The organism is Eikenella longinqua, from assembly GCF_001648355.1.
Classification (GTDB): domain Bacteria; phylum Pseudomonadota; class Gammaproteobacteria; order Burkholderiales; family Neisseriaceae; genus Eikenella; species Eikenella longinqua.
This window is the reverse complement of record NZ_LXSL01000011.1, coordinates 221,761-277,479: the sequence shown is the minus strand read 5'-3', so window position 1 is coordinate 277,479 and position 55,719 is coordinate 221,761. Positions and strand designations below refer to the sequence as shown.

The 55,719-nt window shown below is 60.6% G+C and carries 55 protein-coding genes and 1 tRNA gene (2 of these 56 cut by a window edge); 16 read left to right on the top strand and 40 right to left on the bottom strand.

Translation table 11 applies throughout. From position 1 onward, the window contains the following. On the bottom strand, positions 1–1,928 hold the 5' portion of the coding sequence (gene secA / locus A7P95_RS01975; RefSeq protein ID WP_067590295.1) for a preprotein translocase subunit SecA. The gene continues 817 nt to the left of window position 1, outside the view; the window shows 1,928 of its 2,745 coding nt (coding positions 1–1,928); the start codon lies at positions 1,926–1,928; the stop codon falls past the left edge of the window. Positions 1,929–2,212: 284 nt separating this feature from the next. Between secA and A7P95_RS01970 the strand changes: the two genes are divergently transcribed. Continuing rightward, positions 2,213–2,689 carry a DciA family protein gene (locus A7P95_RS01970; RefSeq protein ID WP_067590292.1) on the top strand — a complete coding sequence of 159 codons (477 nt, stop codon included), beginning with the start codon at positions 2,213–2,215 and terminating at the stop codon, positions 2,687–2,689. A gap of 306 nt (positions 2,690–2,995) precedes the next feature. On the opposite strand, the gene A7P95_RS01965 is transcribed toward A7P95_RS01970, so the two are convergent. The 9 genes from A7P95_RS01965 to ffh form a co-directional block, all read right to left on the bottom strand. After that, a complete protein-coding gene (locus A7P95_RS01965) occupies positions 2,996–4,729 on the bottom strand; it encodes a potassium/proton antiporter (protein ID WP_067590289.1) in 1,734 nt (577 codons plus the stop codon). Positions 4,730–4,821: 92 nt separating this feature from the next. Further along, entirely contained in the window at positions 4,822–5,289 is a 468-nt protein-coding gene (locus A7P95_RS01960) for a DUF6985 domain-containing protein (protein ID WP_067590286.1), read from the bottom strand. Between the two features lie 103 nt (positions 5,290–5,392). Then, positions 5,393–5,686 (bottom strand): H-NS histone family protein, encoded by a 294-nt coding sequence (locus tag A7P95_RS01955; RefSeq protein WP_067590283.1) that lies wholly within the window; start codon positions 5,684–5,686, stop codon positions 5,393–5,395. A gap of 141 nt (positions 5,687–5,827) precedes the next feature. Next, positions 5,828–6,148 carry a Grx4 family monothiol glutaredoxin gene (gene grxD, locus A7P95_RS01950; RefSeq protein WP_067590280.1) on the bottom strand — a complete coding sequence of 107 codons (321 nt, stop codon included), beginning with the start codon at positions 6,146–6,148 and terminating at the stop codon, positions 5,828–5,830. A gap of 109 nt (positions 6,149–6,257) precedes the next feature. Beyond that, on the bottom strand, positions 6,258–7,520 hold the full coding sequence (locus A7P95_RS01945; protein ID WP_067590277.1) for an RsmB/NOP family class I SAM-dependent RNA methyltransferase: 1,263 nt from the start codon (positions 7,518–7,520) through the stop codon (positions 6,258–6,260). A gap of 127 nt (positions 7,521–7,647) precedes the next feature. Continuing rightward, entirely contained in the window at positions 7,648–8,340 is a 693-nt protein-coding gene (locus tag A7P95_RS01940; protein WP_067590274.1) for a DUF3108 domain-containing protein, read from the bottom strand. 78 nt (positions 8,341–8,418) lie between these two features. Continuing rightward, positions 8,419–8,610, bottom strand: coding sequence for a hypothetical protein (locus A7P95_RS11460; protein ID WP_156503464.1), 192 nt, complete (start codon positions 8,608–8,610; stop codon positions 8,419–8,421). Beyond that, a complete protein-coding gene (locus tag A7P95_RS01935) occupies positions 8,577–9,407 on the bottom strand; it encodes an RsiV family protein (protein ID WP_067590271.1) in 831 nt (276 codons plus the stop codon). The genes A7P95_RS11460 and A7P95_RS01935 overlap by 34 nt, the downstream gene beginning before the upstream one ends. Before the next feature lie 177 nt (positions 9,408–9,584). Beyond that, positions 9,585–10,946: a signal recognition particle protein gene (gene ffh / locus A7P95_RS01930; RefSeq protein ID WP_067590267.1), complete on the bottom strand. Its 1,362-nt coding sequence runs from the start codon at positions 10,944–10,946 to the stop codon at positions 9,585–9,587. Between the two features lie 256 nt (positions 10,947–11,202). On the opposite strand from ffh, the gene A7P95_RS01925 reads away from it, so the two are divergent. Beyond that, positions 11,203–12,009, top strand: a complete 807-nt coding sequence (locus A7P95_RS01925) for a cytochrome C assembly family protein (RefSeq protein ID WP_067590393.1) — start codon at positions 11,203–11,205, stop codon at positions 12,007–12,009. Between the two features lie 79 nt (positions 12,010–12,088). Here A7P95_RS01925 and A7P95_RS01920 read toward each other — a convergent pair whose 3' ends face one another. From A7P95_RS01920 to A7P95_RS01900, 5 genes are all read right to left on the bottom strand, one after another. Beyond that, a complete protein-coding gene (locus tag A7P95_RS01920) occupies positions 12,089–13,318 on the bottom strand; it encodes a sugar MFS transporter (RefSeq protein WP_067590264.1) in 1,230 nt (409 codons plus the stop codon). A 130-nt stretch (positions 13,319–13,448) separates the two neighbouring features. Continuing rightward, a complete protein-coding gene (gene pgi, locus A7P95_RS01915) occupies positions 13,449–15,095 on the bottom strand; it encodes a glucose-6-phosphate isomerase (protein WP_067590261.1) in 1,647 nt (548 codons plus the stop codon). A gap of 8 nt (positions 15,096–15,103) precedes the next feature. Continuing rightward, positions 15,104–15,493 (bottom strand): energy transducer TonB, encoded by a 390-nt coding sequence (locus A7P95_RS01910; RefSeq protein ID WP_067590258.1) that lies wholly within the window; start codon positions 15,491–15,493, stop codon positions 15,104–15,106. 276 nt (positions 15,494–15,769) lie between these two features. After that, complete coding sequence (gene orn / locus A7P95_RS01905; RefSeq protein ID WP_067590256.1) at positions 15,770–16,354, bottom strand: oligoribonuclease; 585 nt, start codon at positions 16,352–16,354, stop codon at positions 15,770–15,772. Between the two features lies 1 nt (position 16,355). Further along, entirely contained in the window at positions 16,356–16,544 is a 189-nt protein-coding gene (locus A7P95_RS01900) for a hypothetical protein (protein WP_067590253.1), read from the bottom strand. Here A7P95_RS01900 and A7P95_RS11455 point away from each other — a divergent pair, their 5' ends adjacent. Then, positions 16,545–16,790, top strand: coding sequence for a hypothetical protein (locus tag A7P95_RS11455; protein WP_156503463.1), 246 nt, complete (start codon positions 16,545–16,547; stop codon positions 16,788–16,790). It abuts the gene before it with no gap. Here the strand turns inward: A7P95_RS11455 and A7P95_RS01895 are convergent. The 5 genes from A7P95_RS01895 to A7P95_RS01875 form a co-directional block, all read right to left on the bottom strand. After that, positions 16,787–17,245 (bottom strand): Imm26 family immunity protein, encoded by a 459-nt coding sequence (locus tag A7P95_RS01895; protein ID WP_067590249.1) that lies wholly within the window; start codon positions 17,243–17,245, stop codon positions 16,787–16,789. The genes A7P95_RS11455 and A7P95_RS01895 overlap by 4 nt on opposite strands. A gap of 8 nt (positions 17,246–17,253) precedes the next feature. Continuing rightward, entirely contained in the window at positions 17,254–17,496 is a 243-nt protein-coding gene (locus tag A7P95_RS01890; protein ID WP_067590246.1) for a hypothetical protein, read from the bottom strand. Positions 17,497–17,776: 280 nt separating this feature from the next. Further along, entirely contained in the window at positions 17,777–18,892 is a 1,116-nt protein-coding gene (gene tgt / locus A7P95_RS01885) for a tRNA guanosine(34) transglycosylase Tgt (RefSeq protein WP_067590390.1), read from the bottom strand. A 194-nt stretch (positions 18,893–19,086) separates the two neighbouring features. Further along, positions 19,087–19,428 (bottom strand): carboxymuconolactone decarboxylase family protein, encoded by a 342-nt coding sequence (locus A7P95_RS01880; RefSeq protein WP_067590243.1) that lies wholly within the window; start codon positions 19,426–19,428, stop codon positions 19,087–19,089. Positions 19,429–19,704: 276 nt separating this feature from the next. Beyond that, on the bottom strand, positions 19,705–19,986 hold the full coding sequence (locus tag A7P95_RS01875) for a hypothetical protein (RefSeq protein WP_067590240.1): 282 nt from the start codon (positions 19,984–19,986) through the stop codon (positions 19,705–19,707). A 171-nt stretch (positions 19,987–20,157) separates the two neighbouring features. On the opposite strand from A7P95_RS01875, the gene A7P95_RS01870 reads away from it, so the two are divergent. From A7P95_RS01870 to A7P95_RS01855, 4 genes are all read left to right on the top strand, one after another. Continuing rightward, positions 20,158–21,063, top strand: coding sequence for a LysR substrate-binding domain-containing protein (locus A7P95_RS01870; RefSeq protein WP_067590238.1), 906 nt, complete (start codon positions 20,158–20,160; stop codon positions 21,061–21,063). A 55-nt stretch (positions 21,064–21,118) separates the two neighbouring features. Continuing rightward, positions 21,119–21,195, top strand: a tRNA-Val gene (locus tag A7P95_RS01865). Between the two features lie 356 nt (positions 21,196–21,551). Beyond that, complete coding sequence (gene thrS / locus A7P95_RS01860; protein WP_067590235.1) at positions 21,552–23,459, top strand: threonine--tRNA ligase; 1,908 nt, start codon at positions 21,552–21,554, stop codon at positions 23,457–23,459. A 305-nt stretch (positions 23,460–23,764) separates the two neighbouring features. Then, positions 23,765–24,355, top strand: coding sequence for an NAD(P)H-dependent oxidoreductase (locus A7P95_RS01855; RefSeq protein ID WP_067590232.1), 591 nt, complete (start codon positions 23,765–23,767; stop codon positions 24,353–24,355). A gap of 100 nt (positions 24,356–24,455) precedes the next feature. Here the strand turns inward: A7P95_RS01855 and metK are convergent, their stop codons facing one another. Beyond that, positions 24,456–25,625, bottom strand: coding sequence for a methionine adenosyltransferase (metK, locus tag A7P95_RS01850; protein ID WP_067590229.1), 1,170 nt, complete (start codon positions 25,623–25,625; stop codon positions 24,456–24,458). 15 nt (positions 25,626–25,640) lie between these two features. Between metK and A7P95_RS11450 the strand changes: the two genes are divergently transcribed. After that, on the top strand, positions 25,641–25,835 hold the full coding sequence (locus A7P95_RS11450; protein ID WP_156503462.1) for a hypothetical protein: 195 nt from the start codon (positions 25,641–25,643) through the stop codon (positions 25,833–25,835). Between the two features lie 180 nt (positions 25,836–26,015). On the opposite strand, the gene hscA is transcribed toward A7P95_RS11450, so the two are convergent. Further along, on the bottom strand, positions 26,016–27,872 hold the full coding sequence (gene hscA / locus A7P95_RS01845; protein ID WP_067590226.1) for a Fe-S protein assembly chaperone HscA: 1,857 nt from the start codon (positions 27,870–27,872) through the stop codon (positions 26,016–26,018). Between the two features lie 199 nt (positions 27,873–28,071). On the opposite strand from hscA, the gene A7P95_RS01840 reads away from it, so the two are divergent. The 3 genes from A7P95_RS01840 to A7P95_RS01830 all read left to right on the top strand — a co-directional run bounded on the left by A7P95_RS01840 (position 28,072) and on the right by A7P95_RS01830 (position 30,516). Then, on the top strand, positions 28,072–29,052 hold the full coding sequence (locus A7P95_RS01840; protein WP_067590223.1) for a DnaJ C-terminal domain-containing protein: 981 nt from the start codon (positions 28,072–28,074) through the stop codon (positions 29,050–29,052). A gap of 3 nt (positions 29,053–29,055) precedes the next feature. Next, positions 29,056–29,349 (top strand): chaperone modulator CbpM, encoded by a 294-nt coding sequence (locus A7P95_RS01835; RefSeq protein ID WP_067590220.1) that lies wholly within the window; start codon positions 29,056–29,058, stop codon positions 29,347–29,349. A gap of 261 nt (positions 29,350–29,610) precedes the next feature. Further along, entirely contained in the window at positions 29,611–30,516 is a 906-nt protein-coding gene (locus tag A7P95_RS01830) for a DUF2268 domain-containing putative Zn-dependent protease (protein WP_067590216.1), read from the top strand. Positions 30,517–30,718: 202 nt separating this feature from the next. Here the strand turns inward: A7P95_RS01830 and A7P95_RS01825 are convergent, their stop codons facing one another. The 9 genes from A7P95_RS01825 to alaS form a co-directional block, all read right to left on the bottom strand. Beyond that, the gene (locus A7P95_RS01825; RefSeq protein WP_082890677.1) at positions 30,719–30,943 is read right to left on the bottom strand and encodes a SlyX family protein; all 225 of its coding nucleotides are present in this window, start codon (positions 30,941–30,943) and stop codon (positions 30,719–30,721) included. Further along, positions 30,943–32,328, bottom strand: a complete 1,386-nt coding sequence (locus tag A7P95_RS01820) for a Na+/H+ antiporter family protein (RefSeq protein ID WP_067590211.1) — start codon at positions 32,326–32,328, stop codon at positions 30,943–30,945. The genes A7P95_RS01825 and A7P95_RS01820 overlap by 1 nt, the downstream gene beginning before the upstream one ends. Before the next feature lie 438 nt (positions 32,329–32,766). Beyond that, on the bottom strand, positions 32,767–33,576 hold the full coding sequence (locus A7P95_RS01815; protein ID WP_067590208.1) for a class I SAM-dependent methyltransferase: 810 nt from the start codon (positions 33,574–33,576) through the stop codon (positions 32,767–32,769). 156 nt (positions 33,577–33,732) lie between these two features. Beyond that, on the bottom strand, positions 33,733–34,380 hold the full coding sequence (locus A7P95_RS01810) for an alpha-ketoglutarate-dependent dioxygenase AlkB family protein (RefSeq protein ID WP_067590205.1): 648 nt from the start codon (positions 34,378–34,380) through the stop codon (positions 33,733–33,735). 102 nt (positions 34,381–34,482) lie between these two features. Next, complete coding sequence (locus A7P95_RS01805; protein ID WP_067590202.1) at positions 34,483–34,680, bottom strand: hypothetical protein; 198 nt, start codon at positions 34,678–34,680, stop codon at positions 34,483–34,485. Then, positions 34,681–36,159, bottom strand: coding sequence for a 4-hydroxy-3-polyprenylbenzoate decarboxylase (gene ubiD / locus A7P95_RS01800; protein WP_067590199.1), 1,479 nt, complete (start codon positions 36,157–36,159; stop codon positions 34,681–34,683). A 155-nt stretch (positions 36,160–36,314) separates the two neighbouring features. Then, complete coding sequence (locus A7P95_RS01795; RefSeq protein ID WP_067590197.1) at positions 36,315–36,809, bottom strand: GlcG/HbpS family heme-binding protein; 495 nt, start codon at positions 36,807–36,809, stop codon at positions 36,315–36,317. Positions 36,810–37,043: 234 nt separating this feature from the next. Then, complete coding sequence (pip, locus tag A7P95_RS01790; RefSeq protein ID WP_067590387.1) at positions 37,044–37,982, bottom strand: prolyl aminopeptidase; 939 nt, start codon at positions 37,980–37,982, stop codon at positions 37,044–37,046. Between the two features lie 283 nt (positions 37,983–38,265). Next, a complete protein-coding gene (alaS, locus tag A7P95_RS01785) occupies positions 38,266–41,166 on the bottom strand; it encodes an alanine--tRNA ligase (protein WP_067590194.1) in 2,901 nt (966 codons plus the stop codon). A 587-nt stretch (positions 41,167–41,753) separates the two neighbouring features. On the opposite strand from alaS, the gene ubiU reads away from it, so the two are divergent. The 3 genes from ubiU (at position 41,754) to ubiT (ending at position 44,437) form a co-directional block, all read left to right on the top strand. Next, positions 41,754–42,827 (top strand): ubiquinone anaerobic biosynthesis protein UbiU, encoded by a 1,074-nt coding sequence (gene ubiU / locus A7P95_RS01780; RefSeq protein WP_245636541.1) that lies wholly within the window; start codon positions 41,754–41,756, stop codon positions 42,825–42,827. A 75-nt stretch (positions 42,828–42,902) separates the two neighbouring features. Next, complete coding sequence (locus A7P95_RS01775) at positions 42,903–43,823, top strand: U32 family peptidase (protein WP_067590191.1); 921 nt, start codon at positions 42,903–42,905, stop codon at positions 43,821–43,823. 170 nt (positions 43,824–43,993) lie between these two features. Next, positions 43,994–44,437 (top strand): ubiquinone anaerobic biosynthesis accessory factor UbiT, encoded by a 444-nt coding sequence (ubiT, locus tag A7P95_RS01770; protein WP_067590188.1) that lies wholly within the window; start codon positions 43,994–43,996, stop codon positions 44,435–44,437. A gap of 167 nt (positions 44,438–44,604) precedes the next feature. On the opposite strand, the gene A7P95_RS01765 is transcribed toward ubiT, so the two are convergent. Together A7P95_RS01765 and A7P95_RS01760 are read right to left on the bottom strand one after the other, a co-directional pair. Next, positions 44,605–45,078: an Aca2/YdiL-like domain-containing protein gene (locus A7P95_RS01765; protein ID WP_067590185.1), complete on the bottom strand. Its 474-nt coding sequence runs from the start codon at positions 45,076–45,078 to the stop codon at positions 44,605–44,607. 22 nt (positions 45,079–45,100) lie between these two features. Beyond that, a complete protein-coding gene (locus A7P95_RS01760) occupies positions 45,101–45,877 on the bottom strand; it encodes a tRNA threonylcarbamoyladenosine dehydratase (protein WP_067590381.1) in 777 nt (258 codons plus the stop codon). A gap of 140 nt (positions 45,878–46,017) precedes the next feature. Here A7P95_RS01760 and A7P95_RS01755 point away from each other — a divergent pair, with 140 nt between their 5' ends. Further along, a complete protein-coding gene (locus A7P95_RS01755) occupies positions 46,018–46,482 on the top strand; it encodes a universal stress protein (protein ID WP_067590182.1) in 465 nt (154 codons plus the stop codon). Between the two features lie 75 nt (positions 46,483–46,557). Here A7P95_RS01755 and hemW read toward each other — a convergent pair whose 3' ends face one another. The 4 genes from hemW to A7P95_RS01735 all read right to left on the bottom strand — a co-directional run bounded on the left by hemW (position 46,558) and on the right by A7P95_RS01735 (position 49,847). Continuing rightward, positions 46,558–47,724: a radical SAM family heme chaperone HemW gene (hemW, locus tag A7P95_RS01750; protein ID WP_067590180.1), complete on the bottom strand. Its 1,167-nt coding sequence runs from the start codon at positions 47,722–47,724 to the stop codon at positions 46,558–46,560. 44 nt (positions 47,725–47,768) lie between these two features. Beyond that, a complete protein-coding gene (locus A7P95_RS01745; protein WP_067590177.1) occupies positions 47,769–48,200 on the bottom strand; it encodes a hypothetical protein in 432 nt (143 codons plus the stop codon). A 29-nt stretch (positions 48,201–48,229) separates the two neighbouring features. Next, positions 48,230–48,685 carry a hypothetical protein gene (locus A7P95_RS01740; protein ID WP_067590174.1) on the bottom strand — a complete coding sequence of 152 codons (456 nt, stop codon included), beginning with the start codon at positions 48,683–48,685 and terminating at the stop codon, positions 48,230–48,232. Between the two features lie 73 nt (positions 48,686–48,758). Then, positions 48,759–49,847 (bottom strand): NUDIX domain-containing protein, encoded by a 1,089-nt coding sequence (locus tag A7P95_RS01735; RefSeq protein WP_082890676.1) that lies wholly within the window; start codon positions 49,845–49,847, stop codon positions 48,759–48,761. 295 nt (positions 49,848–50,142) lie between these two features. Between A7P95_RS01735 and glnD the strand changes: the two genes are divergently transcribed. Next, positions 50,143–52,716 carry a [protein-PII] uridylyltransferase gene (gene glnD / locus A7P95_RS01730; protein WP_082890675.1) on the top strand — a complete coding sequence of 858 codons (2,574 nt, stop codon included), beginning with the start codon at positions 50,143–50,145 and terminating at the stop codon, positions 52,714–52,716. A gap of 261 nt (positions 52,717–52,977) precedes the next feature. Here glnD and A7P95_RS01725 read toward each other — a convergent pair whose 3' ends face one another. From A7P95_RS01725 to hflX, 3 genes are all read right to left on the bottom strand, one after another. Further along, positions 52,978–53,967: an NAD-dependent epimerase/dehydratase family protein gene (locus A7P95_RS01725; protein ID WP_067590171.1), complete on the bottom strand. Its 990-nt coding sequence runs from the start codon at positions 53,965–53,967 to the stop codon at positions 52,978–52,980. 143 nt (positions 53,968–54,110) lie between these two features. Beyond that, positions 54,111–54,944 carry an alpha/beta hydrolase gene (locus A7P95_RS01720; protein ID WP_067590168.1) on the bottom strand — a complete coding sequence of 278 codons (834 nt, stop codon included), beginning with the start codon at positions 54,942–54,944 and terminating at the stop codon, positions 54,111–54,113. An 89-nt stretch (positions 54,945–55,033) separates the two neighbouring features. Beyond that, positions 55,034–55,719, bottom strand: partial view of a GTPase HflX gene (hflX, locus tag A7P95_RS01715; RefSeq protein ID WP_067590371.1) — the 3' portion only. Its footprint extends 499 nt past the window's final position; 686 of the gene's 1,185 nt are visible here — the last part of the coding sequence; its start codon lies beyond the right edge, outside the window; the stop codon is at positions 55,034–55,036.

Below are 55,719 nucleotides of genomic sequence, written 5' to 3'. Positions count from 1 at the left end.
ATGTCGAAGTTGCGGCCTTCCACTTTACGCTGGGCGCTTTCAATCTGGCGGGTGAGCAGGTTGGCTTCGATCGGGATGCCGCGTTCGGGGGCGAGCTTGTCCAGCAGGGCAGCGTGGCGGTCGAGGGCGAACAGGCGCAGCAGCGGGTCTTCAAACGAGAGGTAGAAGCGGCTGGAGCCGATGTCGCCCTGGCGGCCGGCGCGACCGCGCAGCTGGTTGTCGATACGGCGGCTTTCGTGCCGCTCGGTGCCGACGATGTGCAGGCCGCCGGCGGCAATCACGCGGTCGTGCTCTTCCTGCCAGCCGTCTTCCAGCGCTTTGATGCGCTGTTCTTTTTCTTCTTCGCTCAAATCGGGGTTGTTGCGGATGATGTGGCTGAGGTGTTTCACGTTGCCGCCGAGCACGATGTCGGTGCCGCGGCCGGCCATATTGGTGGCCACGGTAATCATGCCGGTTTTGCCGGCCTGCGCCACGATGTCGGCTTCGCGGGCGTGTTCTTTGGCGTTCAGCACGTTGTGCGCCAAGCCGGCGCGGGAGAGCAGGTTGGACACCAGCTCGGAGTTTTCGATGCTGGTGGTGCCCACGAGGATGGGCTGGCCTTTGGCATGGCGCTCTTTGATGTCGGCCACCACGGCTTCGTATTTTTCTTCGGCGGTGCGGAACACTTGGTCGTTGTGGTCTTTGCGGATCATCGGCCGGTTGGTGGGGATGATCACGGTTTCGAGGCCGTAGATGCTTTGGAACTCGTAGGCTTCGGTGTCGGCTGTGCCGGTCATGCCGGAGAGTTTGCTGTAGAGGCGGAAGTAGTTTTGGAAGGTGATGGAGGCCAGGGTTTGGTTTTCTTTGCGGATTTCCACGCCTTCTTTGGCTTCCACGGCCTGATGCAGGCCTTCCGACCAGCGGCGGCCGGTCATCAGGCGGCCGGTGAATTCGTCCACAATCACGATTTCGCCGTCTTGCACCACGTAGTGTTCGTCTAAGTTAAACAGGCTGTGGGCGCGCAGGGCGGCCATCAGGTGGTGCATGAGCGCGATGTTGGCGGCGGAATACAGCGATTCGCCTTCTTTGAGCAGGCCCATGCGGGTGAGGATTTGTTCGGCGTGTTCGTGGCCGGCTTCGCTGAGCAATACGGTGCGGTTTTTCTCGTCTACCCAGTAGTCGCCTTCGCTGTCTTCTTTTTCCTGGCGGGTGAGCTGGGCGGGCACTTTGTTCATGATCAGATAGAGATCAGTGTTGTCGTCGGCCTGGCCGGAGATGATGAGCGGAGTGCGGGCTTCGTCGATGAGGATGGAGTCCACTTCGTCCACCACGGCGAAGTTCAGCTCGCGCTGCACTTTGTCGCCCAGCTGGTGCACCATGTTGTCGCGCAGGTAGTCGAAGCCGAATTCGTTGTTGGTGCCGTAGGTGATGTCGGCGCCGTAGGCTTCGTGCTTGGCGTCTTGATCCATATTGGCCACGATCACGCCCACTTTCATGCCAAGGAAGTTGTAGAGCGGGCTGAGGATTTTGGCATCGCGCGAGGCGAGGTAGTCGTTTACCGTGACCACGTGCACGCCTTTGCCGGAGAGCGCGTTGAGATACACGGCCAGCGTGGCCACCAGGGTTTTGCCTTCGCCGGTGCGCATTTCGGCGATTTTGCCTTGGTGCAGCACCATGCCGCCGATGAGCTGTACGTCGAAATGGCGCATGCCGAGGGTGCGGCGGGAGGCTTCGCGGCACACGGCAAAGGCTTCTTCCAAAATGCCGTCGAGGGTTTCGCCCTGGGCCAGCCGCTGTTTGAATTCGTCGGTTTTGGCTTGCAGTGCGGCATCGTCGAGCGCTTGGATGGCGCCTTCCATGCCGTTGATGCGTGCCACGGATTTGCGGTATTGTTTCAGAAGCCGGTCGTTGCGGCTGCCGAACACTTTTTTGGCCAGTGAAGTAATCATAAAATATTTAATCCCTTAAGCGGTATTGCCGTTGCCGGTAGTAGAATAGTGGGCATACAAAATAAAAAGAGCCTTGCTACGCCGTTTTATTTTGGATGAACATAACGGGCAATTTTAGCATAATCAAACCCGTTCGCGCTGGTAATATGGCCTGCTTGGGCGGGATTTCAAGCGCGGCGGGCGGGGTTTTTTGCCGGGAGCGGGCCGGACGGCCTGGCGATTGGTTTCGGCCGGGCTTTTGTTGAGCCGTTGATGGTTTGTTTTCTTTTTTCAGGTAGCCTTTTATGTCTGAACTCGACCGCCTTAATCTGGAGCGACACAGCCGCCACGGCCGCGATAATTTGAGCCGCGGTGATGCGGTGCTGCACGATTTGATTGTGCGGGCGGAAAGCTGGCGGCATACGGCGCAAGCGCTGGAGGCGCGGCTGCCGGCCAAGCTGCGCGGCTGTTGCCGGGCGGTGCGGGTGCGCGAGGGGGTGCTGGTGTGGTATGCGGATAACAATATGGCGGCGGCGCGACTGCGGATGCTCTCGCCTAGTTTGCTGGGGGCTTGGCAGGCGGTGTGCCCGGAGGCGCGGCAAGTGCAGGTGAAGGTGAGCCCGAGGGAGCAGGAGCGGGAGCCGGTGAAACAGGCGCATTTGAGCCGGGCTGCGGCGGAAAAGTGCCGCGAAATGGCGGAGGGCTTGGCGCGGCATCCGGAATTGGCTGAGGCGCTGCGGCGTTTGGCGCGGCATGCGGATGAGGATGTGGAGGAGGATTGAGGCGGGTGCTTAGGTTTGGATATTGTGGATTAACAAAAACCAGTACGGCGTTGCCTCGCCTTGCTGTACTACTTGTACTGTCTGCGGCTTCGTCGCCTTGTCCTGATTTTTGTTAATCCACTATAAGCGCTGCCTTGGCTGCGTCAAGATATCTTTTCAGGTAGCCTTTTTTAGTTGGTTTGTATTTTCAGGTAGCCTTTTGGGGTTTCAGGTAGCCTGTTGCTAAAAAGAAAACAGCATGATGATGAGTCATGCTGTTTTGAATTGGAGGCTACCTGAAAAATGGTGGGCTACCTGAAAAAGGTTTTACCCCGCTTCCGCTGAGCGCGGAATCTTCAGGCCCAGCCATTTGATGTGGCTGTGTTCGTCGAGCTCTTTCACGGTGATTTCGATGCCGCCGATGTTGATGCGGTCGCCAGCCACGGGCACGTCGCCAAAGCGCTGGCGGAACAGGGAAACCAGCTGCAGCCCGGCTTCTTCCGGCTTGGTTTGCAAGCCGTAGGCCTGCGCCAGCTCGTCGGCGCGGGCATCGGGGCGCACCACGAATTCGCCGTAAAACTGCTGCCGGCCAGGCACGTTGCCGGCAAATTGTTCGGCAAACTCTTCGCCTTTGTCTTCCGGCAGCACATACCACACCACATCGCCCGCCTGCATGCGCGTGCTCATATTGGTTTGCAGCATTTCCCCGTCGCGCACCAGGGCGAAGAAGCGGCTACCTGAAAAATCCGCACTGCGCGTCATGGCGTAGGGGTGGCTGTTTTCCGCATCGGAACCGGCTTCCACGGCAAACGACTGCATCAGCACCGGCAGCGTGCGTGTGAGCCACAGCTCGCGGCTGGCCTGCGGCTCGGGCGCGGGCGGGATGACCACGTCCAGCCGACGTGCCGCCACCGGAATGGTGGTGCCCTGCACCAAGAGCGACAAAATCACCACCGCGAAGGTAACGTCGAACAGCAGCATCGAGCCCTGCACGCCCATCATCAGCGGCATCAGCGCCAGCGTTACCGGCACCGCCCCGCGCAGCCCCACCCAGCTGATGTAGATCAGCTCGCGTTTGGCGTAGCGGAACCAGCGGATGGAAAGCCACACTGCCAGTGGCCGCGCCACCAGCATCAGAAACGCGCCGATGGCCAGCGCCTGCCAGCCGTGGTCCAGCAGCCGCGAGGGCGACACCAGCAGCCCCAACACCAAAAACAGCGCCGCCTGCGCCAGCCAGGCCAGGCCGTCCATCACATTCAGTACGTGCTCCGTGGCATTGTTGCGCGAGTTGCCGATAAGCAGCCCGGCCAGATACACCGCCAGAAAGCCGCTGCCGCCGAACATATTGCTCACCGCAAACAACATCAGCCCGCCCGAGGCAATCATCAGTGCATACAGCCCTTCCGCCAGCCGGATGCGCTTGAGGATGAAGGCCAAGAGTTTGCCCGCAGCCAGGCCGAATATCACGCCCAGCCCAAGCTGCTGCACCAGCATAATCAACACCTGCCACAGCCCCGACTGTTCCGGCTGCGCAATCAGCCCGGTAAGCGCCGTAACCAGCAGGATGGCCATCGGGTCGTTCAGGCCGCTTTCCAGCTCCAGCGTGGCCGACACGCGCGAATTGAGCCGCACGCCGCTGTTGCGCAGCAGCGAAAACACCGCCGCCGCATCGGTGGAGCCCACGATGGCCGCCATCAGAAAGCCCAGCTTCCAATCAATGCCCAGGAAAAAGGTGGCAAACAAGCCCAGCAGCAGCACGCTGCCCGCCACGCCCGCTGTGGCCAGCACCGACGCCGGCTTGAGCGCGATGCGCACCGTGGACATCTGCGTGCGCAGGCCACCGTCGAGCAGGATGATGGCCAGCGCCAGCTGCCCCACCAGCGCGGCGGCGGTGTAGTTGTTGAAACGGATGCCGCCGATGCCTTCCTCGCCCGCCAGCATGCCCACGCCGAGGAACACCAGCAGCAGCGGCATGCCGAGCCGCGCCGACATACGTGTGGCCACCACGCTCACAAACAGCAGCGAAGCCATAATCAGAAACAGGGTGTTGAACTGTTCCATGCGGGAATCCTTATGGGTGAAACGTTGCGGGGGAAATGCCGAATGGCAGCAATTTTGTTGCCAAAGCAGGCGGGAAAGAGGCTACCTGAAAATTATTCGCTGCCGATGCCGTCGAATTCGGTACCGTTTTTTAAATAAATTTGAATGCCGCAATCTTCTAAGCCGCCGATCAGCCAGCCTATCGACAGCAGCATATCGGTGCCGTTGCCGTAATAGCTGCGTTTATCGTTTGGGTTGTCCAGCATGATGGTTTCGGGGTTGAGGAATTGCCATATGTTTGCGGCAGTGATTTCGGGCAAATCGGGCATATCCCACTCGCCGCTGTTCAAATAGGCTGCCAATTCATCGCATATCCGGCCCGACATTTCATTGCGGTTTTGGTAAAAATTCTGCAACACATTTTGCTGGGCTGCCGTTGGGCCGTTTAATTCGCCATAAATGATCACATTAAAATCATCTTGCCCCAATTCGGGTATCCCCCATCGGCCTTCCCAAATTTTGCGCTGCCCTTGCATGGTTAATTGGCCGATAAGGGGGAAATCGATGGTGTGTTTCAGCATAGGTGTTTGATGGGGTGATGAGGTGAAGATTGCTGGAAAAAGGCTACCTGAAAATAATTGCTTTGATTTTTCAGGTAGCCTTTTGCGGATAGGATGCTCCGGATTACACTAGGAATTTCTTGATGTCGATGCCCTTTTCCTGGGCTTCCACAATCCATTTCGGCCGTTTGCCCACGCCGCCCCAAGTGGCGCCGGTTTGCGGGTTGCGGTATTGCGGGCGGCTCTGCTTTTCTTTCAGGCCAGCTTCTACATCGCTCAGGCTGATATCGAAGGTTTGCATCAGGGAAACGATTTGGTTGACTTTTTTCTTCTTCTCGGAAGCCAGGCGGCGCTGGATGCGGTCTTCCAAGGCTTTTTTCTGTTCTAAAAGTTGATCGAGGGTTTCACGGCTTGCCATGATTTTTCCTTTGCTGAAGGTTGTTGGAACAAATGTGCGGCCGATTATACGGAATATGGCTTTTTTATGGAAGAAAATAATCAGCCCGCCACGGCTTTTTTATGCGCTGCGGCGGGCTGGTTTGTTTTCGGGAAACGGCGCTTAGGCTTGCAGCAAGGCTTGCAGCAAGGCTTGCAGCTCGCCGGCTTCGTACATTTCCATCATGATGTCGGAGCCGCCCACGAATTCGCCGTTTATATACAGCTGCGGAATGGTGGGCCAATCGGCATATTCTTTGATGCCTTGGCGGATTTCGGGATTTTCCAATACGTTGACGGTGAGGAAGTCGTTGCAGCCGGCGGCTTGCAGGATTTGCACGGCGCGGGAGGAGAAGCCGCATTGCGGGAATTGCTTGGTGCCTTTCATAAACAGCACCACGCGGTTGCCGCTCACGATTTGTTTGATTTCTTCTTGAATGCTCATGGTTTTCCTTTTGGGATTAAATCGGGATAAAAATAATGTGTATGCCGAACTGCAAACGGCCGGTTGAAACGGCGGGCATTATAGCGGATTTGCGGCGGCTTAATCAGCTTTATTCGGGGCGCGCCCACACGGCGGCGAAGAAGCCGTCGGTGCGGTGGGCGGCGGTATCGAGCTGGAGATAGGGGCTACCTGAAAACAGTTCGGGGCAGTCGGGCAGCAATTCGGCGGCGTTTTCCAAGCGCCAATCGGGGTGGGCGGCGCCGAAGCGTTCGGCCTGCCTTTCGTTTTCGGCGGCGAGCACGCTGCAGGTGGCATACACCAGGCGGCCGCCGGGGCGCACCAGGCGGGCGGCGGCTTCGAGGATGGCGGCCTGCTGTTTTTCCAGCTCGGCAATGCGCTCGGGCGATTGGCGGTATTTCAAATCGGGATTGCGACGCAGCGTGCCCAGCCCGGAGCAGGGTGCGTCCACCAGCACGCGGTCGGCTTTGCCGGTGAGGCGGTCGAGGCGGGGGTCGGTTTCGCTGCCGATGCGCTGCGGGCTGATGTTGGTGAGGCCGGCGCGCACCATGCGCGGTTTGAGTTTGGCGAGGCGTTTTTCGGCGATGTCGAAGGCGTAGAGGCGGCCGCTGTTGTTCATGGCGGCGCCCAGGGCGAGGGTTTTGCCGCCGGCGCCGGCGCAGAAATCCACGATGATTTCGCCGCGCCGCGCGCCGGTGAGGCGGGCGAGCAGCTGGCTGCCTTCGTCTTGCACTTCGATGCTGCCGTCGAGGAAGAGCGGGTGGCGCATGAGGGCGGATTTGTCGTGCAGGCGGATGCCCCACGGCGAATAAGGTGTGGCTTCGCAGCGGATGCCTTCGGCTTGCAGTTGGGCGAGCACTTTGTCGCGCTTGGCTTTGAGGGTGTTCACGCGCAAGTCGAGCGGGGCGGGCGTGGAGATGCTGCGGCCGAAGGCGAGGATGCGTTCGCTGCCCCAGCCTTGAGCTTGCAGTTGGGCGATGAGCCATTCGGGCAGTTCGGCGGCGGTGTTGAGCTGCGCGGCAAACTCGGTTTTGCGGGCTTTCAGGCTGCCGAGGAATTGGGCTTCGTCTTCATCGGTGCAGCCGGCGAGGGCGGAGATGCTGAGGCCGCGGCCGAGCACAAGGGCGGCAAGTGCGGCACGGCGGGACTGGCGCACGGGCTCGGGCAGGGCGCTTTGGATTTTTTGCAGGTGGCGCAGGGCGGCGAATACGGTTTCGGCGATTTCGTGCCGGTCTTGGCGGCCGAGCTTTTTGTGGTTGCGGAAATAGGCGGAAACGAGGGCGTCGGCGGGCTGCTCGAAGCCGAGGACTTGGCCGAGCAGGGTGCTGGTGTGGAGGAGTTGGGCGGGGGTCATTTGGTGTGGTTTGGGATTTCAGGTAGCCTTTGGGATGCGGGTAAGGCTACCTGAAAATTTGTGGATAAGAAACAGACAGGCTGCGGTGCAGCTTGTCTGTTGAATTTTGGGCAGCCTGAGTGCGGCTTTATTTGGCCGGCTGGATGGGTTGGCCGTCGATTTTGCCGCTGCGCAGTTTGAGCTCGTAGGTTTTGCCGTCGTCGGTGTATTTGATGCGGGCGGGGATGTTGGCAAAATCGGGGGCGAAGGCGTATTCGATGGTGTCGTCGCCGCGCTGCACGCGGAAGCGGTTGACGGGAATGCTGGCGCCGTTGATGTTGTAGCGGGCGGGGGGTAGGCGGGTCATGCCGCGCACGGGATAGACGCGTTTGCCGTTGGTGATGTGGAGGTTGGCGGGGAGCTGGCCGTTGTTGAGGGCGAGCTGCCAGGCGAGGGTGAAGAGGTCGAAGGTGGGGCCGCTGATGGGCTGGGTTTCGGTTTGGCCGGTTTTGCCGTAGGTGATGGTTTGGGCGCCGTAGTTGAAGGTGGCGCCGGCGTAGGGGCGGCCTTTGCGGGTGTCGCTGTAGCGGGCGGGCTGGAGGCGTTTGCCGGTGATGCTGCCGTTGGACGAAAAGCGCATTTTGTAGAGGGGCACGTTGATGTCGGCGCTGACGCTGTAGCGGCCGCCGTTTTGGCTGAAGTTCATCACGGCGGGCACGCCGTAGGGGCCGACGTAGTGCAGCTCGGCGTTTTGCGGGAAGGGGGTGTCGGCCACGGCGGGGGTGGCGGCGAAGGCGGCAGCGAAGAGGGCGGCTACGGCGGTGAGGCGGAGGGTGGTCATGGGCTTTCCTTTGGTTAGTCAGTTGGCTAAGGAAGGTGTGTTTCGGTTAGGCTGCGCGGCGGCGGCTTTGGGGCGGCATTATAGCCCTAAGTGCGGCGGCGGGGGCGGGCGGTTACATGGTTTGACGGGATTTTTCAGGTAGCCTGTGGCGGGGAGGAGGCTACCTGAAAAATCAAACTTTGGTTTCAGGTAGCCTTTGTGCGGCAGCGGCGCGGCGGCAACGGCCGGCTGCGGGCTTACAGTTTGGAAGACGGCTGGGGTGGTTTCCAAAGGTATTCGGGTTTGACGATGTCTTCGAGCCAGTTCCAAGACACCACTAAATTGATTTCGCCGTAGGCAAAGCCGGCAATTTCATAGGGCGGGTAGCGGAATTCGATGCCGTCGGCGGAGAAGAGGAAGTTGTCGGTGAGCTCGGGTTTGCCGGTGAGGCAGTTACATTGCTGCTGGTATTGGTCGTATGCTTCTTTCAGGCGTTCTTGCAGCTTGCTTTGCTGGCCGGGGCGGATGATGTCTTGCAGGCTGAGGGCTTGTTGTTTGCTCAAATCGACCATGAGGTATTGGCTGCTATATTGGCTGTGTGCGCCGCCGGTATAATCATCGTGGGAAACCTCGAATACGGCGGTGTGGCCGCGCTGGTAGAGGAAGTGGACTTGGTCGGTGTGGTTGTTGTATTGGCCGAGCGCGGATTTTTCTTCGGCATAAAATTGTACTCCTTCATACAAATCGTTTTGGATTTGCTGGTAGGCTTGGCGCAATTCTTCGTCGTTTTGGATGAGTATGTTTTCGGTGGAGTAGCGTAAGTATAGTTTTTGCTTGAGAAGCTGGTCGAGCCAGGCTTGGCTGGTGTCGGGCAGGGTGAGGCTGGTTTCGGCGCAGTAGTCGTCTTTTTGCACGCAGCGTTTTTGGCGGAAGAAATCGTGGGATGTGGTGGCAAGCGCGGGAGAGGTGGCTGCGGGCTGGGCAAGGCTGGCAGGAGAGGATGCGCCGGAGGCAGCATCGGGTTGGCCGGAGGGCTGGCCGCAGGCGGCGAGCAGCAGGACGGCGAGGGGAAGCAGGCGGGTGCGCATGATGGCTCTTTCTGTATGAACGGATAGGGTTTCAGGTAGCCTGATTATAGGCTGGAGGGAGTCTGTCTGAAAGTGGTGCAGGCGGGGTTATGGCTATATTTCATTGATTGGGATGATGAGACGTGAAAAGGCTACCTGAAATTTTCAGGTAGCCTTTCTTTGCTTCCTTAAAGGGTGTTAGCGCCCGGGGAACATGCCTTTCATGCCCTGCGCCATGCGCATGAGTTTGCCCATGCCTTTGCCGCCGAACATTTTCATCATTTTCTGCGACTGCTCGAACTGCTTGAGCATTTTGTTCACTTCCTGCACGCTGGTGCCCGAGCCGGCGGCAATGCGGCGTTTGCGGCTGGCTTTGAGCAGGGCGGGGTTGGCGCGCTCTTTCGGGGTCATGGAATTGATGATGGCTTCCACTTTGCCCATGGCTTTTTCGGCTTCGCCTTCGGGGATTTGCGCGGAGAGCTGCCCCATTTCGCCGGGCAGCTTGGACATGAGCGACTGGATGCCGCCCATATTGCGCATCTGCTGGATTTGGGCGCGGAAGTCGTTGAGGTCGAAGCCTTTGCCTTTGTGCAGCTTTTTGGCCATACGCTCGGCCACTTCCTGATCGATGCCTTTTTGCACGTCTTCAATCAGGGTGAGCACGTCGCCCATGCCGAGGATGCGGCCGGCGATGCGGTCGGGGTGGAAGGGCTCGATGCCGCCCACTTTCTCGCCGGTGCCGATGAATTTAATCGGCTTGCCGGTAACGTGGCGCACGGAAAGTGCCGCGCCGCCGCGCGCGTCGCCGTCCATTTTGGTGAGCACCACGCCGGTGAGCGGCAGGGCTTCGTTGAAGGCCTGAGCGGTGTTGACGGCATCTTGGCCGAGCATGGCATCGACCACAAACAGGGTTTCCACCGGGTTTACGGCTTCATGCAGCGCCTGGATTTCGGCCATCATGGCTTCGTCTACCGCCAATCGGCCGGCGGTATCGACCATCAGCACGTCGTAGAAATGCTTTTTGGCGTAATCGAGCGCGGCCTGGGCGATGGCCACGGGCTGCTGGGAAGTGTCGGAGGGGAATAAATCCACGCCCACTTGTTCGGCCAAGAGGCGCAGCTGCTCGATGGCGGCGGGGCGGTATACGTCAGCCGACACCACCAGCACTTTCTTGCGCTGCTTTTCTTTGAGCAGGCGGGCGAGCTTGCCCACGGTGGTGGTTTTACCCGCGCCCTGCAGGCCGGCCATCAGCACCACGGCGGGCGGCACGGCGGCCAGGTTCAGGCTGCTGTTTTGCGTGCCCATCAGCTCGGTGAGGGCTTGGTTTACCACGCCGATAAAAGCCTGGCCGGGGGTGAGGCTGCCGATGACTTCGTGGCCGACGGCGCGTTCTTTCACGCCGGCCATGAAGTCTTTCACCACGGGCAGCGCCACGTCGGCTTCCAAGAGCGCCATGCGCACTTCGCGCAGGGCTTCTTTGATGTTGTCTTCGGAGAGGCGCGCTTGGCCGCGCATTTTCTTGGCCCACTGGCTGAGGCGGCTGGATAGGTTGTCTAACATAGGGTTCCTTATGCCAGGCGGGCGCGGCCTTGGCTGGTGTGCCCGCCCGGCGGATAGAAAAGGGGTGGTTGGGGATGCGGCAGGGTTTGGTTTTACAGAAACTCGCTTTGCTTGCTTTCGTTGCGTTGCAGCCGGTGTTTTTCAGGTAGCCGCTATCTGCCGCAAAGTTTGCTAAAATCGCGGCATTTTACACTATGTGCGCGGCTTGCGCTTTGCTGTTTGGGCAAATGCCGCCGCCGCGTGAGACGGGATGAAAATGGCCGGATTGTTTGTGTTGCTCGGGCTGCTGTATGGCGGGCTGGGCGGCTTTGCCTGGTGGTTTGGGCGGCGAAGCGGGAGAGGGGATTACCCGCTGAAGGCGGAGCTGCTGGTGTTGGCGGCGGCGTTGCCGGCGCATGCGGTGGCGGTGTGGCAGCCACTGCTGGATGGGCGTTTTCCCAGCGGCATCGGCTATGCGCTGAGCCTGCTCACTTGGCTCACGCTGCTTTTGTATTGGTGCGGCAGTTTTTTCTATTCGCTCAAGGGGCTGCAACTGCTGCTTTATCCGGCGGCGGCGCTTTCTATGCTGGCGGCGGCGCTGTGGCCGCAGCCGGGGGCGGGCTATGCGGTGGGCAATCCGGCGTTTGCGCTGCATGTGGCTTCGGCGCTGCTTTCCTACAGTTTGTTTGGCTTGGCGGCATTGCTCTCGCTGCTGATTCTGCTGCTAAACCGCCGCCTGCGCGCGCACCGTATTTCGCCGCTGGTGTCGTTTCTGCCGCCGCTGCTGAGCTTGGAAAAGCTGATGTTTCAGAGCATGTTGGCGGGTTTTGTGCTGCTCACGGTGTCGGTGGGCGGGGGATTGCTGTTTTCGCCGGAGATTTTCGGCAAGCCGCTTTCGCTCACGCATAAGAGTGTGTTTGGGGCGCTTTCTTGGCTGGTGTATGCGGCCATCCTGCTGCTGCACCGCACCCGCCGCTGGCGCGGGCGCACGGCGGCGCTGTGGAGCTTGGTGGGCTTTGTGTGCCTGATGCTGGCTTATGTGGGCAGCAAGTTTGTGTTGCAGGTGTTGCTGCATCGGGTGTGAGCTTGGCTGTGGAAAAGGCTACCTGAAAAATCCGTTGGGGATTTTCAGGTAGCCTTTATCGTTGCCGCCGGGCTAAGCCTTAGGCTTCGTCTGCCTTATAGCCTTTGAGCGCGAAAAACAGGATATACACATAGCAGGCGGCGGGCACGAGGTAGGAAATCATCAGGCCGACGTGGTCGATGATGTAGCCCTGCGCCACGGGCACCAGCGCGCCGCCCACGATGGCGGTGGAAATGATGCCGGAGGCGGTGCCGGTGAATTTGCCCAGGCCTTTGGTGCCCAAGGAGAAAATGGTGGGGAACATGATGGAGTTGAAGAAGCCCACCAGCAAGAGCGACCACTGCGTGAGCGCGCCGCCGCCTGCGGCAATCACCGCCAGCAGCAGCAAGATGGCCATGGCGGCGTTGAAGCCGAGGTATCGGTTGGGCGCGATTTTGTTCATCAGGCCGGCGCCGATGAAGCGGCCCACCATGGCGCCGCCCCAATAGATGGAGAGATAGCCTGCGGCCTGGTCGTGGGTGAGGCCGGCGGTGTGTTCTAACACGTTCACCATCAGCGAGCCGATGGCCACTTCGGCGCCCACGTAGCAGAAAATGCCGATGGCGCCCAGCACCATGTGTTTGTATTGCCACACGCTGGTTTTGCCGTCGTGCGCGGCCTCGGTTTGCTCGGCGGCGATTTGGCGCGCATCGGGCAGCTTGATCAGCCCGATCAGCACGGAGAGCAGCACCATAAACCCGGCCAAGCCCAAGTAGGGTATTTGCACGGAGGAAATGCGTTCGGCCTGGCTGGCGGCGGCATCCACAAAAATCAGCGCGGCACCGATGGGCGGGGCCACGGTGGTGGCCAGCGAATTGAAGGCCTGAATCAGCGTGAGCATCACCGATTCTTTGCCCTGGGGCGCGAGCAGGGTAACGTAGGGGTTGCCCGCCACTTGCAGCAGCACGATGCCGGAAGCGAGGATAAACAGCGCACCCAAGAAGATGGGGTAAGACGCGCTGGCGGCGGCGGGGTAAAACAGCAGGCAGCCGAGCGCGGCAATCAGGAAGCCGCCGATGATGCCGGCCTTATAGCCCATTTTTTCCACCAGCTTGCTCATGGGGAAGGACATCACGGCATAGGCGGTGAAGAAGCAAAACTGCACCAGCATGGCCTGAGTGTAGTTGAGCTGGAAGATGGCTTTGAGGTGCGGGATGAGGACGTCGTTGAGGCAGGTGATGAAGCCCAGCATGAAAAACAGGGCGCCCACCACGGAAAGCGCGAGCGTGTTGCCGCCGGAGGGGGTGCGGGGTTGGGTGGATGCGGTCATAAGGTTCTCTTGAATTAGGGTGAGTAAGCAAACGGCGGGGATTATAGGGGTTTTTGAGAAAAAGGCTACCTGAAAATGCGGATTGCTTTGACAGGCGGTATTTCAGGTAGCCTGATTTGGCCGTGCGGGCTTACGGCTGTTTTGCCGCTGCCTGCCGGTAGCGCTCGATCAGGGCGGCGGTGGAGGCGTCGTGGCGGGCGGCGGGGGCGCCTTGCAGCTCGGGCAGGATGGTTTGCGCCAGCACTTTGCCGTATTCCACGCCCCATTGGTCGAAGGAATTGATGCCCCACACGGTGCCCTGCATAAATACTTTGTGCTCATACATGGCGAGAATCATGCCGAGGGTGTAGGGCGTGATGCGCTCCACGAGGATGGTGTTGCTGGGGCGGTTGCCGCTGAAGCTGCGCTGGCTGGCGAGGGCGGCTTGTTGGTTTTCAGGTAGCCCTTGGTGTGCCAGCTCGGCGCGGGCTTCGGCCTCTCTTTTGCCGCGCATCAGGGCTTCGGCTTGGGCGAAGGCGTTGGCCACCAGTTGGCGGTGGCGGCCGTCGTCTGTCCCTTCGCCGAGCAGGGGCACGATGAAATCCACGGGAATCACCTGCGTGCCTTGGTGGATGAGCTGGAAGAAGGCGTGCTGGCAGTTGACGCCGGCTTCGCCCCAGATGGCGGCGCCGGTGGCGCAGTCGGCGGGGCTGCCGTCGCGGCGGCAGTTTTTGCCGTTGCTTTCCATGTCGAGCTGCTGGAGGTGGGCGGGAAGGCGGCGCAGGCTGTGGCTGTAGGGGATGACGATGTGGCTGCTGCTGCCGCAGAAGTTTTGCTGCCAGATACCGATGAGGGCGAGCAGGGCGGGGATGTTGTGCCGCCACGGGGCGTGTAGGAAGTGTTCGTCCATGGCGTGGCCGCCGCGCAGAAACTCGCGGAAATTTTCGCGGCCGACGGCGCACATCACGGGTAGGCCGATGGCCGACCACACGGAATAGCGCCCGCCCACCCAGTCAAACATGGCAAACACGTTTTGCGGGGCAATGCCGAACGCGGCGGCGGCCTCCACATTGGCCGACACGGCGGCGAAATGCTGCGCGATGTCGGCTTCGTTGCGCCCGGATTGCAGAAACCAACGGCGCGCGGCTTGGGCGTTGAGCAGGGTTTCGGGGGTGCGGAAGGATTTGCTGGCGATGATGAAGAGCGTGGTGCTGGGCTCTACGCGGCGCAGGATGGCATCCAAATCGGCGCTGTCGAGATTGGCGGCGAAGTGCACGTTGAGGTTTTGCCGGTAGGGCGCGAGGGCTTGTGCCACCATGCGCGGGCCCAAGTCTGAGCCGCCGATGCCGATATTGACTACGTCGCGGATGGGCGCGCCGGTGCAGCCTAGGTGCGTGCCGTTTTGCAGGCGCTCGGCAAAGTCGAGGGCGCGGTTGAGCTCGGCATGCACTTGGGGCACGATGTTGATGTCGTCCACGAATACGGGCGGGGCGTTTTCAGGTAGCCTCAGGGCGGTGTGCAGCACGGCGCGGTGTTCGCTGAGGTTGATTTTGCCGCCGGCATACATTTGGCGGCGCAGTTCGGCGGCGCCGGATTCGTCGGCCAGGCGGCAGAGCAGATCGAGGGTGTCTTCGCCGATGCGGTTTTTGCTGTAGTCGAGCAGCAGGCCGTTTAGCTCGGCGTGCATGCGCTCGAAACGGTCGGGCTCGGCGGCGAAACGCTCGCGCAGGTGGAGGTGGGCGGTGGCGCGCTGGTGTTCGGCCAGGGCTTGCCAGGCGGGGAGGGTGGTGGGGGACATAGCGGGGTTTAGGGTTTGGGTTGGTTGGGCTGGGCGGCTTTCTGATTGCCGGTGTTGGCTGCCGGAAGGGCAAATCTAATGGTTTGGGTAATCATGGCCTCCACCGGTTGTCCGTTGCGTTTGGCGGGGGTGAAGCTGTATTGCCGGGCGGCACGTTCGGCGGAGCGGCCAAACAAGGGGTGGGTGGCGGAGAGCACCCGCACGGTTCGGACATTGCCTTGGGTGTCGATACGCATCTGCACCGTGGCGCTGCCGGTGATGCCGTCTTCTGCATACTGCGGCGGGTAAACAGGATTGGCGGAATGAATAAGGGTGGGGAGTTGGTTGGCAGGCTTGGCAGCACAACCGGCCAGCAGCAGGGCGGCGCAGGCGAGGGCGGCGAGGGGTTTGCGGTTCATGGGTTTCCTTGGGCGGGTTGGTTGGGCGGAGAGGCTACCTGAAAAAATTTAGCTCCGCTGCGTTGCGTTTTCAGGTAGCCTGAAGCCCGGGCAATATTTTGTTGTTTCGTAGTGGCGGATTTCATATCTGCCGTTGGCTTGGTTGCGGGCAGCGGGTGTGAGATCCGCTGCTACGGTTGGCTGAATCCTGGTTTACCAGCATTTCAGCCGGTTGTTTGCTGCATGAAGCTGGCGCCTCGATTTCGCAGAAACTGTGTTGAAGCAGCCTCGTGTTTTTCAGGTAGCCTCTTGGTTGGTTTCGTTGGCTTCGGGCAGGCGCAGGAAGGTTTGGCGGTAGTGGCGCAGCTCTTCGATGCTTTCGAGGATGTCGTCGAGCGCTTGGTGGGCGCCTTTTTTGCTGAAGCTGCGGTAGGCGGCGGGGTGCCAGCGGCGGGCGAGCTCTTTGAGGGTGGATACGTCGAGGTTGCGGTAGTGGAACCAGGCTTCGAGGCGGGGCATGTAGCGCAGCATGAAGCGGCGGTCTTGGTGCACGGTATTGCCGCAGAGGGGGCTGGCGCCTTGGGGCACCCAGGGGGCGATGAAGTCGAGCAGGCGCTGCTCCACTTCGGCTTCGCTGAGGGCGGATGCTTTCACGCGCTGGGTGAGGCCGGTGCGCTCGTGGGTGGCGGTGTTCCAGGCATCCATGCCGTTTAGCAGCTCGTCGCTTTGGTGGATGGCGTAGGATTCGGATTGGGCGAGGATGTTTAAATCGGCATCGGTGATGACGACGGCGGCTTCGATGATGCGGTCGTGCTCGGGGTTGAGGCCGGTCATTTCCATGTCGAGCCAGCAGAGGTTGAGCGGGTTGGGCTGTTTGGCCATGTTATTTTCCTTGTGGTTGTGAGGCGGTGTTGGGCAGGATGTTGAGTTCGGCGGGCTCGCGGCCGAGCTGCCGCTGCACGGTGGCGCGGATGATGCCCTGCACTTGGGCGGCGCTTTTGCCGCGCACGGCTTCGGGATCGAAGATGACGATTACTTGCGACATTTCGCCGTCGCGCGAGTTCACCAGCACTTGCGGTTCGCTGCCGAGCTGGGGTTTGAGGGCGGCGGAGATTTGCTGCGCCTGCTCGGCGGATTGCTGGGCTGGGTCGGCAGGGGCGCAGCCGGCGAGGGCGGCGGCGAGCAGCAGGGCGGCGGGGCAAGTGGAGGAGGGGCATTGTATCGGCGGCGGGGGGATTTTGCCACACGGGGCGGGAGGCTACCTGAAAAATCGGGGATTGAACGAAGCGGCAGTAAACGGGATGCGGAATGGGCTTAGGCGGCATCATACCCGCCCGTTGCCAAGAAGTCGGCAATGCCGTACACCGAGCAGATGTATTGCGTGTTCCAGTTGCCGCGTTCTTCGTGGCTGATTTTGCGGACGCTGCGGCGGGGCGGCATACAGTCAGGATAGCGGTGCAGGGTGTTGGCGATGACGAAATAAAAATTCCGCTTTGCGTCATCACTCAACGGACGGTGCCCGATAACCGGCCATGTGCCGTTTTTGAGCAGGTGGTTGCCGGTGAACAATACGCGCTGGCGCATGGTTTCCGCCCAATTCATCGGCAGCAAATAGTGCGTGTTTTCAGGTAGCGTTTGGTCTTGCCTAATCGCCAGCACGCCCATCACCAGCCTGCTGTAATGGGAAAATACCACTTGGGCGATACCGAAACGTCCGTCTGCCAAGGGAACGGCGAAAATATCGCCGGATTGGATTTTTTGGGGTTGGGGCATGGGTTTCCTCAGAGTTTATCTTTGTACCACCGCTCTGCCGCAGCGGTTACCGCCGCCGCCAACTTTTCTTCTATGGCATCCCGCACGGCTTGAATTTGGCGTTTGGCGGCACTGCGTGCCACCGCATGGCTGCTGCCGAAGCGTTTGGCGGCTTCCTGCTGTGTGAGCAGGTTTTTGATGTCTTTGCGGCTTTTGTCGGTAATAGCGGGAAAATAGGCGGCAGCGGTTTCATAATCAGGCCAGTTCCGCATAAATCCTGCCCAGCAGGCGGTTGCGCTCGTCGCAGGATGGGTTCGCTTCCAGTTCGTCCGCCAGCTCAAACAGGCCGCGGTGTTTTTTGTTTGCGTTCGGCATAAGGCAGCCGGCAAAGTTCGTTGATTTTGGCGAGATATGCTTGTTCGTTGTCCATTGCCTTGTCTGTATCCGATTAGGTGGCTACCTGATTTTTATGAGGCTACCTGAAGATGAGGTGAAGCTTAAAGCAAATGCTTTCAGGAGGCGGAAAAGGATTTTCAGGTAGCCTCTTGCCGTTTAATCCGTGCCCCGCGCGCGGTGTTCGTGGAACTGCGCCTGCCAGTTGGCGAATTGGCTCTGTTCGATGGCTTCGCGCATTTCGGCCATGATGGTTTGGTAGAAATGCAGGTTGTGGATGGTGTTCAACTGCGCGCCCAAAATTTCGCCGGCGCGGTGCAGGTGGTGCAGGTAGGCGCGGCTGAAATGAGTACAGGCGTAGCAGGTGCAGGCTTCGTCGAGCGGTCGGGTGTCGTGTTTGTGCTTGGCGTTTTTGATTTTGATGTCGCCGAAGCGGGTGAACAGCCAGCCGTTGCGGGCGTTGCGGGTAGGCATGACGCAGTCGAACATGTCGATGCCGTGCGCCACGCCGTACACCAAGTCTTCCGGTGTGCCGATGCCCATCAGGTAATGCGGTTTGTGTTCGGGCAGCATGGGGCCGACGGCGCGCAGCATACGGTACATTTCGGGCTTGGGTTCGCCCACCGATAAGCCGCCGATGGCGAGGCCGGGGAAGTCGAGCTGTTCCAGCCCGCGCAGGGACTGTTCGCGCAGATCTTCGTACATTGCGCCCTGCACGATGCCGAACAGGGCATTCGGGTTGTTCAAATCTTCAAAGGCTTTTTTGCTGCGCTCCGCCCAGCGCAGGCTCAGTTGCAGCGATTTTTCGGCTTGCTCGCGCGTGGCTTCGCCGGGCGTGCATTCGTCGAGCTGCATGGCGATGTCGGAGTTGAGCACGGTTTGGATTTTCATGGAGATTTCGGGCGAGAGGAAGAGTTTGTCGCCGTTAATCGGGCTTTTGAAGGTACAGCCTTCTTCGGTGAGCTTGCGCATGTCGGACAGCGAAAATACTTGGAAACCGCCGGAGTCGGTGAGAATCGGTTTGTTCCAGCCGATAAATTGGTGCAGGCCGCCGAATTGTTCGATGACTTCCAATCCGGGACGCAGCCACAGGTGATAAGTATTGCCCAAAATGATTTGGGCATTGATGTCGTGCAGATTTTGCGGGGTCATGGCTTTGACCGAGCCGTAGGTGCCCACGGGCATGAACACGGGCGTTTCGATGCTGCCGTGGTTGAGTTCGAGCGTGCCGCGCCGGGCGTGGCCGTCTTTTTTGTGCAGGGTGAATTTGAGCATGGGAAGCGTGGTGGGAATGAAACGGTAATGGCGGCGGATTATAAAGGATTTGCCGGGCGCTGCGGTGGGAAGGGCGAAAACGGGGTGCGGCAATCATTTCAGGTAGCCTCTGCTGCGGCAAGGGCTACCTGAAAAATCCCGCCCAAATAAAAACCGCCCTCGCAGGCGGTTTATCTATAGTAAAAGTGGGCAACTTATTCGATGCCGAACGCGCCGCCGGCTTCCAAGGCTTGCAGCGAGTAGGCATAGGCCGCGCCGGCGTTCATATAGACGGCGGTGGCGAGCGCGCCGGCGATTTCGCTTTCGGTTGCGCCCGCTTTGGCGGCGGCTTCGGCGTGGATGGCGATGCAACTGGTGCAGTGGTTCACCACGGCCACGGCGATGGCGATGAGCTCGCGGGTTTTCGCGTCGAGGGCTTCGGCGGCGATGGCTTGTTCCAGCGCGCCGATGGCGGCAATCATTTTGGGATGCTTTTTGCCCATTTGGGCGAAGGCGGCCTTCACATCGGCATTGTGCGTTTTCCAGTCTTGGAACATGGCGGCTTCTCCTTGTTTAGGGTGGGTATCGGGTTTTCAGGTAGCCTTTCCTGCCCTTGCAGAGGCTACCTGAAAATATCTGTGGCGGGTTTTTCCGCCGGTTTGGCTTTGCAGAAATCCTGCCTTCTTTAAAAGTAAGCGCAGCCCGCATCGGTGGGGTGTTGCAAGGCACGCACGCGGTTTTTCCGTTTTTCAGGCTGCCCTAGCCGTGCGGATCTCCGCATCCGCCGCACCGAATCCGTGCGTACCGGCTTTCAGGCTGCCTGAAACCCGCGCTTAGGCCGTTTCGTAAATCCGGATGTCGGGCGCGGCGGCAAACAGCGGCGAGAGCTCGCGCACCACGTCCTGTTTAAACAGCTCGGTGTCCAGATACGCCTTGGCGTTGGCGGCGGTGTCGAAACCGTGCAGCACCTGCACGTCTTCGTCGCGCACCAGCAGTTCTTTGGATTGCGCGCCCGCGATGTCTTTCAAAAACGGGGCTTTGTATTTTTGGTACACCGCAGCGGCGGCGGGGCGGTTTTCGGGATTGATGAACAAGGTGATTTGCAGATAGACCATGTCGGTCTCCTCAGGTTGGGTTGAACGGTTTACGCAAAGGAAAACTTTCGCCTGCTATAATCCCAATCGGATGAGCGGCAGGCCGTTTCCCTTTGCACAAAGTGTATTATAGACTTGCTGCCCGCAGAAACAACGCATAAAAACTTTAACCGACATAAAGAAAATCTTGCCATGAAAATCGCCTTTCTCAACGCCCTGCGCGCCTTTGAAGCCGCCTGCCGCCACCGCAGTTTTTCCGCAGCGGCACAGGAACTGAACGTAACCCCCGCCGCCGTCGGGCAGTTGGTGAAAAGTTTGGAAGACTATTTGGGCAGGCCGCTGTTTGCGCGGCAGAGCGGCGGGCGCACGCGGCTGGTGCCGTCCGACAGCGCATTGGACGCGCTGCCCGATATTCAGGCGGGCTTCGGGCGGCTGTCGCAGGGCTGGCAGAAATTGCAGGCGCAGCACAACCACAGGCTGGCCGTTACCGCCAGCCCCGCCTTTGCCGCCAAATGGCTGCTGCCGCGCTTGGAGCGTTTTCAGGCTGCCTGCCCCGACATTGATTTGTTCCTGAACACCAGCCCGCGCTACACCGATTTTCTGGCGGAACACATCGACATCGACATCCGCTACGGTCGGGGCGGCTGGACGGACGTGGCCGCCGAAAAATGGTGCGGCGAAACCGTGTTCCCCGTCTGCTCGCCCGCCTTCGCCGCCGCGCACGACATCCGCCGCCCCGCCGATTTGCTCGCCCTGCCGCTCATCCACGACGACACGCTGCCGCCCGACAGCGGTTTTGCGGACTGGGCGGACTGGTTTTCCTCCGGCCTGCCGCAGCCCGCCGCCAAAGGGCTGCACATCAACAATTCCGCCGCCGTGTTGCAGGCGGCGGCAGACGGCGCGGGCATTGCGCTGGCACGCAGCATCCTAGCGGCAGACGACCTTAAAGCCGGACGGCTGGTGCGCCTGTTCCCCGAAATCTCCGTGCCCAGCCCGCTGGCCTATTATCTGGTGTACCGTGCGGAAAGCTGCAACCTGCCGCAGGTGCGGGCGTTTCGGGAGTGGCTGCGGGGGGAGGCTGGCGGGGCGGCGGAATAGGCGGCCGCGCCTTTCCCAAGCCGTGTGGAATCGGCTATAATCCGCCCTTCGACACAGGCACGTAGCTCAGTTGGTTAGAGCATCACCTTGACATGGTGGGGGTCGTTGGTTCGAATCCAATCGTGCCTACCAGAATTCGTGGAACAACAGGGGTTTCTGGGAAACTTCGGTTGTTCCTTTTTGTTTGATGCTATAAAGAAGCCGCCGCTTGATTTTCAGGTAGCCTGTGCCTGCATGGAGGCTACCTGAAAATCAGCTTTGCCGCCCGCCCGCCGCCGAACCGTTTTGCCGGAAAGCCCCATGCGCTGCCCACGCCCCGTGCCCGCCCTGCTGCTCACCCTGGCCGCTTTGGCCGCGCTGGCGGTTGCCGGCCTGTTTCTGCTGTTTTACTTTTTCGGCTTTGCCTGAACGCCTTGCCCGCACACGGAATCAAGGCTACCTGAAAATCCACTCATCTTTTTATTAAACCAAACAGAAAGCAACCCATCATGCCCCAAATCAACATCACCCTGCCCGACGGTTCTGTGCGCCAATACGAAGCCCCCGTAACCGTTGCCCAAATTGCCGCCTCCATCGGCTCCGGCCTGGCCAAAGCCACCGTGGCCGGCAAAGTGAACGGCATCCTGCGCGACGCCTGCGACCCGATTACCGAAGATGCAACCGTGCAAATCATCACGCCGAAAGACAAGGAAGGCGTGGAAATCATCCGCCACTCTTGCGCCCATTTGGTGGGCCACGCTGTGAAGCAGCTCTATCCCGACGCCAAAATGGTGATCGGCCCCGTGATTGAAGACGGCTTCTATTACGACATCGCCACCGACAAGCCCTTCACCCCCGAAGACATGGCCGCCATCGAAGCGCGCATGAAAGAGCTCATCAACCAAGACTACGACGTGGTCAAAATCATGACCCCGCGCGCCGAAACCATCCAAATCTTCAGCCAGCGCGGAGAAGAATACAAACTGCGCCTGATTGAAGATATGCCCGAAGTGCAGGAAATGGGCATGTATCACCACCAAGAATATGTAGACATGTGCCGCGGCCCGCACGTGCCCAACACCCGCTTTTTGAAAAACTTCAAGCTCACCAAGCTGGCCGGCGCCTACTGGCGCGGCGACAGCAACAACGAAATGCTCCAGCGCATCTACGGCACCGCCTGGGCCAGCAAAGAAGAGCTCAAAGCCTATATCCAGCGCATCGAAGAAGCCGAAAAACGCGACCACCGCCGCCTCGGCCGCCAGCTCAACCTCTTCCACCTGCAAGACGAAGCCCCTGGCATGGTGTTCTGGCATCCGCGCGGCTGGACGCTGTGGCAAACCATCGAGCAATACATGCGCCGCGAATTGCAGGCCGCCGGCTACCAAGAAGTGAAAACCCCGCAGATTCTCGACAAAAGCTTCTGGGAAAAATCCGGCCACTGGGAAAACTACAAAGACAATATGTTCGTGACCAAATCGGAAAAACGCGACTACGCCGTGAAACCGATGAACTGCCCCGGCCACGTGCAAATCTTCAACCACGGCCTGCGCTCCTACCGCGACCTGCCCATGCGCCTGGCCGAATTCGGCTCCTGCCACCGCAACGAGCCCTCCGGCGCCCTGCACGGCCTCATGCGCGTGCGCGGCTTCGTGCAAGACGACGCCCACATCTTCTGCACCGAAGACCAGATTGCCGACGAAACCCGCGCCTTCAACCAGCTGGTGATGAAGATTTACCAACGCTTCGGCTTCGAGCACGTGAGCATCAAGCTCTCCCTGCGCCCCGAACAGCGCGCCGGCAGCGATGAAACCTGGGATAAAGCCGAAGACGGCCTGCGCCACGCCCTCACCGCCTGCGGCGTGGAATGGGAAGAGCTGCCCGGCGAAGGCGCCTTCTACGGCCCCAAAGTGGAATACCACATCAAAGACGCGCTCGGCCGCTCCTGGCAGTGCGGCACCATCCAGCTTGACTTCGTGCTGCCCGAACGCCTCGGTGCCGAATACGTAACCGAAGACAACGGCCGCGCCCGCCCCGTGATGTTGCACCGCGCCATTTTGGGTTCGATGGAGCGCTTCATCGGCATTTTGATTGAAGAGCACGCCGGCTCGTTCCCGCTGTGGCTCGCGCCCGTGCAGATGGTGGTGATGAATATTACCGAGAAACAGGCCGATTACTGCCAAGAAGTGGTGGCCAAACTCCAAGCCGCCGGCTTCCGCGCCGAAGCCGACCTGCGCAACGAGAAAATCGGCTACAAAATCCGCGACAACAGTCAATACCGCTACCCCTACCAGCTCGTGGTCGGCGAGAAGGAAAAAGAAAACGGCCAAGTGGCCGTGCGCCGCAAAGCCGAAGACTTGGGCAGCATGAAGCTGGAAGACTTTATCGCGCACCTGCAAGCCGAATTGGCAGCGGGCTAAAGGGCGGGAGCAGAAAGCACTCCGCGCTGTATTCTCACTGTATTGCAGCTAATTTTCAGGTAGCCTCCAACTGGGTGAGGCTACCTGAAAAATTTTGGGCGCATAGGTCGGGCATTGATGCCCGATTTTTTCTGGCACGGATTGGCCGGGCATCCATCCCCGGCCTGGGGTTTCTGTTGACAGCCCGCAAACGGAAGGCAGACAATTTTTCAGGTAGCCTTAGGCTGCGTGAGGCTACCTGAAAATATAGCGATACTTGCCCGATTTGCTTTCTTTAACCGTGTCTTTGATCAAGGAGGTTTGTCATGAAAGTTTTGGTTAATCTGTTCCATCCGCACCTTGAGCGCTCTGTGGTAAATCGTGCTTGGGCGGAGCGGCTTGCCAGCCAGCTCGGCATCACCCTGCGCGACCTGTATGCACTCTACCCCGACGGTAAAATTGATGTGGCCGCCGAACAGCAGGCTTTGGCCGAACACGACCGCTTGGTGTTTCAGCACCCGTTTTATTGGTATTCCACTCCGCCGCTGATGAAGCAGTGGCTCGACGACGTGCTGACCTATGGCTGGGCATATGGCCCGGGCGGCAACGCGCTGGTGGGCAAAGAGTGGCTGTCGGTAATTTCAACAGGTGGGCCGGCAGACTCCTATCAGGCGGGCGGCTACAACCGCTTTTCTATGAGTGAGTTTTTGAAGCCCTTGGTGCAGACGGCCTCTCTTCTGCAAACCGTGTTCCTGCCGCCGTTTATTTTCCACGGCGCGGTGGTGGTCGATAGTGAAGCGGTGCGCGCTTCTGCCGATGCGCTATTGGACTACATTCGCAACCCGCTGCTTGATCCTCAGAAGAAGCTGGCAGCGTTGCAGGCCAAAATGGAAAGCGAAGGCGTGAAGCTGGAATAGCTTTGCTGAACGGTCATACAAAAGAGGCTACCTGAAAACCGGCTTGGCTCGTTTTCAGGTAGCCTCTAATTTGTTTGGCAAACCGCGTTTGCAAACGGGTTTACAAGCCGGCGGCCGCCCTCAATGCCGCAGCCTTATCGGTGCGCTCCCAGGTGAACTCGGGCTCCTCGCGGCCGAAATGGCCGTAGGCGGCGGTTTTGCCGTAGATGGGGCGCAGAAGGTCGAGCATTTGCACGATGCCTTTGGGGCGCAGGTCGAAGTGTTCGCGCACGATGGCGATGAGCTTGTCTTCGCTGATTTTGCCGGTGCCGAAGGTGTCGATGGCGATGGAGGTGGGCTCGGCGATGCCGATGGCGTAGGACACTTGGATTTGGCATTGGGTGGCCAGGCCGGCGGCCACGATGTTTTTCGCCACGTAGCGGCAGGCGTAGGCGGCGGAGCGGTCTACCTTGCTCGGGTCTTTGCCGGAGAAGGCGCCGCCGCCGTGCGGGGCTGCGCCGCCGTAGGTGTCCACAATGATTTTGCGGCCGGTGAGCCCGCAGTCGCCCTGCGGCCCGCCGATCACGAAGCGGCCGGTGGGGTTGATCAGGTATTTGGTGTTCTCGGTGAGCATTTCGGGCGGCAGCACGGGCTTGATGATGTGTTCGATTACTTGGCGGCTCAGCTCTGCATGGCCGATGTCGGGACTGTGCTGGGTGGAGAGCACCACGGTGTCGATGCGTTTCACTTTGCCGGTTTCGCTGTCGTACACGGCGGTGATTTGCGCTTTGGCGTCGGGGCGCAGCCAGGGCAGCAGGCCGCTTTTGCGCACTTCGCTTTGGCGCTGCATCAGGCGGTGGCTGTAGTAGATGGCAAACGGCATCAGGGTGGGGGTTTCGTCGCAGGCGTAGCCGAACATCAGGCCTTGGTCGCCCGCGCCTTGGTTGAGGTCGAGGCCTTCGCCTTCGTTCACGCCTTGGGCGATGTCGGGCGATTGCTGGTCGTAATACACGCCCACGGCGCAGCCGTTGGCATCGAAGCCGAGCTCGGAGGCGTTGTAGCCGATTTTGGCGATGGCTTCGCGCGCCATTTTGATGTAGTCCACATGCGCGGTGGTGGTGATTTCACCGGCGAGCACGCACAGGCCGGTGTTCACCAGCGTTTCGGCGGCCACGCGGGCGGTGGGGTCTTGCGCCAATACGGCATCGAGGATGGCGTCGGAAACCTGGTCGGCCACTTTGTCGGGATGGCCTTCGGATACGGATTCGGAGGTGAAGAGGTATTCGCTCATGATTTGCTTTCGGGTTTGGCTTGGCAGAACCAAGTGGTGAAATGGGGTGCGGCGGGCAATAAAAAATCCCGCGCCGGGCGGGAATGCGGATTGCCCAGCCTGGTGTTTCAGACGAGCCACATCGGCCTAAATCCGGCCGTCCACCTTACGCGCCGTTTGGGCGGGCAGGTTGGCATGGAATCCCAACTCTTAATGCGCTGTGGATGGTAGCAAATCCGGCTGCGGGCGGCAAGCGGGGATACGGGATTTAACTTGGCTGCCGTGGCGGCATCAGATGTTTGTTGCCGTTTTGTTTTCCGCCGTGCGGGAACGAGCTTGGAGTGGCTTTTCAGGTAGCCTTTTGGCGGGAAGAGGCTACCTGAAAATATTCCGACTTAAGCGTGATGCAGCTTAAATATCGTTCACATTTTGCCCGGCGAGGGCGCGCTGGATGTTGCGGTCCATGCGTTTGGCGGCGAAGTCGTCGGTGTGCTCGGCGAGGGCGGCGGTGGAGCGGCGGATGGCGGCGGCGGCGGCGTGGGCGAGCAGGGTTTGCAGGGTGGCGATTTCGGCGCGGATGGCGGCAAGGGCGGCATCGTCGAGCAGGTCGCCGTCGAGCGCCAGTGCGGCTTCAACGGCGCCAATCAGGCTTTCGGCTTCCACCACGGCTTCGGCGCGGGCGCGGGCTTCGGCGTCGCCGCCGGCATTTTGGATGCTGTCGGTGAGCATTTGGGTGATGGTTTCGTCGCTGAGGCCGTAGGAGGGCTTCACTTCGATTTGCGCCTGCACGCCGGTGGTTTGCTCGCGGGCGGACACGGAGAGCAGGCCGTCGGCGTCGATTTGGAAGGTAACGCGGATGCGGGCGGCGCCGGCCACCATGGGCGGAATGCCGCGCAGGGTGAATTTGGCGAGGCTGCGGCAGTCGGCCACGAGCTCGCGTTCGCCCTGCACCACGTGGATGGTCATGGCGGTTTGGCCGTCTTTGAAGGTGGTGAATTCTTGGGCGCGGGCTGTGGGCAGGGTGCTGTTGCGCGGGATGATTTTTTCGGCCAGCCCGCCATAGGTTTCCAAGCCCAAGGATAGGGGCGTAACGTCGAGCAGCAGCCAGTCGCTGTCGCGCTTGTTGCCGGCGAGCACGTCGGCCTGCATGGCGGCGCCCAGCGCAACCACTTGGTCGGGGTCGAGGTTGTTGAGCGGGGTTTGGCCGAAGAAGTTGGCCACGGCCTGCTGCACGTGCAGCATACGGGTGGCGCCGCCCACCATGATGACGCCGTTGATGTCGGCCTTGCTCAAGCCGGCGTCTTTCAGCGCCTGCTTCACGGGCACGAGGGTTTGCGCTACGAGGTGCTGGGTGAGGGCGTGGAATTGGGCGCGGGTGAGGGTGGTGTCGATGGGGGTGCCGTCACTCAATACGGCTTGGATACGGCTTTCAGGTAGCCTGCTGAGCTCTTCTTTGGCACGGCGCACGAGGCTGAGCAGCAGGCGGCTGTCTTGGGCGTTGGTGATGGAGAGGCGGTTGATTTCGATGAGGTGGCACAGCATGCGGTGGTCGAAATCGTCGCCGCCGAGCGCGGAGTTGCCGCCGGTGGCCTTCACTTCAAACAGGCCTTTGGAGAGCTGCAACACGGATACGTCAAACGTGCCGCCGCCGAGGTCGTATACCACGAAGGTGCCTTCGGCGGCGTTGTCGAGCCCGTAGGCGATGGCGGCGGCGGTGGGCTCGTTGAGCAGGCGCAACACGTTGAGCCCGGCAAGGCGGGCGGCGTCTTTGGTGGCCTGGCGCTGGGCGTCGTCGAAATAGGCGGGCACGGTGATGACGGCGCCCACCAGCTCGCCGCCCAGGGATTGCTCGGCGCGGGTTTTGAGCGCGCGCAGGATGTCGGCGGAGACGTCGATCGGGGTTTTGGCGCCTTGGCGGGTTTGCAGGTCGATGAGCTGGTCTGACCGGCCGAAGCGGTAGGGCAGGTGGCTGGTGTCGATGTCTTCCAGTTTGCGGCCAATCAGGCGTTTGGCGGAGCTGATGGTGTTGGAGGGATCGGCGGTTTGGCTTTGCAGCGCCAAGAGGCCGGTGGTGATTTGGCCGTTGGCGCCGTAGCGCACCACGGAGGGCAGCAGGAAGCGGCCGTTTTCGTCGGGCAGGCAGGCAGCGTGGCCGTTTTTCACGGTGGCCACCAGGCTGTTGGTGGTGCCCAGGTCGATGCCGACGGCGAGGCGGTGTTGGTGCGGTGCGGCGGAAAGGCCGGGTTCGGCGATTTGCAGGAGGGCCATGGCGTGTGTTGTGTTTGTTGTGCGGATAATGGCGCGTATTTTAGCATATTAGCCGAGTGAATCGGTCGGGATTGCGGGAGGAAGACTACCTGAAAAATTCAGGTAGCCTTCCAGCTGCTGCCGAACCTGCCTTGCATATTGATTTTCCCGGCCCCAGCCCCATCTGTTTGCCAATTCATTCTATAGAATCTTTACTGTTATGAGTGCCAATCAGAAAAACTACTACGACATCCTCGGCGTGGCCAAAGACGCCAGCCTGGCCGACATCAAAAAGGCCTACCGCAAGCTGGTGCGACAATACCACCCCGACATCAGCAAAGACCCCGATGCCGACCAAAAAACCAGCGAAATCAACCTCGCCTACAACACCCTGAAAGACCCGGAAAAACGCGCCGAATACGACGAAATGTTGGCTAACCCATTCGGCCGCGCCGGTAGCGCCTACGGCGGCGCGGGCGCAGGCGCAGGCGGTTTCGACCCCGGCCAAGGCTTCGGGCAATACTACCATTTCGACAGCCGCCACTTCGGCGACGGCCAGCCCTTCGGCAGCGGCGATTTCCGTTTCGACGACATCTTCTCCGCCTTTGGCCATGCCGGCGCAGGCCGCCAGCAGCGCCAAGCCGGCCCCGTCCACGGCGAAGACCAGCACGCCGAACTGAGCATCGACATCGCCGCCGCCTATGCCGGCAGCGAACGCGCGCTCAGCCTCGACATGCCCACCCTCACCGCCGACGGCCAAATGGCCTACGAGCGCAAAACCCTGCAAGTGAAAATCCCCAAAGGCATCAGCGAAGGCCAGCAAATTCGCCTACGCGGCCAAGGCCTGCCCGGCTTCAACGGCGGCGAACACGGCGACCTCTACCTCAAAGTCCGCTTCCGCGAGAGCGACACGCTGTATGTGAAAGATGGTAAGGACGTATACCAGCGCATCGACGTGCTGCCCTGGGTGGCCGCCATCGGCGGCAAAACCGCCGTCGACACCCCCGCCGGCAAGCTCAACATCAGCATTCCCGCCAACAGCCGCAGCGGCCAAAACCTGCGCCTCAAAGGCAAAGGCATCCCCGCCAAAGAAGCCGGCGACCTCTACCTCGTTATCAACATCGTGCTGCCCGAAGCCCACAGCGAAGCCGACCGCGCCGCCTGGCAGCAACTGGCCGAACACTACGGCGTGAAAGGATAAACCATGAACCGCGAACCAGACATCCAGCTCAGTTTCCAAGAAATCGTGCGCGCCTGCGATGGCGACGCCGATTGGGTGGTGAACGTGATTGAAGAAGAAATCGTATCCGTGCAGGGCAGCCCGCAGCAGGCCGGCTTCAGCGGCTGGCAGCTCGCCCGCATCCGCCGCGCCCGCCGCATCAGCCGCGACTTCGAGGCCAGTGTGCCCGCCACCGCGCTGATTTTGCAACTGCTCGACGAATTGGAAACCCTGCGCAAAGGCCGTGTGGGCGGCACAAACCGCGACTTGCCGCTGTAAGGCCTGGGTTGGCAAATAAGCGAAAAGGCTACCTGAAAATTTTTCAGGTAGCCTGCTACTTTAGCTTTGCGGAAGCTTCGTTTTATAGTGAATTAACAAAACCAGTACGGCGTTGCCTCGCCTTGCCGTACTATTTGTACTGTCTTCGGCTTCGTCGCCTTGTCCTGATTTTTGTTAATCCACTATACTTGTGTGGGAACCGCGCTTTCAGATGGTCTGAAACCCAAGTGCAGGCAGCTTGATCAAAAAAGGGGAAATCCCATGAACATCAACATCATCCGTTCCGATCGCGTATACCATGAATTATTAGATTTGCCCCCAGCCGAACGGGAAAACCACTTTATCGCCCGGGTGCTTTGGCCGTTCAAAGACAAATTCCAAACGCAAAACATGCCGCTGAAAGCCAAAGAACCCGGCCGCTTCGATGCCATACGGCTCTTGGGCTGGATGCACCTGATGCCCGCCGACATCACCGAAGCCGACCGCCCCGCCGTTGCCGCCATTGCCGACGACGCACTTTGGCAAACCTGCCGCAACACCGTGCAAACCAGCCTTGCCCTGTTGGACGCGCACCGCCCGCTACCCGTGCGCGACTACACCTTCACCATCCTGTTCGGCAGCCCGAAAAGCCGCATGCTCGCGCTGAACAAAGGCTATCTCGGCGACGGCGGCATTCCCGGCTACATCATGATGAGCATCCTGCCCAACGCTTACACCCTGCCGCGCCTGCAAGCCGCCATCGCCCACGAATGCAACCACAACGTGCGCTTCCAGTTTGCCAAATGGAGCAGCAAAACCACGCTGGCGGACTGGGTGGTCAGCGAGGGGCTGGCGGAATCGTTTGCGGCGGCACAATTCGGCAGCCGGTTCATCGGCCCGTGGGTGAGCGAAACCGATGCCGCCACGTTGGAGAAAATCAAGCCCGTGATTTCCGCGCGGCTGGGCATGACCGGCATGGCGGAGATGACCCCCTATCTTTACGGCGATGAAATCGCCGCGCTGCAAGGCCACCAGCCGGTCGGGCTGCCCTACGCGGCGGGCTATGCCTACGGCTACCACCTGGTGCAGGCCTATCTGGCCGCCACGGGCAAAAGCATTGTGGAAGCCACCTTCGCGCCCACGGCGGAAATTTTGGCGGGGGCGGGGGATTTTTGCCGGGCGGGATAAGGGTTTACTGGCTGCACTCTATCGAAAAAGGCTACCTGAAAATTATTTTTCAGGTAGCCTTTACTGTATCGGGCTGCTTCGGTAATTGGGTGAAATAGATATAGCTTAAATTCGCTGTACTTTGCCGTCCTTGCCGTAAGCATAAAAGGCTACCTGAAAAATAATTTTCAGGTAGCCTTTTGCTTGATACGCTTAGCCGTGATCAATAATGCGGCGGGATTTCGGCAGCGGGGTTGAAGGGCTGGCTCTGCCTGGCGCCGTCTTTTTCTTGCAGGCGGCCGTAGAGCAACCGTAGCTGCGCCTGTTGCAAATCCAAATCTTTTTGCAATCGGGCAACGGTGCCGCTCAGGCTGTCGAGCAGCTCGTTTTGCAGGGCGGCTTGGATTTCCAGCTCCTCCAGCCGGGCGGCCAGTTCTTCGCGTTCCATCACAGCACCATGGCGGCAATCCAGCCGGCGGCCATCAAGGGCAGGTTGTAGTGGATGAAGGTGGGGATCACGGAATCGTAGATGTGGTCGTGCTGGCCGTCCACATTCAGGCCGGAGGTGGGGCCGAGGGTAGAATCGGAAGCGGGCGAGCCGGCATCACCCAGCGCGCCGGCGGTGCCGATGATGGCCACGGTGGCCAGCGGCGAGAAGCCCATGCCCACGCACAGCGGCACATAAATGGCGGTGATGATGGGCAGGGTGGAGAAAGAGCTGCCGATGCCCATGGTTACCAGCAGACCCACGGCGAGCATGGCCAGCGCGGCCATGCCTTTGCTGCCGGCAAACAGGCTGGCGCTGGCGTCCACCAGCGGTTTGATCTGGCCGGTGGCCTGCATCACTTCGGCAAAGCCCTGCGCGGCAATCATGATGAAGCCGATCATCGCCATCATGCGCAGGCCGCTGTCGAACACGCCGTCCACTTCGCGGCGGCGCACCACGCCGGTGGCCATAAACACGCCGAAGCCCACCATCGCGCCCAAGAGCAGCGCGTCGTCATACACCAATTGCACCACGAAGGAAGCCACAATCGCCACAATCGCCACCACGCTGCGGTAGGTGGAGATTTTCGGCGCGCGCTCGGCAGCCTGCTCGGCGCTCAAGTCCACTTGGTTGTTGGTGTAGTGGCGCGGTTTGCGGTAGTGGATGAAGGCCAGCAAGAGGCCGGCCAGCATGCCGGCGGCGGGAATCGCCATCGCTTCCATCACGTTGATGCCCTGCACGTTCATGCCGGCTTTCTGGATGTTGCCCAAGAGGATTTGGTTTAAGAAAATCGCGCCGAAGCCGTAGGGCAGGAACATATAGGTGGTCACCAAGCCGAAGGTGAGCACGCAGGCCAGCAGGCGGCGGTCGATTTGCAGGCGGTTGAACACCAAAAGCAGCGGCGGCACCACCATCGGGATAAAGGCGATGTGGATCGGAATCACGTTCTGGCTCATGATGCTCATCAGCAGGAGCGCGCCGATCAGCCCCCATTTGATGCCGTTTACGGCGGAGGGAATTTGGTCGCGGCGGGTTTCACCGCCCATTTTGCGCACCACTATGCCGGCGAGCTGATAAGGCAGGCCGGAGTGGGCGATGGCCATGGCAAACGCGCCCAGCATGGCGTAGGAGAGCGCAATTTTCGCGCCGCCGGAGAGGCCGCTTTGGAAATGCGTGATCACGCCCTGCCTGATCACTTCGTGGGTGTTCGGATCGGTTACATCGGCCAGCGGCAGCCCGGCGGCCAAACCGCCCACAAATGCGCCGATCACCAAGCTCAATACGACGTGTACCCGCGCTGCCGACAAAATCAGCATCACCAGCACCGCCAAGACAACGGCATTCATAGTGTTTTCTCCTTTCCTGCGCCTCAATCCGCATCCGCCAAAAACGAAAGCCAAAGCCCGATTTCCCCTGATTGCGCCGGTGTAGCGCCCGATGTGGAGAAATAAGGGCTTTAGCTGGGTATGGCCGGCCGGATGGATGTCGGCCGCAGATTTATTTCATTAATCGGGAAATGAGTATAGCAACGGCAGCGGCAGCGGGCAACAGCCGATTGGCGGTTGGCTAGAAAATTAGCCCGCCGATTCAGGCCGCTAGCGGGGAGGCGGATGCAAACGATACGGCGTGCCCGCTTGGGCGTGCGGGCAGGATGTTTCTGCCAAATGGCTTGATTTGGCAAAGCTTGGTTTGCCGCAGCAGGATGTAAATGAGGCTACCTGAAAAATAAGCTGATTATTTTTCAGGTAGCCTTTTCGCGTGCAGCCTTTTCGCGTGTGCACGGCTTAGGCGATGCGGTAGTGCAGCAGGCGGTAGGAATTGCGGATTTTCGGGATGATGCTCATCAGCCAGTAGGAAAAGCCGATGTGGCGGGCGGCGGGGAAGTCGGTTATGTGTTTGGCGGAGACGAGGTGCAGGTTGTCGACCCAGGCTTCCATTTGCCGGTCATCGTCGCAGGCAAAATCGAAGCGGGCGCGGGCGTGTTTGAGCGAGTCGTGTTTGTCGGAATTCTGCACCATGAAGCTGCCGGCCACGTCGAAGGCGATCTCGCCGCCGGGGAAGCGCCGGGCGAGGTTTTGAAACAGGGTGCGCACTTGGTTTTCGCTGAAATACATCAGCACGCCTTCGAGCACGAAGAGGAAGGGGGAATGCGGATGGCGTTGGCGCAGGTCGTCCATCCAGCCGGTGTTGAAGGCGGAGGCGGCGAGCAGGGTTTCGTTGGGCAGCGGGGGCAGCAGCTTTTCGCGCAGGGCGATTACGTCGGGCAGGTCGAGCTGGTAGAAGGGGGTGTGGGCGGCGGCTTCGCCGAGGCGCTCGCGGCGGCTGTCGAGCCCGCAGCCGATGATTACGGCCACGGCTTCGGGCTTGCGGCGGATGAAGTCGGCGACCACTTGGTCGAAATAGCGGGCGCGCAGGGCGGTGCCGACGCGGCTGTTGCGGGCGTGGCGGAATTTGGAGAAGTCGTAGTCGATTTGCGGCACAAGGCGTGCTGCGGCGGGGTCGTTGAGGATGGGCGCGGGCTCTTGCGCGTCGAGGTATTTCATGTAGAGCGGGATCAGCAGGGTTTCGCTCACGGCATCTTGGATTTTCAGCATGGCGGTTTTCCTGAAGAGGCGGATTGGGGCGGACTTGGCTTGGCGGAAACTGGCCTGGCGGGTTTCAGGTAGCCTGAAAGGGCGCGGGAAGTATTCTTGTGCGGCATTCTACACCGGCGATTGGCGGGGCAACAGGCTACCTGATAAAGCTTGGCTTCAGCGCAGCGGGCTGGCGTCTTTGCCCACATAGATGCGGAACGTGAGGCTCACGCGTTCTTCGCTGATTTTGCTGCTTTTCATCACGGCGTGCTGCCAGTGATGTTGGGTTTCGCCGCGCATCACGACGAGCTGGCCGTGGTGCAGCAGGATTTCGCGTTTTTCACGGGTTTGGTTGTGGCGGAAGGCAAATTTGCGGGTGGCGCCGAAGCTGAGGGAGGCGATGACGGTGTTTGTGCCCAATTCGGCTTCGTCGTCGCTGTGCCAGCCCATGCCTTCGCCGCCGTGGCGGTAGCGGTTGAGCAGGCAGGTGTTGAAAAGGGTGGGGCTGACGGCGTGCAGATGCTGCTCGACGCGTTCTTTCAGCCGCAGCAGGAAGGTTGTCCACGGCAGGGGCTGGCGCGTGATGCCGGAATAGGTGTAGGCCGCGCCGGCTTCGCCGTACCACGCGGTTTGGCGGGCGGTGGTGATGGTTTTGCCGTAGAGCCGCACTTGGTCGTGCCGCCACGGGATTTCGTGCAGCAGGGTGTGCAGGCAGGCATCGGCTTCGGCGGGGGTAAAGATGATGCCGTGGTCGTTGAGGATGCCGTCGCAGGGGAGCAGGTTGGTATGCGGGTCGGCGGAGGCGGGGAAAAGGTCGGGGATCATGTGTTTTTGGGATTTGGGATTTTCAGGTAGCCTTTGGGCAGGGTATAGAGGCTACCTGAAAAATGTATTGCTGTTTTCAGGTAGCCCCTGCCGTTTCACAATTCAAAGCAGCAGGTTGGCACACATCAAGGCCAGCAGCAAAGCCGCTGCCAGCCAAACGCCAATCAGCACCTTGCTGCCTTCGGATAACTGCCCTTGTTTCCAATCCCGTTGCCATTGGCGAACGCTGTCCCGTGCGGCAAGCAGCAGTTCGCCCAAACCGCCGAGCAGCTCCGATATTTTGGATAAGGCACTCATCATCTACAACCCCAACTCCCCCCAAATCGCATCAATCTTCGCCGTAACCGCCGGGTCTTTTTGGATTACCCGTCCCCATTCGCGGTCGGTTTCGCCTGGCCATTTGTTGGTCGCGTCCAAGCCCATTTTGCCGCCGAGTCCGCTGACGGGGCTGGCAAAATCCAAATAATCAATCGGCGTGTTTTCCACCAGCACCGTATCCCGCACGGGATCCATGCGCGTGGTGATGGCCCAGATGACTTCCTTCCAGTCGCGCACGTCCACATCGTCATCCACCACGATGATGAATTTGGTGTACATGAACTGGCGCAGGAACGACCAGCAGCCCATCATCACGCGCTTGGCGTGTCCGGCGTACTGTTTTTTCATGCTGACCACCGCCATGCGGTAGGAGCAGCCTTCGGGCGGCAGGTAGAAATCGGTGATTTCGGGGAACTGCTTTTGCAAGAGCGGCACGAACACTTCGTTCAACGCCACGCCCAAGACGGCGGGTTCGTCGGGCGGTTTGCCCGTGTAGGTGGAGTGGTAAATCGGGTTTTCGCGCATGGTGATGCGCTCGACCGTGAACACGGGGAAATAATCCTGCTCGTTGTAATAGCCGGTGTGGTCGCCGTATGGGCCTTCCAGCGCGGTTTCGTTCGGATGAATCACGCCTTCCAGCACGATTTCTGCGCGGGCGGGCACTTGCAAATCGCTGCCGATACATTTCACCAGTTCCGTCCGCGAACCGCGCAGCAGGCCGGCAAACTGGTATTCGCTCAAAGTATCGGGAACAGGCGTTACCGCGCCCAAAATGGTGGCAGGGTCGCAACCGAGCACGACGGCGACGGGATACGGCGTGTCGGGGTTTTCGCGGCGGAACGCCTGATAATCCAACGCGCCGCCGCGATGCGCCAGCCAGCGCATAATCAGCTTGTTTTTCGCAATCAGCTGCTGACGGTAAATGCCCAAGTTCTGGCGTTTTTTGTGCGGCCCGCGCGTTACGGTCAAGCCCCATGTTACCAGTGGCGCAACGTCTTCCGGCCAGCAGCGCTGAATCGGAAGCTGATACAAATCAACGTCTTCACCTTCCCACACGATTTGCTGACACGGCGCGTTTTTCACCACGTTCGGTGCCATGCTCCAAATGTCTTTCAAGAGCGGCAGCTTGGAAAACGCGTCTTTAATGCCTTTGGGCGGCTCGGGTTCTTTCAGATACGCCAGCGTCTGCCCGATTTCGCGCAGCTTGGACACGCTGTCCGCGCCCATGCCCATCGCCACGCGTTCGGGCGTGCCGAACAGGTTCGCCAACACGGGATAATCATAGCGCGTACCGTCGGGCTTAATCGGGTTTTCAAACAGCAACGCCGGTCCTTCGGCACGCAGCACGCGGTCGGTGATTTCGGTTATTTCCAAATGCGGGGAAACGGGGTGGGCGATGCGTTTGAGTTTGCCCTGCTGCTCGAGCATGGCGATAAAATCGCGAAGGTCTTGGTATTTCATGGTTGATTGTTTCCTAAAGAGGCTACCTGAAAAATGGTTTGGCAGTTTTCAGGTAGCCTGAACGAACGACGGCCATTGTAAACCAAACCGGCCGCGGCAAGGGGAAACAAAACAGCCTGCCGGGGCGGGCAGGCTGTGGGGCAAAACTATTGCGGCTATCTGCGCGGCAGGGCGGCGGCGCCGGCTTTGGCCACGCTTTCGTCTTCGTCTACCGAGCCGCCGCTCACGCCGATGCTGCCGACGATGGTGCCGGAGCGGTCAACCAGCAGTTCGCCGCCGGCAAAAATCACCAGGCCGCCGTTGGTGACTTCGATGCCGTAGAGCTCGCCGCCGGGCTGCGAGGCTTTGCCTAGGTCGCGAGTGGACATATTGAAATAGCGCGCGGTGCGGGCTTTGCGGGTGGCCACGTCGATGCTGCCGATAAAGGCGTCGTCCATGCGCACGAAGGCTTTCAGGTTGCCGCCGGCATCCATCACGGCAATGTTCATCGGCACTTTGATTTCGCGCGCTTTGGCGATAGAAGCCTGCACCACGGCCTGCGCCTGCTCCACGGTGAGGTCGCCGGGCAGGGTTTTGGTGAGGTTGTCGGCCAGGGCGGGGGCGGAAAGCAGGGCGGCGCACACGAGGGCAAAGGGTTTGGTTCTACGCATCTTCTTCTCCTTAAACGGGTTGGTTGGGTTGGGAAGCTTTGGGGAAATTTTATTCCTTTTGCTGCGGGCTTTGAAGCAGGATCGTTTGATTTTCAGGTAGCCTTTTCTGATTTGTATCAAGGCTGTGCCGGGTTGTGGAAGGGGCGGAAGGGGCTACCTGAAAAAGAGTAGGCGAAAAAAGGCTACCTGAAATTTTCAGGTAGCCTGCATCGCGAACGGTTTAGGCGGGGAGTGTTAGCCGCCGAGCCGTTCGGCGAATTCGTCGGTGGCTTGCACCAGGGCTTCGGCGATGGCGGGGTTTTGCGCATAGTGGCCGCTTTGGATGATGCGCAAATCGGCCTGCGGCAATGCCTGTTTCAAATCCCACGCGCTGCGGGTGGGGGTGCAGAGGTCGTAGCGGCCTTGCACGATGATGGTGGGAATATGCTGGATTTTGTGGGCGTTGGCCAAGATGGATTTGTCGCCTTGCAGCCAGCCTTGGTGTACGAAATAGTAGTTTTCGAAGCGGGCGATGGCGAGGGAGGCCTGCGGGTCTTCATCTACCGGTTTGGGGTCGAACCAAATCAGCCAGCTTTCCCAATCGGCCCAGGCTTTGGCGGCGGGCAGGTGTACGGCGGGATCGGGCGAATTGAGCATCCAGTAGTAGGCTTCCACCAGCGAGCCGGCGCGCTGCTCGGGCGGCACGGCGGCGAGGTAGCGCTGCCATTGTTCGGGGTAAATCATGCTCACGCCGCCTTCTTCGCTCAGCCAGTTGATTTCAATCTGGCGGCAAAGGAAGATGCCTCTCAGCACGAGGCCGCGCACGCGGTCGGGATGGGTTTCGGCATAGGCCAGGGCGAGGGTGCTGCCCCATGAGCCGCCGAATACTAGCCAGGTATCGATGCCGAGCATTTTGCGCACTTTTTCAATGTCTTCCACCAAATCCCAGGTGGTGTTGTCGCGGGTTTCGGCATAGGGGGTGGATTTGCCGCTGCCGCGCTGATCGATGATGATGATGCGGTATTTTTCGGGATTGAAAAAGCCTCGGCAGGCGGGGCTGGAGCCTGCGCCGGGGCCGCCGTGCAGGAAGATGACGGGAATGCCGGCGGGGTTGCCGCTTTCTTCCCAATAGATTGTGTGGAGCTCGGATACGGGCAGCATGCCGCTGCGGATGGGTTCTTGAATCGGATACAACATAGTTTTCTCCTTAATTCAAATTTCAAACGGAATGTCGGTATTGCCTAAACGAACTGCTTAATCGATATGCCGTTTGCCGCCCGCTCGGACAGCCGCCAGCGTATCGGTGATGTGAATGATACACGATTTTGCTAGTTTCTTGAAGTTTTGTAAAAGTTTGTTGCGGGATAAGTGTGGCGGCTTTGCAAAAATGGCGGTTGTGCTTGGAGGGAGGGATGGCGGGCAAGGAAAAGGCTACCTGAAAATTTTTTCAGGTAGCCTTTGATTAGAACGAAATAATTTAGGCTAGCTTGCCGCTTACCCAGCCTTCCACACTCCCCAACATTTCAGGCAGTTTCGCAATATCCGCGCCCCCCGCCTGTGCCAAATCCGGCCGTCCGCCGCCTTTGCCGCCGACTTGTTCGGCTGCGAATTTGACCAAATCACCGGCTTTTACTTTACCGGTTAGCGGTTTGGATACGCCGGCGCACAGGGAGACTTTGCCGTCGTTCACTGCCGCTAAAAGAATCACGGCGTTGTCGGATTTGCCGGTCAGGTCGGTAACGATTTCGCGCAGGGCTGCTGCGTCGGCTTCGATTTGGGCGGCGACGAGTTTGGCTGCGCCCAAGTCTTTTGCGTTGTCCAAGAGTTTGGCGCCTGCGTAGACGGCGAGTTCAGCTTTGGCGCGTGCCAATTCTTTTTCCAAGGCTTTGGCGTTTGCGGCGTTGGCTTGGATTTTGGCGAGTACGTCTTTCTCGGTTTGGGCTTTGACTTCGGCGATGATGTTTTTAATCAAACGCTCTTGGTTTTGCGCCCATGCGAGTGCGGCAAGGCCAGTGATGGCTTCTACGCGGCGGATGCCTGCGGCGATGCCGCCTTCGCTGATGATTTTGAAGAAGCCGATGTCGCCGGTGCGGGCGACGTGGGTGCCGCCGCACAATTCGGTAGAGTAGTCGCCCATAGTGATGACGCGGACGAAGTCGCCGTATTTTTCGCCGAAGAGCATCATTGCGCCGGATTTTTGCGCGTCTTCAATGGACATGGTTTCGACTTTGACGGGCACGTTGGCGATAATCGCGGCGTTGACGCGGCGTTCGACTTCGGCGATTTCTTCCGCGTTGATGCCTTGCGGGTGGGAGATGTCGAAGCGGGTCAGCTCGGCGTTTTGCAGGCTGCCTTTTTGTTCGACGTGTGTGCCGAGTACGTCGCGCAGGGCTTTGTGCATCAGGTGGGTTACGCTGTGGTTGCGCATGATGCTGTCGCGGATGTCGTTGTCGATTTCAGCGGATACGGCGTCGCCCACTTTCAGACGACCTGATACGACTGCGCCGAATTGTCCGTGTACGGCGGCTTTGATTTTCTGCGTGTCTTCGACGCGGAAGCGGTTTTCGCCGGCGAAGATGTAGCCGACGTCGCCGACCTGTCCGCCGCTTTCGGCGTAGAACGGGGTGTGTTCCAAAACGACTACGCCTGCTTCGCCTGCTTGAAGTTCGTCCACGGCTTCGCTGCCTTTGTATAAGGCGATGATTTTGGTGTCTTGGCTGCGGTGTTCGTAGCCGGTGAACTCGGTGTCCGCGCCTGTGTAGTCCAGTTGCGCGTTGGCTTTGAAATTTTGCGCGGCGCGGGCGCGGGCGCGTTGGGCTTCCATTTCGCGATCGAAGCCTTCTTCGTCCAAGTCGATGCCGAGTTCGCGCGCCATGTCTGCGGTCAGGTCGTAGGGGAAGCCGTAGGTGTCGTAGAGTTTGAACACGGCTTCGCCGGGAATGACGAGCTTGCTGTTGGCGATGTTGTTTTTCAGGTAGCCTTCCAATGCTTCGATATAGGGTTTGATTTCTGCGGGTTTCGGTTTGTCGGCATTGGTCCAAATCTCTTGGAAATCAAAGACGCATTTTTCGTTCAGACGACCTGTTTCGCGGGTGGACAGGATGACTTGTTTGCGGTCGGGCGCGTTGCGCGATTCGGCGAAAAACTCGATGCCGTCGGCGGTTTTCAACACCAGCGGTTTGCCGCTGCCTTCGGCGGGCAGCAGGCTTTCGAGTTTGAGGAACGCCATGCCGTGCCATACTTGGTTGAACAGCCCCATGCCTTTTTCCAGCGTTTCGCCGAAGCGGGTTTCTTCGCCGCGCAGGGCTTCCATGATGTGCGTCTGTTTTTCTTTCAACTCGGGATACGCGTCGCCCATGGCTTTCACCAAATCAGGCACGAGTTTGTAGAAAAACGCCTGTTTCTGACCGAGTTTGTAACCGTGGCGCACGGCGCGGCGGATGATGCGGCGCAGCACATAGCCGCGTCCTTCGTTGGACGGCATCACGCCGTCGGCAATCAGGAAGGAGCAGGAGCGAATGTGGTCGGCGATGACTTTCAGACTCGGCTCGTCCATGCTGAACGGCGCGCCGGTTTCGCGGGCGACGGCTTTGAGCAGGTCTTGGAACAGGTCGATTTCGTAGTTGCTGTGGACGTGCTGCATGACTGCCGCCATGCGCTCCAAGCCCATGCCGGTATCGACGGAGGGTTTGGGCAGCGGGTTCATGTTGCCCTGTTCGTCGCGGTTGAACTGCATGAACACGCAGTTCCAGATTTCAATCCAGCGGTCGCCGTCTTCTTCGGGGCTGCCGGGAATGCCGCCCCAGATTTCTTCGCCGTGGTCGTAGAAAATTTCGGAGCAAGGGCCGCAGGGGCCGGTGTCGCCCATCTGCCAGAAGTTGTCGGATGCGTACCTGCCGCCCTTGTTGTCGCCGATGCGGACGATGCGCTCGGCAGGCATACCGATTTCGTTCAGCCAGATGTTGTAGGCTTCGTCGTCTTCGGCATAGACGGTTGCCAAGAGTTTTTCTTTGGGCAGGTTCAGCCATTCGGGGGAAGTGAGGAACTCCCAAGCGAAGTGGATGGCGTCGCGTTTGAAGTAGTCGCCGAAGGAGAAGTTGCCCATCATTTCAAAGAAGGTGTGGTGGCGGGCGGTATAGCCGACGTTTTCCAAGTCGTTGTGTTTGCCGCCTGCGCGCACGCATTTTTGCGCGGTGGTGGCGCGGCTGTAAGCGCGTTTGTCGAAGCCGAGGAACACGTCTTTAAACTGGTTCATGCCCGCGTTGGTAAAGAGCAGGGTCGGGTCGTCGTGGGGGACGAGCGAGGAGGAACGGACAACTTGGTGGCCTTTGTTTTGGAAAAATTGCAGGAATTTTTGGCGCAGTTCTTTGGTTTTCATGGTGTCTCTTTAAAGTGAAGATGGATTTTCAGGTAGCCTCGGGCGGCTTGGCAGAGAGGCTGCCGAGTAAACAAAAATTGGGCGTGATTTTACTGCATCCTGCCTGGCGGCGGGAGGCTACCTGAAAAATATATAGCGAACCAACTTAACTTTTGCTGTTAGCTCGCCTTGCCGTACTCCTGTGCTGCCTGCGGCTCGCAAGCGGGCGGGAAGCCTTGGGCGGCGCAAAGTTTGCCTTGCTCGTTGCGCTGCATTGAAGATTGCGTTTTCAGGTAGCCTCAAGCCAAAGGTTGCATGCAAACGAGCGGGGGCGTGTTTCCGCAAAACCAACTATATCTGCTTTCCGCAGGCTTGACTTAAATCAGCGCTGAGGCCGGGCAATGCCCCTAGAATGCCTAGGGCGAATTGACAATTTGATAACGGCGGTATTTTGTCCCATAAAACGCCGCCTTCTGCGTTAAAAATGCTCGCAAGATGTCCAATCTTGCTGTGCTTTTTGCCTTGAATCCGGCATTTTCTGTGCCAAAAACCGACTCATTTCAAATGGTCAGTTCGCCCTAGCCTAACCTGCACATGCGAGCCACACTATGCTGTTCGACGATTTCCAGCCCACCCACCGCACCCAGCCTGCCGCCAAGCCGCAGCCCGCCGGCCGCGCCCCCGCGCCCGAACTCGTCTGCCCCGCCGGCAACCTGCCCGCCCTGAAAACCGCCGTGGACAACGGCGCGGACACGGTTTACATGGGGCTGAAAGACGCCACCAACGCGCGCAATTTCCCCGGCCTGAATTTCGACCAAAAATCCACCATCGAAGGCATCCGCTACGCCCACGAGCGCGGGCGGCACGTGCTGATGGCCATCAACACTTATGCCCAAGCCGGGCAGGTGGCACGCTGGCAGCGCGCGGTGGACACCGCCGCCGATTTGGGCGCGGATGCCATCATTGTGGCCGACCCCGCCGTGATGGACTACGCCTGCAAGAAACATCCGAACTTGCGCCTGCATATGTCGGTGCAGGGTTCGGCCACCAATTACGAAGCCATCAACCTGATGCGCGATTTGTTCGGCATCCGCCGCGCCGTGCTGCCGCGCGTGCTCACCATCGACCAAGTGCGGCATGTGATTGAAAACACGGATGTGGAGATTGAAGTGTTCGGTTTCGGCAGCCTGTGCGTGATGGTGGAAGGCCGCTGTATTTTGTCGAGCTACGCCACGGGCGAATCGCCGAATATGCAGGGCGTGTGTTCGCCCGCCAAGGCCGTGCGCTGGGAGCAACTGCCCGACAAGATGAACGTGCGGCTCAACCAAGTGCTAATCGACCAGTTCAATAAAGACGAACCAGCGGGCTACCCCACGCTGTGCAAAGGCCGTTTTGAAGTGAACGATGAAACCTATTACGCGCTGGAAGAGCCGACCAGCCTGAACGTGCTTTCCGTGCTGCCCGAACTGATAAAAATCGGCGTGGCGGCGGTGAAGGTGGAAGGCCGCCAGCGCAGCCCGATGTACACCGCGCAGGTTACGCGCACGCTGCGGCAGGCTTTGGACGCGGCCGCCGCCGACCCCGCGCACTACCGCGTAACCCCCGCCTGGGATGCGGCTTTAGGCAAGGTTTCCGAAGGCAGCCAGAGCACGCTGGGTGCGTATAACCGGCCTTGGAAGTAGGTTTCAGACGGGCTCGAATATTTTCAGGTAGCCTCTCAGGCCGTCTGAAAAGGCTACCTGAAAAAAGGAACACCCATGAATCTCTCCCTCGCCCCCGTCCAATTCTTCTGGCAGAGAGAAACCCTGCTCGAATTCTACGCCGCCATGCTCGACAGCCCGCTCGACACCATCTACCTGGGCGAAACCGTCTGCTCCCGCCGCCAGAAAATGCGTTTCGACGACTGGTTCGGCCTCGCCCAAGACCTCGCCGACAGCGGCAAAGAAATCATCCTCTCCTCCCAAGTGCTGCTCGAAAGCGAATCCGACCTCAAACGCCTGCGCAAAATCACCGGCCAAGACAAATTCAAAATCGAAGCCAACGACATGGGCGCGGTCAAACTCGCCCGCGAACACGGCATCCCCTTCGTGGCCGGCGCCAGCCTCAACATCTACAACGAAGCCACCCTCCAACTCTTCCAAAACCTCGGCGCCTACCGCTGGGTCGCCCCCGCCGAACTCGAACGCGGCAAAGTGGCCGACATCGCCCGCCTTTCCAGCGGCCTCGAAACCGAAATCTTCGCCTGGGGCAAAATCCCCCTGGCCTACTCCTCCCGCTGCTTCACCGCGCGGCACTACAACCTCAACAAAGACAGCTGCGAATTCCGCTGCCTCGACCACGAACACGGCCTCACCATGAACACCCGCGAAGGCCAGCCCTTCCTCACCATCAACGGCATCCAAACCATGTCCTACGGCAGCCAATGCCTGCTGCCGCACCACGCCAACATGGCCGCCATCGGCGTACACATCCTGCGCCTCTCGCCCCAGCTCACCGACATGCCGCGCATCATCGCCCTGCACCGCGCCGTGCTCGACGGACAAACCACCCTCGCCGAAGCCCTGCCCGAACTCACCCGCCTCGCCACCGGCACACCCGTGGACGGCTATTGGCTCGGCAAACCCGGCATCGAAGCCGTGGAAGCCCACCGCCAAGCCTACGGCAACCACGCCGCCTAACCAAGGCTACCTGAAAAAGGCCGTCTGAAAACGAAGTTTCCGCAGGAAGCGGAGTTTCTGCGAAGCTAAAACGAAGTTTCCGAAGAAGCAAAGTTTCTGCGAAGCTAAAACAAAGTTTCTGTGCAGCCAAAACCAATTTTCAGGTAGCCGCATAAACAAAGGAAACCATCATGCCCCTCCCCGACCTCACCCTGCCCCAATGGTGCGCCCGAATCGGCCGCCGCCTGCCCGGCCTGCCGCCGCGTTTCGCCCTGGTTAAAACCCTCAACCTCATGCTCAAGCGCGGCCTCTTGCCCGCCGACATGAGCCTGTTTGCCGGTCGTACCTTCGAAATCGACGTGCTTGACGCGGGCATAGCCGTGCGCTTCACCGCCGACGGCGAACGCTTCCTCGACCAAGCCTTCCAAGGCGAGCCCGACCTGCGCCTGGCCGCCAACAGCGCCGACTTTCTGCGCATGATGCTGCGCGAAGAAGACCCCGACACCCTGTTTTTCAAACGCAAGCTGCAAATCGAAGGCGACACCGAATTGGGGCTGATTGCCAAAAACCTGCTCGATAGCGTGGAATGGCCGTTTGCCGAGCGGCTGGCGCAATGGCAGCAGATGTTTGAATAGGCGGCAATATCCGTGCCAAATATTTTTCAGGTAGCCAGAAGGGATGCAGAAAAGGCTACCTGAAAATGCTGTCCACACCGTTCATCAGCAATAAAAGGCTACCTGGAACGACGCTTCCGCAGAAAGCGAAGTTTTCAGGTAGCCTTGATTGCTTGCGGATAACCGGATTATCCCCGGCTCGCGGCAAACTGCTCTTGCGCCCAGCGCTGGCGGTTGGCGGGGGTGTCGGCGGCGTGGCCGTGCTGCTCGCGCCAGGCGCGGTAGGCTTCGGCGTTAAACAGTACCACGCGCCCGCCCATGGCGGCCACTTCGCCGGCCACGCTCTGACTGATGCGCCAGTCGGCAATGCCGATGCAGGCTCGTTCGTCGGGATACCACAAGGCGATGGTGGGCTCGCCGCCTTCGGCCTGGCGGGCGATTTGCTCGGCGTAGTCGTCGATGGCCTGGTATTTTTGGTTGAGGCGGGTTTCCACGGCGGCCACCACGTGCAGCGGGATGGCGGCCTCGCCGGCTTCCCAGCTTTCCCATTCTGCGGCGGTGGCGCCGTGGGGAAAGTGCACATTCGGCACGAGGGTTTGGCCGGCTTCGGCGGCAGTGAGGTTCAGGTTGAGGCGCAGGGCTTTCAGTTCGATGGGAGACATGGTTTTCCTTTGGAATAAGCAGTTATTTGGCTTGGGCGGCTAAGTGCTCAATCGCCGCCTGCGCGCAAAACAGGCCGAAGGCAGCGGTAACCAGCATGCTGGCGCCGTAGCCCGCGCAGGATAGGCCCTGCGGCGCGGCATCGGCCTCGCAGGCGGCGCCGGTTTGCGGCGGGGCAACGTTTTCTTCGGAATACACGCAGCTCACTTTCATGCGCGTTTTGGGGTCGCGCGGGAAGCCGTGGCGGCGGCGCAAGGTGTAGCGCAGGTTGGCCAGCAGCGGGTCGTGGGTGGTGCGGGCGAGGTCGGCGCGGCGGATGAGGGCGGGGTCGCGCTGGCCGCCCGCGCCGCCGGATACGATAAACGGCTGCTTCTGCGCCACAAAATGTGCGGCCATGGCGGCCTTCACGCGCACTTGGTCGATGGCGTCGATCACAAAGTCAAACGGCTCGGCAAAGAGCGTGCCCACGTTTTCCGCGTCCACAAAATCTTCGATTTCGCGCACGGTGCAGGCTGGGTTGATTTGCAGGATGCGCCGGTGCAGCGCGGTGACCTTGGGCAGGCCGAAATTATCGGTGAGGGCGTGGAGCTGGCGGTTGGTGTTGGATTCGGCCACGTTGTCCAAATCAATCAGCGTGAGCCGGCCCACGCCGCTGCGCGCCAGCGCTTCCACCGCCCACGAGCCCACGCCGCCCACGCCCACCACGCACACGTGCGAAGTGGCAAATTGTTGCAGCGCGGCGGCGCCGTAGAGGCGGGAAATGCCGCCGAAGCGGCGGTTGCTTGGAGAAAAATCTGTCATTGGTTTGAGCAAAAACAATCGGAAAAAATGGCACATTCGGCACTTCGGTATTATACTGTAAACGTATCAGGAAGAGACCCGTCCGGCGGCTGTTGCCCCTGTGCGGAGGCATTGGAACATCGTTCACTCAGGAGAAAATTATGTACAAACAGATCGTAATTGCAGTAGACGGCAGCCGCACTTCGCAGCATGCGCTCAAACAGGCCTGCGGGCTGGCGCAGGCCACCGGCGCGGCGCTCACGCTGGTGCACGTGGCCAATCCGGCCGAATACGTGGCCACTGTGGCGCCTGAGTTTTTGCAGTATGAAAACTACGAAACCGCCGCCACCGAGCAGGGCAACGCCATTTTGGATGCCGCCATCAAGCAGGCACGCGGCATACTGGGCGAAAACGCGCAAATCGGCCGCCATTTGCTGGTGATCAGCAAAAACGCGCGCGACATGGCCAAGAGCCTGGTGGAATACGCCACCGAGCAGAAGGCCGACCTCTTGGTGCTGGGCACGCACGGCCGCACCGGCCTGATGCACCTTCTGATGGGCAGCTTTGCTGAAACCGTGATGCGCGAAACCCGCCTGCCGCTGCTGATTATCCGCCGCGAGGCTTAAACGCTTAGGCTGGAGGCAGGATTAAAGGCTACCTGAAAATTTTCAGGTAGCCTTTTTTGTGCTTGGGGCTGGTGTTTACAAGAACAGTTGCAGCAGGTCGTTTAGGTAGCGCTGGCCGCGTTCGGTGGGGCGCAGGAGGGCGGGGCTGGGGTCGATGAGGCCGAGCCGGACGGCGCTTTGCAGGGGGCGGGCGATGGCGGCGAGGGAAAGGCCGGTGCGCTCGGTGAAGAGGTGGGTGGGCACGCCTTGGGTGAGGCGCATGGCGTTGAGCATGAATTCGAAAGGCAGCTCGCCGGGGGCTACCTGAAAACGTTCGATGGCTTCGGCGGGGTTGTCCTGCATGGCGGCGAGGTAGCTGCGGGGGTGGCGGGCGCGGGTGGTGCGGATGATGCCGCTGTGGCTGCTGATTTTGCCGTGGGCGCCGGCGCCGATGCCGATGTAGTCGCCGAACTGCCAGTAGTTGAGGTTGTGGCGGCATTGTTGATTGGCTCGGGCGAAGGCGCTGGTTTCGTAGTGTGCAAAGCCGGCGGCGAGCAGGGCTTGGTGTACGGCTTGTTCGATGTCGTAGGCGGCGTCTTCTTCGGGGATGCCGGGGGGCGGGGTGCGGCCGAAGGGGGTGTTGGGCTCCATGGTGAGGTGGTAGGCGCTGATGTGGGATACGCCGGAATCGATGGCGCTTTGGATGTCTTGCCGGGCTTCTGCGGGGGTTTGGCGGGGCAGGGCATACATGATGTCGGTGTTCACGCGGGGGAAGATGGCGAGGGCGGCTTCGATGGCGGCGCGGGCTTCGCTGCCGTTGTGGATGCGGCCGAGGGCTTTGAGCTTGGCATCGTTGAAGCTTTGGATGCCGAGCGAGAGGCGGTTGACGCCGGCTTCGGCGTAGCCTTGGAAGCGCGCCTGCTCGAAGGTGCCGGGGTTGGCTTCGAGGGTGATTTCGGCGTCGGGCAGCAGGCGCACGAGGGCGCGCACGCCGCCGAGCAGGCGGTTGATGCTCTCGGCGGAAAACACGCTGGGGGTGCCGCCGCCGATGAAGATGGTTTCCACGGGGCGGCCCCAAATATGGGGCAGCTCGTGTTGCAGGTCGGCGAGCAGGGCGTCGATGTAGGCGGCTTCGCTGGTGTCGGGCTTGAGGCGGTGGGAATTGAAGTCGCAATAGGGGCATTTTTGGATGCACCAGGGGATGTGGATATAGAGCGAGAGGGGCGGCGGGGCGCTGAGGGCTGGGGCTTGCAGTAGGGGCATGGGTGTGTGGTGTTTGGGTGTGGGAAAAGGAAGCAGTGTTTCGGCTATTGCGCTTCAAAGGCTACCTGAAAAACCTGTTCGCCGATGCGCACGTCGGCTAAGTAATCGTGGCGCCGGTCGGTGCACACCGGCAGGCGGATTTGCGCGGCCAGCCAAGAGCCGTTTGGCTGGCGGGCGAGCGGGTAGCGGTTGAAGCCCATATCCATGTTTGCCATGCTGAAGCTCACTTCCACCCGCTGCACTTCGGGCGGCACGTTTGCCAATTCAATATCAAACGGTTCGCGCAGCGCGGCGGCAAAACGGATGCGGCTGCCGTTGGGCAGGGTGCAGCCCTGGCGCGGCTGGCAGGCCTGCGGTGTGGCGGCTGCGGCAGGCTGTTGCGCGGCACGCCACTGGCGCGCGGCAAAATGGCCGCCTGCCAGCGCCAGCAGCGCGGCGAGGGCGAGCAAGGTTTTGGTGCGTGGAGAGAGGGGCATAAGAGGCTACCTGAAAAAGTTTGGGCGGATTATCTAAACTCGAAAAGTATCAATACAAGAGGAGCCAGTAAAAACGGCACAAAACTGCCGAGAAAACCCGCCCGAAACGCTGCCCATTCATCGGCTTCCACTTCCACTTGCCATATCAAGGCCACGATAAAGCCGATAATCAAAGCCGGTGTCGAGAACCAATATAGAAACCATAATTCATCGTTACCAAACACGAGCACTGCCAGCCAATACATCCATATCCCCAAGTTTATGGCCAGCGAAATGCCCGACGCAAAATACGGCCGGACGCTCGACATCTTCCAGCTGCACAGCCAAGCCAGCAGGGTGGGGATGAGTAGAGGGCTAGACTGAATGAAAGGTAAAGGAAACAACCCAAACGTGGGCGGGCGATACAGTATATATGCCGCTAGCGGCAGATACAGCACCAAGGCAATCAAAATATCTTTCCAATACGGATTAAGCTTGTTCCACATCTGTTTAACCTTTCATTCTGGTTTTTCAGGTAGCCTTCAGCCACGCGGCAAAGGCTACCTGAAATCCAGTTTCTCACCCCCGCACCACCGCATGCGCCCCCGCCGCCAGCCAGCGTTCGGCATAACGCGCCGCCAGCGCCGCATCGGAAGGCAGCAGCACCAGCGGCAGCGCCACGCCCTCGGCCAAGGCCGCGCACGCCTGTTCCGCTGCCGCCTCGTCGCCCACCGGCCACACCGCCGCTTCGGCCCTGGCTCCCGACGCCAGCGCCACTTCCCGCGCCGAGCGCACCAGCGGCCAGCGGCGCACCCCGCGCGGCGCAGCGGCGGCCAAGTCGGCCAGGCTAGACAGCAGGCGGCTGCCCGGCGGCGGGTGGGGCGCATCGGGCGGCAACACGCAAAAAGCGCCGTCTGCCGAGCGCAAACCCGCATGCAGGCTACCTGAAAACGCCGTGGGCACCGCCAGCGCGTTCAACAAAGCCGCATTGGCCGGCAGCATGGGCGACACCGTGTAGCACCCCGGCTTTTGCCAGCGCCATTGCTGGCCTTCACGCGCCTGCAACTGCCCGTGCCAGCCGTTTGCCGGCACGCGGAAAAAACGCAGCCGCACGCGGGCGTGCTCATAGCTGTAGATTTTGGTGAGCCACGGCACGGCGGTGTGGATGCGGATGCCCAGCTCTTCCGCCAGCTCGCGCCGCAGCGCGTCGGTGTCGCCCTCGCCCGGCTCCACCTTGCCGCCGGCAAATTCCCAATAGCCCGCATAGGTCTTGCCCTCGGGGCGCGAACTGAGCAGCACCTCGCCGCGCGCGTTATACACAATGCCGGCCACCACGTGCAGCAGCGGGCGGGTATCGGCGCAATGTTGGTGCAGCCAATCGATGCAGCCGTTGATCAGCTCGGGCAGGCGGGCGATTTGGTGGGTGTGCAGGCGGCGCAGCGGGCGCTCCCAATCCTGATTGCCCACCAGCAGCACGGTAAACCGCCCCTGCGGCGCGGCCGCGGCATACCAGCCCACATCGAGCAGGTATTGCCCGCCGAAGAAGCTGATTTGCAGCAGGTCTTCGCCCAAAAGCAGGCTGCTTGGGTCTTCATCGGCGTGTTCCAGCAGCCAGGAGAAATGGTCGAAAGTGATGATTCCGTTGCGGAGATTAAGGGGGCTGGGCATGGCGGCGGCAGGGAAGGATGGCAGAGGCGGGCAGTTTACTGGAGCGGGCGGCGGCGGGCAACGGCGGCGGGGCAATGATGTTCCTGTAAGAGGCTACCTGAAAAATCATTTTCCATTTTTTCAGGTAGCCTTTTTGATTTTCAGGTAGCCTTTCTTAGCTTGGAGGGCAGCCTTCCCGCGCGATACAATCCTAGGGGTTGATTCCGCCACCGATGCAGAGAAAGCTTGGAGGGCAGCCTTCCCGCGCGATACAATCCTTCCCTTCATCCCATCACACAAACCCAGGAAACCCACCATGCCGCAAACCGTGCACACTCTGGCGCAGGAGCTGGCCGGGCGCAAGCAGCAAATCATTGCCGCCTACCGCGCTCACCGCAATCCGCAGCGTTTTTTTACCGACTACGGCGCCGCGCTGTCGCAAACCGTGGTGGCGCTGTGGCGGCAGATGCTGCCGCTGCAAGAGCGGGAGCCGCTGGCTTTGATGGCGCTGGGCGGCTTCGGGCGCGGTGAAATGTATCCCTTTTCCGATGTGGATTTGGGCATCGCCGCCGCCGGGGAATTAAACGAAGCGCAGCGGCAGAAGATTGAAGCGTGGCTGCAAGCATTGTGGGATATGGGATTGAGCCCATCGCTGAAAACCGGCAGCGTGGCCGAGCTGTGCGCCGGTGCGGCGGAGGATTTAACCGGCGACACTTCGCTGCTGGAAGCGCGCCTGCTCGACGGCAGCGCGGAAGTGTTTGAGCGGCTGCGGCGCGAATTGGATATCCAGCGCAATCCGGCTGCCTTTGCCGAGGGCAAACTCTTGGAATTGCAGCAGCGCCATCTTAAAGCGCAGGCGGGCAGCAGCCTGGAGCCCAACCTGAAAACCTGCCCCGGCGGCCTGCGCGACATCCACACCATGCTGTGGCTGGCGCGGGTGCAGGGCATAGCGCCGCAGTTGCAGCAGCTGGCACGCCAGCGCATCCTCACCCGCACCGAAATGGCCATGTTGCGCCGCAGCCACCGCCGCCTGGCGCGCATCCGCATCGAGCTGCACTTGGCCGCGGGCAAGCCGCAGGAGCAGCTGCGTTTCGATTTGCAGCCGCAGGTGGCGCTGGCCTTGGGTTTCGACGACGAGAGCAAGCAGCGGCGCAGCGAGCGGCTGATGCACCTGCTCTACCGCGCGGTGAAAACGGTGAAACAGCTGGGCGGCATCCTGCTGCCGATGCTGCGCGGGCGGATTTATTCGCCGCTGCCGCGCGTGGTGCACGATTTGGATGCGCACTATTTCCAAGTGAACAACCTCATCGCCGTGCGTGATAAAAGCCTGTTCCGCCGCGAGCCGCAACATATTTTTAAAATATTGGAGCTGAGGCAGCAACACAGCGACCTCTCCGGCCTGGCACCGGAAACGCTGCGCGCCTGGTGGCAGGCGGTACAGCAGGAAATGAACGGGCGTTTTTATGCCGATGAGGCCAACCGTCGCCGTTTCGTGGGCTTCTTCCGCCACGGCGGCGGGCTCACCCACCTTTTGCGTTTTTTAAACCTCTACGGCGTGCTGGCGCGCTATCTGCCCGAGTGGGGCAAGATTGTGGGGCTGCTCCAGCACGATCTGTTTCATGTTTATCCGGTGGACGACCATATCCTGATGGTGGTGCGCAATATGCGCCGCCTGGCCTTGGAGGCACACAGCCACGAGCTGCCCTTTGCCAGCGCGCTGATGCACGGCTTTCCGCGCCAGCCGATACTCTATTTGGCCGCGTTGTTTCACGATATCGCCAAAGGGCGCGGCGGCGACCATGCCGAGCTGGGGCGGGAAGACGCGCGCCGCTTTGCCGCCGACCATTTCTTGAGCGCGGAAGAAGCCGATTTGCTGGAATGGCTGGTGGGCAGCCACTTGCTGATGTCGCTCACCGCGCAGAAAGAAGATATTCAAGACCCGGCGGTGGTGGCCGCCTTCTGCCGCCAAGTGCAAACGCCCGAGCGGCTCACCGCGCTTTATCTGCTCACCGTGGCCGATATGCGCGGCACCAACCCGAAAATCTGGAACGCCTGGAAAGCCAGTCTGCTCGAATCGCTGTTCCGCTCGGCGCTGCAATATTTCGGCGGCGAAACGCCCAGCCGCGATATGGCGGTGAGCCGCCGCCAGCAGAAGGCGCGGCAGGCCTTGGCCGATACAGGCGTGGGCGAGGCCGAATGCCGCCGGCTGTGGCAGCAGCTGGGGCAGGCCTATTTCGTGCGCCACAGCGCAGACATTATTTTGTGGCACCTGCCGCTGTTGGCCGCCGATGCCGAAGCGCCGCAGGCGCACATCCGCGAATTGCCCGAGGCGGGCGGCTTGCAGGTGATGGTGCTCATGCCCAACCGCGACCGCCTGTTTGCCGGCCTGTGCCGCCTCTTCGGCCGCCACCAGCTCGGCATCCTCGCCGCCCACGCCTATATCACCGCGCATCAATACATCCTCGACACCTTCGTGTTGCAGCTGCCCGCCCACTGCCTGCCCGGCGATATTCGGCGCATCCGCAGCCGTGTGCAGCAGGCCTTAGAGCAATTTGTGCACAGCCCGCCGCCCGCCGCTGCCGCAGCCGAGCCTGCCCCGCGCGTGCTGAGCCGCCGCCTGCGCCACCTGCCCATCGCCCCGCGCATCACCCTTTCCGCCGAAGACAACCCCGGCGAATACACGCTGGAAATCATCACCGCCAACCGCGCCTTCCTGTTGGCCGACATCGCCGACGTGCTCTCGCAGCTCAACATCAGCCTCAGCTACGCCGCCATCGCTACCTTCGACGAGCGCGTGGAAGACAGCTTCCTCATCCGCCACCCGCAGCTGGCCGACACCGCCTTCCAGCTCAAGCTGGAGCAGATGCTGCTGGAGCGGATTGGGAGTTAGCGCCGGGCTGGTGTTGGGAAACGGAAAAGGCTACCTGAAAAAGCTTGGCGAGTTTCTGTGAAGTTATAGTGGATGAAATTTAAATCAGGACAAGGCGACGAAGCCGCAGACAGTACAGATAGTACGGCAAGGCGAGGCAACGCGGTACTGGTTTTTGTTAATCCACTATAGAACGTAAACTTCAGCGAAGCCAATTTTAAAAGGCTACCTGAAAACATATTTTTGGTTTTCAGGTAGCCTTTTGCTTGCCTATTTGGGCGGCTAAAGCCGTTCGCGCCAATAAAGGGCGGTGGCGGCCATGGCTTGCTGCATATTGTGGGTCGGGGTGTAGCCGAGCAGAGTTTGGGCGGCGCGGTTGTCCAATGTCATGTCGTAGTGCAGCGCGGCGATGCTGTAGCGGGTGAACAGGGGCTCGCGGCGGCTGAGGGCGCTCCAGCCTTCGAGCGCGGCGGCGGCAGCGGCGAGCAGGGGGTAGGGCGGGGTGCGGATGGGAAAATCGAGTTTCAGGTAGCCTTTGAGCAGGGTGTCGACCACTTGGCGCAGGGTGAGCGGCTCTTGGTTGGTGATGTTGAACGCGCTGCCGCTGGGGATACCGGGGCGTTCGGTGGCGAGCCGCATGGCGTGGGCAACGTTGGGGGCGTAGGTGAAATCCATCAGGGCGGCGCCGCCGCGCGGCAGGGGCAGGAAGCCGCGCTGGCGGATAACGTGCAGCAGGCGGGGCAGCAGCACTTGGTCGTGGCGGCCGAAGATGGCGCGCGGGCGCAGCATGACGAAGCGGGTGTGCGGAAACTTTTCGGCGGCGGCGAGGATGCGTTGTTCGGCCAGGGCTTTGGTGGCGGCGTAGTGGTTGACGTAGCGTGCGGGGCGGAAGCTTTCGGGCACGTTGCGGCGGTGGCGGAAGTCGAAATAGAGGGAGGGGGTGGAGATGTGCACAAACACGGGCACTTGCGCTTGGCCGGCGGCTTGGGCGAGCTGCTCGGTGGCGAGCACGTTGGCGGCGTGAAAGTCGGCATAACGGCCCCACGGGGCGGAGAGGGCGGCACAGTGCCACACGGCGCGGATGCCGTGCAGCAGCCGGGGCGGCAGGGGGCGGGTGAGGTCGGCGGCAAGGGTGCGGCAGCCTTGGGCGGCGAGCTCGGCGAGGGCGGCGGAATTGCGGCCGAGGGCGAGCACGGGGCTGCCGGTTTGCAGGGCGAGTTCGGCGGCGTTGCGGCCGAGGCCGCCGGTGGCGCCGGTGATGAGGATGGTCATGGGCGTTGGGTTTGGAAAAGGGTTGGCGGGGATAAAAGGCTACCTGAAAAATGAGCTCTGCGAGTTTCTGCGAAGCTATGGCGGCAGCTTTGGCGTGGCTAAAAATGGGGAGGGCAAGGGCCGGAGTTCGGGTTTGCAGCTGCCTATTCTGCCGGGCTGCTTCGGCTGTGGCGGGCAAAGAAATCGAGCAGGGTTTGCTCGTAGCCGCCCAGGCCTTGCAGGCCGAGGTGGGTGCCGCTGGGGATGAGCACGAGCTGTTTGGGCGGCCGCGCCAAGTCGAACAGGGTTTGGGAATGCCGGGCGGGAATCACTTGGTCGGCGGTGCCGTGAATCAGCAGCAGGGGGATCGGGCTGAGGGCGGCGATGTGGCGGCTGGCGCTGTGTATGTTGCTCAGGAGCAGGCCGGCGCCGGGGAGTTTGTCGTGGGCGATGGCGGCATAGGAGGAAAAGGTGGATTCGATGGCGATGGCGCGCACGCCTGCTCGGTTGCCGGCGCCCACGGCGGCGATGGCGTTGGTGCCGCCCAGGCTTTGGCCGAACACGAGCAGGCGCTCGGCATCCACGTCGGGGCGGGTGCGGATGTAGTCGAGTGCGGCGTTGCTGTCTTCAAACAGGCCTTGGCGGCCGGGCTTGCCTGCGGATTGGCCGTAGCCGCGGTAGTCGAACAGGAAAACGTTGTAGCCTTGTGCAGGCAGCCATTTCACGGCCTGCCAATGGGCGGAGAGGTTTTGGGCGTTGCCGTGGAAGTGGACGATGGTGGCGGCCTGCTTGGGGCTGGCCACGCCTTGTGCGGGCACAAACCAGCCGTGCAGGCGGGTGCCGTCGGCGCTGTGGAAATAAACGTTTTGGTAGGGCAGGCCGGATTGTGCGGGCGAGCCGTAGTCGGCATGGTCGGGATAGTAGAACGCTTGGTTGGCGCAGGAGGCGAGGCCGAACAGGGCGGCGAGGATGAGGGCGGGAATCAGGAGGCGTTTCATGGCGGGTTGGGTGTGGTATGGAAGGCTACCTGAAAGCTTACGTTTTAGCTTCGCAGAAACTCAGCCTTGGCTTCGCCAAGACATCGTTTTCAGGTAGCCTTTTTGCCGCCTGCGGCTTTGCCGTGCGCATCGGCCCATTCAATCAAGGCTTGGCGCAGGTCTTCCAGGCCGAGGCTTTGGGTAACGGAGAGGCGCACGGCGGCAATGCGGCCGGTTTTGCTGCGTAGGATGCCGGGGGCTTGCTGCTCGGGCGGGAGCAGGTCGATTTTGTTGTAGAGCACGAGCTGGGGCACGTCGGTGGCGCCGATTTCGGCCAGCACGCGGTTTACGTCTTCCATGCGTTGCTCGCAGTCGGGCTGGGAGGCGTCGGCCACATGCAGCAACACGTCGGCTTGGGCGGTTTCTTCCAGCGTGGCGGAAAAGGCGGCCACCAGGCGGTGCGGCAGGTCGCGCACGAAGCCCACGGTGTCGGTGAGGATGATGCTGTGTTCGTTATCCAGATACAGGCGGCGGGCGGTGGTGTCGAGCGTGGCGAAGAGCTGGTCTTTGGCCAGCACGTCGGCTTTGGTGAGGCGGTTGAAGAGGCTGGATTTGCCGGTGTTGGTGTAGCCCACCAGGGCGAAGGTGGGCAGGCTGCCCTGCTGGCGGGCTTTGCGGCGGGTGGCGCGCCCTCGCCGTACGTCGGCGAGGCGTTTTTTCAGCGTGGTGATTTTTTGGGCGATGAGGCGGCGGTCGGTTTCGAGCTGGGTTTCGCCCGGGCCTTTGAGGCCGATGC

Coding starts and splice junctions, on each gene's coding strand:
- A7P95_RS01820 (WP_067590211.1), bottom strand. CDS start 32,328: ATGAATGCCGTTGTCTTGGCGGTGCTGGTGATGCTGATTTTGTCGGCA.
- A7P95_RS01815 (WP_067590208.1), bottom strand. CDS start 33,576: ATGCTGAAAATCCAAGATGCCGTGAGCGAAACCCTGCTGATCCCGCTC.
- A7P95_RS01840 (WP_067590223.1), top strand. CDS start 28,072: ATGAGTGCCAATCAGAAAAACTACTACGACATCCTCGGCGTGGCCAAA.
- A7P95_RS01875 (WP_067590240.1), bottom strand. CDS start 19,986: ATGGTCTATCTGCAAATCACCTTGTTCATCAATCCCGAAAACCGCCCC.
- A7P95_RS01720 (WP_067590168.1), bottom strand. CDS start 54,944: ATGAAACGCCTCCTGATTCCCGCCCTCATCCTCGCCGCCCTGTTCGGC.
- alaS (WP_067590194.1), bottom strand. CDS start 41,166: ATGAAAACCAAAGAACTGCGCCAAAAATTCCTGCAATTTTTCCAAAAC.
- tgt (WP_067590390.1), bottom strand. CDS start 18,892: ATGCTCAAATTCACCCTGCACAAAAAAGACGGCCACGCCCGGCGCGGC.
- A7P95_RS01830 (WP_067590216.1), top strand. CDS start 29,611: ATGAACATCAACATCATCCGTTCCGATCGCGTATACCATGAATTATTA.
- metK (WP_067590229.1), bottom strand. CDS start 25,625: ATGAGCGAATACCTCTTCACCTCCGAATCCGTATCCGAAGGCCATCCC.
- ffh (WP_067590267.1), bottom strand. CDS start 10,946: ATGTTAGACAACCTATCCAGCCGCCTCAGCCAGTGGGCCAAGAAAATG.
- ubiU (WP_245636541.1), top strand. CDS start 41,754: ATGCTGTTCGACGATTTCCAGCCCACCCACCGCACCCAGCCTGCCGCC.
- A7P95_RS01735 (WP_082890676.1), bottom strand. CDS start 49,847: ATGCCCAGCCCCCTTAATCTCCGCAACGGAATCATCACTTTCGACCAT.
- A7P95_RS01870 (WP_067590238.1), top strand. CDS start 20,158: ATGAAAATCGCCTTTCTCAACGCCCTGCGCGCCTTTGAAGCCGCCTGC.
- orn (WP_067590256.1), bottom strand. CDS start 16,354: ATGGCCAAACAGCCCAACCCGCTCAACCTCTGCTGGCTCGACATGGAA.
- ubiT (WP_067590188.1), top strand. CDS start 43,994: ATGCCCCTCCCCGACCTCACCCTGCCCCAATGGTGCGCCCGAATCGGC.
- A7P95_RS01855 (WP_067590232.1), top strand. CDS start 23,765: ATGAAAGTTTTGGTTAATCTGTTCCATCCGCACCTTGAGCGCTCTGTG.
- A7P95_RS01760 (WP_067590381.1), bottom strand. CDS start 45,877: ATGACAGATTTTTCTCCAAGCAACCGCCGCTTCGGCGGCATTTCCCGC.
- hscA (WP_067590226.1), bottom strand. CDS start 27,872: ATGGCCCTCCTGCAAATCGCCGAACCCGGCCTTTCCGCCGCACCGCAC.
- glnD (WP_082890675.1), top strand. CDS start 50,143: ATGCCGCAAACCGTGCACACTCTGGCGCAGGAGCTGGCCGGGCGCAAG.
- hemW (WP_067590180.1), bottom strand. CDS start 47,724: ATGCCCCTACTGCAAGCCCCAGCCCTCAGCGCCCCGCCGCCCCTCTCG.
- A7P95_RS01880 (WP_067590243.1), bottom strand. CDS start 19,428: ATGTTCCAAGACTGGAAAACGCACAATGCCGATGTGAAGGCCGCCTTC.
- pgi (WP_067590261.1), bottom strand. CDS start 15,095: ATGTCCCCCACCACCCTCCCCGCCTGGCAAGCCCTGGCCGAACACCAG.
- A7P95_RS01940 (WP_067590274.1), bottom strand. CDS start 8,340: ATGACCACCCTCCGCCTCACCGCCGTAGCCGCCCTCTTCGCTGCCGCC.
- A7P95_RS01835 (WP_067590220.1), top strand. CDS start 29,056: ATGAACCGCGAACCAGACATCCAGCTCAGTTTCCAAGAAATCGTGCGC.
- A7P95_RS01910 (WP_067590258.1), bottom strand. CDS start 15,493: ATGAACCGCAAACCCCTCGCCGCCCTCGCCTGCGCCGCCCTGCTGCTG.
- A7P95_RS01925 (WP_067590393.1), top strand. CDS start 11,203: ATGGCCGGATTGTTTGTGTTGCTCGGGCTGCTGTATGGCGGGCTGGGC.
- A7P95_RS01960 (WP_067590286.1), bottom strand. CDS start 5,289: ATGCTGAAACACACCATCGATTTCCCCCTTATCGGCCAATTAACCATG.
- A7P95_RS01945 (WP_067590277.1), bottom strand. CDS start 7,520: ATGACCCCCGCCCAACTCCTCCACACCAGCACCCTGCTCGGCCAAGTC.
- A7P95_RS01895 (WP_067590249.1), bottom strand. CDS start 17,245: ATGCCCCAACCCCAAAAAATCCAATCCGGCGATATTTTCGCCGTTCCC.
- A7P95_RS01805 (WP_067590202.1), bottom strand. CDS start 34,680: ATGATGAGTGCCTTATCCAAAATATCGGAGCTGCTCGGCGGTTTGGGC.
- A7P95_RS01810 (WP_067590205.1), bottom strand. CDS start 34,380: ATGATCCCCGACCTTTTCCCCGCCTCCGCCGACCCGCATACCAACCTG.
- grxD (WP_067590280.1), bottom strand. CDS start 6,148: ATGAGCATTCAAGAAGAAATCAAACAAATCGTGAGCGGCAACCGCGTG.
- A7P95_RS01965 (WP_067590289.1), bottom strand. CDS start 4,729: ATGGAACAGTTCAACACCCTGTTTCTGATTATGGCTTCGCTGCTGTTT.
- thrS (WP_067590235.1), top strand. CDS start 21,552: ATGCCCCAAATCAACATCACCCTGCCCGACGGTTCTGTGCGCCAATAC.
- A7P95_RS01920 (WP_067590264.1), bottom strand. CDS start 13,318: ATGACCGCATCCACCCAACCCCGCACCCCCTCCGGCGGCAACACGCTC.
- A7P95_RS01955 (WP_067590283.1), bottom strand. CDS start 5,686: ATGGCAAGCCGTGAAACCCTCGATCAACTTTTAGAACAGAAAAAAGCC.
- A7P95_RS01890 (WP_067590246.1), bottom strand. CDS start 17,496: ATGCGGAACTGGCCTGATTATGAAACCGCTGCCGCCTATTTTCCCGCT.
- A7P95_RS01970 (WP_067590292.1), top strand. CDS start 2,213: ATGTCTGAACTCGACCGCCTTAATCTGGAGCGACACAGCCGCCACGGC.
- ubiD (WP_067590199.1), bottom strand. CDS start 36,159: ATGAAATACCAAGACCTTCGCGATTTTATCGCCATGCTCGAGCAGCAG.
- A7P95_RS01825 (WP_082890677.1), bottom strand. CDS start 30,943: ATGGAACGCGAAGAACTGGCCGCCCGGCTGGAGGAGCTGGAAATCCAA.
- A7P95_RS01795 (WP_067590197.1), bottom strand. CDS start 36,809: ATGCGTAGAACCAAACCCTTTGCCCTCGTGTGCGCCGCCCTGCTTTCC.
- A7P95_RS01775 (WP_067590191.1), top strand. CDS start 42,903: ATGAATCTCTCCCTCGCCCCCGTCCAATTCTTCTGGCAGAGAGAAACC.
- A7P95_RS01755 (WP_067590182.1), top strand. CDS start 46,018: ATGTACAAACAGATCGTAATTGCAGTAGACGGCAGCCGCACTTCGCAG.
- A7P95_RS01935 (WP_067590271.1), bottom strand. CDS start 9,407: ATGCGCACCCGCCTGCTTCCCCTCGCCGTCCTGCTGCTCGCCGCCTGC.
- A7P95_RS01765 (WP_067590185.1), bottom strand. CDS start 45,078: ATGTCTCCCATCGAACTGAAAGCCCTGCGCCTCAACCTGAACCTCACT.
- A7P95_RS01725 (WP_067590171.1), bottom strand. CDS start 53,967: ATGACCATCCTCATCACCGGCGCCACCGGCGGCCTCGGCCGCAACGCC.
- A7P95_RS01740 (WP_067590174.1), bottom strand. CDS start 48,685: ATGTGGAACAAGCTTAATCCGTATTGGAAAGATATTTTGATTGCCTTG.
- A7P95_RS01745 (WP_067590177.1), bottom strand. CDS start 48,200: ATGCCCCTCTCTCCACGCACCAAAACCTTGCTCGCCCTCGCCGCGCTG.